54 protein-coding genes and 2 pseudogenes are annotated in these 56,447 nt (G+C 65.1%); 40 read left to right on the top strand and 16 right to left on the bottom strand.

Going from position 1 to position 56,447, the window contains the following annotated elements; all coding sequences use genetic code 11:
* From P3H15_RS37330 to P3H15_RS37310, 5 genes are all read left to right on the top strand, one after another.
* On the top strand, nt 1-433 hold a 433-nt coding region (locus P3H15_RS37330), incomplete at its 5' end, for an SDR family NAD(P)-dependent oxidoreductase (protein ID WP_276141858.1).
* A gap of 210 nt (nt 434-643) precedes the next feature.
* Entirely contained in the window at nt 644-1,399 is a 756-nt protein-coding gene (locus tag P3H15_RS37325; protein WP_276141857.1) for an SDR family oxidoreductase, read from the top strand.
* A 31-nt stretch (nt 1,400-1,430) separates the two neighbouring features.
* Nucleotides 1,431-2,624 carry an NADP-dependent malic enzyme gene (locus P3H15_RS37320; protein WP_276141856.1) on the top strand — a complete coding sequence of 398 codons (1,194 nt, stop codon included), beginning with the start codon at nt 1,431-1,433 and terminating at the stop codon, nt 2,622-2,624.
* A 100-nt stretch (nt 2,625-2,724) separates the two neighbouring features.
* Nucleotides 2,725-3,234 carry an acyl-CoA thioesterase gene (locus P3H15_RS37315; RefSeq protein WP_276141855.1) on the top strand — a complete coding sequence of 170 codons (510 nt, stop codon included), beginning with the start codon at nt 2,725-2,727 and terminating at the stop codon, nt 3,232-3,234.
* A gap of 187 nt (nt 3,235-3,421) precedes the next feature.
* Nucleotides 3,422-3,724, top strand: coding sequence for a WhiB family transcriptional regulator (locus tag P3H15_RS37310; protein WP_276141854.1), 303 nt, complete (start codon nt 3,422-3,424; stop codon nt 3,722-3,724).
* Nucleotides 3,725-3,847: 123 nt separating this feature from the next.
* Here the strand turns inward: P3H15_RS37310 and P3H15_RS37305 are convergent.
* Nucleotides 3,848-4,183: pseudogene (locus P3H15_RS37305) on the bottom strand (aldehyde dehydrogenase family protein); the annotation flags it as partial.
* A gap of 1 nt (nt 4,184) precedes the next feature.
* Between P3H15_RS37305 and P3H15_RS37300 the strand changes: the two are divergent.
* The 3 genes and pseudogenes from P3H15_RS37300 to P3H15_RS37290 all read left to right on the top strand — a co-directional run.
* On the top strand, nt 4,185-5,033 hold the full coding sequence (locus P3H15_RS37300) for an FAD-binding oxidoreductase (RefSeq protein ID WP_276141860.1): 849 nt from the start codon (nt 4,185-4,187) through the stop codon (nt 5,031-5,033).
* Nucleotides 5,034-5,243: 210 nt separating this feature from the next.
* Complete coding sequence (locus tag P3H15_RS37295) at nt 5,244-5,408, top strand: RidA family protein (protein ID WP_276141853.1); 165 nt, start codon at nt 5,244-5,246, stop codon at nt 5,406-5,408.
* A gap of 12 nt (nt 5,409-5,420) precedes the next feature.
* Nucleotides 5,421-5,663: pseudogene (locus tag P3H15_RS37290) on the top strand (RidA family protein); the annotation flags it as partial.
* Between the two features lie 118 nt (nt 5,664-5,781).
* Here the strand turns inward: P3H15_RS37290 and P3H15_RS37285 are convergent.
* Complete coding sequence (locus tag P3H15_RS37285; RefSeq protein WP_276141852.1) at nt 5,782-6,189, bottom strand: hypothetical protein; 408 nt, start codon at nt 6,187-6,189, stop codon at nt 5,782-5,784.
* On the opposite strand from P3H15_RS37285, the gene P3H15_RS37280 reads away from it, so the two are divergent.
* From P3H15_RS37280 to P3H15_RS37265, 4 genes are all read left to right on the top strand, one after another.
* A complete protein-coding gene (locus P3H15_RS37280) occupies nt 6,178-6,942 on the top strand; it encodes a hypothetical protein (RefSeq protein ID WP_276141851.1) in 765 nt (254 codons plus the stop codon). The genes P3H15_RS37285 and P3H15_RS37280 overlap by 12 nt on opposite strands.
* 225 nt (nt 6,943-7,167) lie before the next feature.
* Nucleotides 7,168-9,210 (top strand): hydantoinase/oxoprolinase family protein, encoded by a 2,043-nt coding sequence (locus P3H15_RS37275; RefSeq protein WP_276141850.1) that lies wholly within the window; start codon nt 7,168-7,170, stop codon nt 9,208-9,210.
* 5 nt (nt 9,211-9,215) lie between these two features.
* Nucleotides 9,216-10,970 (top strand): hydantoinase B/oxoprolinase family protein, encoded by a 1,755-nt coding sequence (locus tag P3H15_RS37270; RefSeq protein ID WP_276141849.1) that lies wholly within the window; start codon nt 9,216-9,218, stop codon nt 10,968-10,970.
* A gap of 64 nt (nt 10,971-11,034) precedes the next feature.
* Complete coding sequence (locus P3H15_RS37265) at nt 11,035-11,640, top strand: hypothetical protein (protein WP_276141848.1); 606 nt, start codon at nt 11,035-11,037, stop codon at nt 11,638-11,640.
* On the opposite strand, the gene P3H15_RS37260 is transcribed toward P3H15_RS37265, so the two are convergent.
* The 3 genes from P3H15_RS37260 to P3H15_RS37250 form a co-directional block, all read right to left on the bottom strand.
* A complete protein-coding gene (locus P3H15_RS37260; RefSeq protein ID WP_276141847.1) occupies nt 11,641-13,425 on the bottom strand; it encodes an ABC transporter substrate-binding protein in 1,785 nt (594 codons plus the stop codon).
* Nucleotides 13,426-14,115: 690 nt separating this feature from the next.
* A complete protein-coding gene (locus tag P3H15_RS37255; protein WP_276141846.1) occupies nt 14,116-15,567 on the bottom strand; it encodes an NAD-dependent succinate-semialdehyde dehydrogenase in 1,452 nt (483 codons plus the stop codon).
* A 91-nt stretch (nt 15,568-15,658) separates the two neighbouring features.
* Complete coding sequence (locus P3H15_RS37250; RefSeq protein WP_276141845.1) at nt 15,659-17,044, bottom strand: MFS transporter; 1,386 nt, start codon at nt 17,042-17,044, stop codon at nt 15,659-15,661.
* 296 nt (nt 17,045-17,340) lie between these two features.
* Between P3H15_RS37250 and P3H15_RS37245 the strand changes: the two genes are divergently transcribed.
* Nucleotides 17,341-19,317, top strand: a complete 1,977-nt coding sequence (locus P3H15_RS37245) for an FAD-dependent oxidoreductase (RefSeq protein WP_276141844.1) — start codon at nt 17,341-17,343, stop codon at nt 19,315-19,317.
* Nucleotides 19,318-19,354: 37 nt separating this feature from the next.
* On the opposite strand, the gene P3H15_RS37240 is transcribed toward P3H15_RS37245, so the two are convergent.
* The gene (locus P3H15_RS37240; protein WP_276141843.1) at nt 19,355-20,854 is read right to left on the bottom strand and encodes a PucR family transcriptional regulator ligand-binding domain-containing protein; all 1,500 of its coding nucleotides are present in this window, start codon (nt 20,852-20,854) and stop codon (nt 19,355-19,357) included.
* Between the two features lie 201 nt (nt 20,855-21,055).
* Here P3H15_RS37240 and P3H15_RS37235 point away from each other — a divergent pair, with 201 nt between their 5' ends.
* Nucleotides 21,056-22,450, top strand: coding sequence for an FAD-binding oxidoreductase (locus tag P3H15_RS37235; RefSeq protein ID WP_276141842.1), 1,395 nt, complete (start codon nt 21,056-21,058; stop codon nt 22,448-22,450).
* A 29-nt stretch (nt 22,451-22,479) separates the two neighbouring features.
* Nucleotides 22,480-22,896, top strand: coding sequence for a RidA family protein (locus P3H15_RS37230; RefSeq protein WP_276141841.1), 417 nt, complete (start codon nt 22,480-22,482; stop codon nt 22,894-22,896).
* A gap of 319 nt (nt 22,897-23,215) precedes the next feature.
* Here P3H15_RS37230 and P3H15_RS37225 read toward each other — a convergent pair whose 3' ends face one another.
* A complete protein-coding gene (locus tag P3H15_RS37225) occupies nt 23,216-24,421 on the bottom strand; it encodes an MFS transporter (protein WP_276141839.1) in 1,206 nt (401 codons plus the stop codon).
* 169 nt (nt 24,422-24,590) lie between these two features.
* Nucleotides 24,591-25,259 (bottom strand): cupin domain-containing protein, encoded by a 669-nt coding sequence (locus tag P3H15_RS37220; protein WP_346348819.1) that lies wholly within the window; start codon nt 25,257-25,259, stop codon nt 24,591-24,593.
* Between the two features lie 239 nt (nt 25,260-25,498).
* Here P3H15_RS37220 and P3H15_RS37215 point away from each other — a divergent pair, with 239 nt between their 5' ends.
* The 19 genes from P3H15_RS37215 to P3H15_RS37130 all read left to right on the top strand — a co-directional run bounded on the left by P3H15_RS37215 (nt 25,499) and on the right by P3H15_RS37130 (nt 42,815).
* Complete coding sequence (locus P3H15_RS37215) at nt 25,499-26,350, top strand: sugar phosphate isomerase/epimerase (protein ID WP_276141837.1); 852 nt, start codon at nt 25,499-25,501, stop codon at nt 26,348-26,350.
* 47 nt (nt 26,351-26,397) lie between these two features.
* Nucleotides 26,398-27,123, top strand: a complete 726-nt coding sequence (locus P3H15_RS37210) for an SDR family NAD(P)-dependent oxidoreductase (RefSeq protein WP_276141836.1) — start codon at nt 26,398-26,400, stop codon at nt 27,121-27,123.
* Nucleotides 27,120-27,266, top strand: coding sequence for a hypothetical protein (locus P3H15_RS37205; RefSeq protein ID WP_276141835.1), 147 nt, complete (start codon nt 27,120-27,122; stop codon nt 27,264-27,266). The genes P3H15_RS37210 and P3H15_RS37205 overlap by 4 nt, the downstream gene beginning before the upstream one ends.
* Before the next feature lie 49 nt (nt 27,267-27,315).
* On the top strand, nt 27,316-27,702 hold the full coding sequence (locus tag P3H15_RS37200; RefSeq protein ID WP_276141834.1) for a nuclear transport factor 2 family protein: 387 nt from the start codon (nt 27,316-27,318) through the stop codon (nt 27,700-27,702).
* 76 nt (nt 27,703-27,778) lie between these two features.
* Nucleotides 27,779-28,561 (top strand): SDR family NAD(P)-dependent oxidoreductase, encoded by a 783-nt coding sequence (locus P3H15_RS37195; RefSeq protein ID WP_276141833.1) that lies wholly within the window; start codon nt 27,779-27,781, stop codon nt 28,559-28,561.
* Between the two features lie 106 nt (nt 28,562-28,667).
* Nucleotides 28,668-30,221 carry a sugar ABC transporter ATP-binding protein gene (locus tag P3H15_RS37190; protein WP_276141832.1) on the top strand — a complete coding sequence of 518 codons (1,554 nt, stop codon included), beginning with the start codon at nt 28,668-28,670 and terminating at the stop codon, nt 30,219-30,221.
* Nucleotides 30,214-31,212 carry an ABC transporter permease gene (locus P3H15_RS37185; protein WP_276141831.1) on the top strand — a complete coding sequence of 333 codons (999 nt, stop codon included), beginning with the start codon at nt 30,214-30,216 and terminating at the stop codon, nt 31,210-31,212. Before P3H15_RS37190 ends, P3H15_RS37185 begins: the two co-directional genes overlap by 8 nt.
* Nucleotides 31,209-32,222: an ABC transporter permease gene (locus P3H15_RS37180; RefSeq protein WP_276141830.1), complete on the top strand. Its 1,014-nt coding sequence runs from the start codon at nt 31,209-31,211 to the stop codon at nt 32,220-32,222. The genes P3H15_RS37185 and P3H15_RS37180 overlap by 4 nt, the downstream gene beginning before the upstream one ends.
* Nucleotides 32,219-33,241 carry a sugar ABC transporter substrate-binding protein gene (locus P3H15_RS37175; RefSeq protein WP_276141829.1) on the top strand — a complete coding sequence of 341 codons (1,023 nt, stop codon included), beginning with the start codon at nt 32,219-32,221 and terminating at the stop codon, nt 33,239-33,241. Before P3H15_RS37180 ends, P3H15_RS37175 begins: the two co-directional genes overlap by 4 nt.
* Before the next feature lie 25 nt (nt 33,242-33,266).
* Nucleotides 33,267-34,067: an SDR family NAD(P)-dependent oxidoreductase gene (locus tag P3H15_RS37170; protein WP_276141828.1), complete on the top strand. Its 801-nt coding sequence runs from the start codon at nt 33,267-33,269 to the stop codon at nt 34,065-34,067.
* A 225-nt stretch (nt 34,068-34,292) separates the two neighbouring features.
* A complete protein-coding gene (locus tag P3H15_RS55860) occupies nt 34,293-34,655 on the top strand; it encodes an SDR family NAD(P)-dependent oxidoreductase (RefSeq protein ID WP_369426217.1) in 363 nt (120 codons plus the stop codon).
* Nucleotides 34,656-34,988: 333 nt separating this feature from the next.
* Complete coding sequence (locus P3H15_RS37165) at nt 34,989-35,999, top strand: substrate-binding domain-containing protein (protein ID WP_276141827.1); 1,011 nt, start codon at nt 34,989-34,991, stop codon at nt 35,997-35,999.
* Between the two features lie 50 nt (nt 36,000-36,049).
* Complete coding sequence (locus P3H15_RS37160; RefSeq protein ID WP_276141826.1) at nt 36,050-37,615, top strand: sugar ABC transporter ATP-binding protein; 1,566 nt, start codon at nt 36,050-36,052, stop codon at nt 37,613-37,615.
* Nucleotides 37,608-38,624, top strand: coding sequence for an ABC transporter permease (locus P3H15_RS37155; RefSeq protein ID WP_276141825.1), 1,017 nt, complete (start codon nt 37,608-37,610; stop codon nt 38,622-38,624). Before P3H15_RS37160 ends, P3H15_RS37155 begins: the two co-directional genes overlap by 8 nt.
* Nucleotides 38,621-39,646, top strand: coding sequence for an ABC transporter permease (locus P3H15_RS37150; protein WP_276141824.1), 1,026 nt, complete (start codon nt 38,621-38,623; stop codon nt 39,644-39,646). Before P3H15_RS37155 ends, P3H15_RS37150 begins: the two co-directional genes overlap by 4 nt.
* Nucleotides 39,647-39,675: 29 nt before the next feature.
* The gene (locus P3H15_RS37145) at nt 39,676-40,464 is read left to right on the top strand and encodes an SDR family NAD(P)-dependent oxidoreductase (RefSeq protein WP_276141823.1); all 789 of its coding nucleotides are present in this window, start codon (nt 39,676-39,678) and stop codon (nt 40,462-40,464) included.
* Nucleotides 40,465-40,508: 44 nt separating this feature from the next.
* Nucleotides 40,509-40,955: a cupin domain-containing protein gene (locus tag P3H15_RS37140; protein ID WP_276141822.1), complete on the top strand. Its 447-nt coding sequence runs from the start codon at nt 40,509-40,511 to the stop codon at nt 40,953-40,955.
* 49 nt (nt 40,956-41,004) lie between these two features.
* Entirely contained in the window at nt 41,005-41,901 is an 897-nt protein-coding gene (locus P3H15_RS37135; protein WP_276141821.1) for a sugar phosphate isomerase/epimerase, read from the top strand.
* A gap of 107 nt (nt 41,902-42,008) precedes the next feature.
* Nucleotides 42,009-42,815 carry an SDR family NAD(P)-dependent oxidoreductase gene (locus tag P3H15_RS37130; protein ID WP_276141820.1) on the top strand — a complete coding sequence of 269 codons (807 nt, stop codon included), beginning with the start codon at nt 42,009-42,011 and terminating at the stop codon, nt 42,813-42,815.
* Nucleotides 42,816-42,958: 143 nt separating this feature from the next.
* Here the strand turns inward: P3H15_RS37130 and P3H15_RS37125 are convergent, their stop codons facing one another.
* The 6 genes from P3H15_RS37125 to P3H15_RS37100 all read right to left on the bottom strand — a co-directional run bounded on the left by P3H15_RS37125 (nt 42,959) and on the right by P3H15_RS37100 (nt 48,117).
* On the bottom strand, nt 42,959-43,411 hold the full coding sequence (locus P3H15_RS37125) for a MarR family winged helix-turn-helix transcriptional regulator (RefSeq protein WP_276141819.1): 453 nt from the start codon (nt 43,409-43,411) through the stop codon (nt 42,959-42,961).
* A 69-nt stretch (nt 43,412-43,480) separates the two neighbouring features.
* Entirely contained in the window at nt 43,481-44,539 is a 1,059-nt protein-coding gene (locus P3H15_RS37120; protein WP_276141818.1) for an alkene reductase, read from the bottom strand.
* A 152-nt stretch (nt 44,540-44,691) separates the two neighbouring features.
* Nucleotides 44,692-45,774 (bottom strand): zinc-binding dehydrogenase, encoded by a 1,083-nt coding sequence (locus P3H15_RS37115; RefSeq protein ID WP_276141817.1) that lies wholly within the window; start codon nt 45,772-45,774, stop codon nt 44,692-44,694.
* On the bottom strand, nt 45,771-46,841 hold the full coding sequence (locus P3H15_RS37110; protein WP_346348818.1) for a maleylacetate reductase: 1,071 nt from the start codon (nt 46,839-46,841) through the stop codon (nt 45,771-45,773). Before P3H15_RS37110 ends, P3H15_RS37115 begins: the two co-directional genes overlap by 4 nt.
* Nucleotides 46,841-47,722: a dioxygenase gene (locus P3H15_RS37105; RefSeq protein WP_276141816.1), complete on the bottom strand. Its 882-nt coding sequence runs from the start codon at nt 47,720-47,722 to the stop codon at nt 46,841-46,843. Before P3H15_RS37105 ends, P3H15_RS37110 begins: the two co-directional genes overlap by 1 nt.
* Nucleotides 47,719-48,117, bottom strand: a complete 399-nt coding sequence (locus P3H15_RS37100) for a nuclear transport factor 2 family protein (protein WP_276141815.1) — start codon at nt 48,115-48,117, stop codon at nt 47,719-47,721. Before P3H15_RS37100 ends, P3H15_RS37105 begins: the two co-directional genes overlap by 4 nt.
* 928 nt (nt 48,118-49,045) lie before the next feature.
* On the opposite strand from P3H15_RS37100, the gene P3H15_RS37095 reads away from it, so the two are divergent.
* The 6 genes from P3H15_RS37095 (at nt 49,046) to P3H15_RS37070 (ending at nt 54,547) form a co-directional block, all read left to right on the top strand.
* On the top strand, nt 49,046-50,068 hold the full coding sequence (locus tag P3H15_RS37095; RefSeq protein ID WP_276141814.1) for a sugar ABC transporter substrate-binding protein: 1,023 nt from the start codon (nt 49,046-49,048) through the stop codon (nt 50,066-50,068).
* Entirely contained in the window at nt 50,065-51,633 is a 1,569-nt protein-coding gene (locus P3H15_RS37090; RefSeq protein ID WP_276141813.1) for a sugar ABC transporter ATP-binding protein, read from the top strand. Before P3H15_RS37095 ends, P3H15_RS37090 begins: the two co-directional genes overlap by 4 nt.
* Nucleotides 51,630-52,682 carry an ABC transporter permease gene (locus P3H15_RS37085; protein WP_276141812.1) on the top strand — a complete coding sequence of 351 codons (1,053 nt, stop codon included), beginning with the start codon at nt 51,630-51,632 and terminating at the stop codon, nt 52,680-52,682. Before P3H15_RS37090 ends, P3H15_RS37085 begins: the two co-directional genes overlap by 4 nt.
* 34 nt (nt 52,683-52,716) lie before the next feature.
* On the top strand, nt 52,717-53,124 hold the full coding sequence (locus P3H15_RS37080; protein WP_218271209.1) for a cupin domain-containing protein: 408 nt from the start codon (nt 52,717-52,719) through the stop codon (nt 53,122-53,124).
* A 16-nt stretch (nt 53,125-53,140) separates the two neighbouring features.
* Nucleotides 53,141-53,458, top strand: coding sequence for a hypothetical protein (locus P3H15_RS37075; protein ID WP_276141810.1), 318 nt, complete (start codon nt 53,141-53,143; stop codon nt 53,456-53,458).
* Nucleotides 53,459-53,761: 303 nt separating this feature from the next.
* Nucleotides 53,762-54,547, top strand: coding sequence for an acetoin reductase (locus P3H15_RS37070; protein ID WP_276141809.1), 786 nt, complete (start codon nt 53,762-53,764; stop codon nt 54,545-54,547).
* 198 nt (nt 54,548-54,745) lie between these two features.
* Here the strand turns inward: P3H15_RS37070 and P3H15_RS37065 are convergent, their stop codons facing one another.
* Both P3H15_RS37065 and P3H15_RS37060 read right to left on the bottom strand, forming a co-directional pair.
* On the bottom strand, nt 54,746-55,771 hold the full coding sequence (locus P3H15_RS37065; RefSeq protein WP_276141808.1) for a LacI family DNA-binding transcriptional regulator: 1,026 nt from the start codon (nt 55,769-55,771) through the stop codon (nt 54,746-54,748).
* 305 nt (nt 55,772-56,076) lie between these two features.
* Nucleotides 56,077-56,447, bottom strand: a 371-nt coding sequence (locus P3H15_RS37060) for an FCD domain-containing protein (RefSeq protein WP_276141807.1), incomplete at its 5' end; no start/stop codon positions are given.

Below are 56,447 nucleotides of genomic sequence, written 5' to 3'. Positions count from 1 at the left end.
GGTCAACCAGATCGGCGTGTTCCTCGGCATGCAGACCCTCGCACCGCACATGGCGAAGATCGGGCACGGCTCGATCATCAACATCGTCTCGGTGTCCTCGTTCGCACCGCTGGACTACACCGCTGCCTACGCCTCGACCAAGTCGGCGCTGCTGGCGATGTCGAAGGCCGCCGTCGGCGAACTCGGACCCCAGGGGATCCGCGTCAACATGATCCACCCCGGTGGGGTGGCCACCGAGATGGGCGCACCGCAGGGAGCCGTCCCCACAGAATACTCCAAGGCCCCCCTCGGCCGGATCGGCCAGCCCCGCGAGATCGCCACGGTCGCAGCGTTCCTGGCCTCCGAGGACGCCTCGTACTGCAGCGGTGCGGAGATCCTCGTCGACGGTGGCTGGACCGTCGGGACCCGCAACCCCTGGACCACGACGGACTGAGAACGACACAGACTTCCGGTCACAGAGCGCCTGCCCGACCTGACCGGAACACCCCGGTGCGGGGCGACTCGACACTCTCGACGCTGCGAGTGCCGGGGCGCCCCGCACTGCGGCCCACGGACCGTATACAACGGCGCCGACTGACATCCCCACGGACCCGGTGTGCGATAGACCCACTCGGTATCGGGTTCCCATTTCAGAGAGCGTGAGATGACCAACGCGGAACATCCATTGCCCGACACCCCCGACACACCCGCTCACCGGCCTCGTGTCCTGGTCACCGGCGTCGAACAGATCGAAGGTGCCGGCGCCGCCCGCGTCCTCGCCGAGGCCGGCTGCCGGGTCATCGCACATAGCTTCTCGGCCGACGCCGCCGACGCGGTCGCCACCGAGATCACCGAGGCCGGGGGGACCGCCTACCCTGCCGTGGCCGATCTGACGATCGAGGCCGACGTCGACCGACTCTTCACTGGTCTCGAAGACCGGCACGGCGGCATCGATTCCCTGATGCACACCGCCTGGCTGCCCGGACCGGAAACCGCCACGAACAATCTGGCCGACATCGCTCCTGCCGATTGGGGGCGCTTCACCTACGACCACATGGCGATGCTGTTCCTGACCACACGCCGCGCTGCGTCGTCGATGCAGCACAACTCCACCACTGGCACCATCGTCACCGTCACCGGTCTGGGAACAGGGCCTGCGATCGACAACCTGCCCTTGAGTCCGGCCCGAGATGCGATCAACGGCGCCATCGAATCATTCACCATGACCGCAGCGCGTGATCAGACGCTCGCCGCATTGCGTATCAACACTATTCGGCTCTCGAGGCTCGCCTCCGCCGATGCTGCCGATGCCCTCCCACCTCGCCTCGACGAACTCTTGCCCTTGCTGCTGGTCGACCGGTCTATCGGATCGGGACACGTTATTCCGGCCCAACCGACCTTCGCTCTGGTCTCCAGCTGACCGCGACTCGACACCACAGGAGATCCCACCCGTGACCGTGACATCCGAACCCACGACGCCCCAGCAGGTCGAGCTGACCGAGGACGTGATCTTCGCGGGACATCTCGGCGGCAAGCTGTCCGTGGAGTTGACCGCCCCGCTGGACAACCAGCGCGACCTGTCCATCGCCTACACCCCGGGTGTCGCGCAGGTCTCCCGCGCCATCCACGCCGACGAGACCCTCGCCGACCGCTACACCTGGACCAACCGCCTCGTGGTCGTCGTCTCCGACGGCTCCGCGGTCCTCGGCCTCGGTGACATCGGCCCGCGTGCCTCCCTTCCCGTGATGGAGGGCAAGTCCGCCCTGTTCAAGAACTTCGCCGGGTTGAACTCGATCCCCCTGGTCCTCGACACCAAGGACCCCGACGAGATCGTCGAGACCCTGATCCGGCTGCGCCCCAGCTTCGGGGCCGTCAACCTCGAGGACATCTCCGCACCCCGCTGCTTCGAGATCGAGAAGCGCGTCATCGAGGCCCTGGACTGCCCGGTCATGCACGACGACCAGCACGGCACCGCCATCGTCGTCCTCGCCGCCCTCAAGGGCGCGGTCAAGGTGCAGAACCGGGAACTGTCCGACCTGCGGGTGGTGATCTCCGGTGCCGGCGCCGCCGGTGTGGCCTGCGCGAACATCCTGCTCGCCGCCGGCATCGCGGACGTGACGGTCCTGGACTCGAAGGGCATCGTCTCGGCCGACCGCACCGACCTCAACGAGATCAAGGTCGACCTGGCCGCCCGCACGAACCCGGCCGCCCTCCGCGGCGGCATCGCGGTGGCGTTGGACGGTGCGGACGTGTTCCTGGGGGTGTCCGCGGGCACCGTCCCGGAGGAGCTGATCGCGACCATGGCGGAGGATTCGATCGTGTTCGCGCTGTCGAACCCGGATCCGGAGATCCACCCCGACGTCGCCCGCAAGCATGCGGCGATCGTCGCCACCGGGCGCAGCGATTTCCCGAACCAGATCAACAATGTGCTCGCCTTCCCCGGTGTGTTCAAGGGCGCCCTGGATGCCGGTGCCCGCCGGATCACCGAGGGCATGAAGCTCGCCGCCGCCGAGGCGATCCTCTCGGTCGTCGGTGACGAGCTGGCTGTGGACAGGATCGTTCCCAGCCCGCTCGATCCTCGCGTCGCCCCCGCTGTCGCGGAGGCAGTCGCCGCCGCTGCTCGCGCAGAAGGCGTCACCGACTAGCGAGAATCCACCCGACCACCCCGGACCGGCCCGCACCCAGGCCACGGCCCGGGGTGATCGCGGATCGAATTCGCACGCTCTGATCGAGGAGGACATCACGATGTCGACGGATGACACGACAACACCCAGACCCACCACACTGTCGATGACCGTGCTCATGACACCCGACGTCGCGAACTTCTCCGGCAACGTCCACGGCGGGCACCTACTCAAACTCCTCGACCAGGTCGCCTACAGTTGCGCCAGCCGCTACGCAGGCACCTACGTCGTTACACTCTCCGTCGACCGTGTCCACTTCCGCGACGCCATCCACGTCGGCGAACTGGTCACCTTCTCCGCTTCGGTGAACTACACCGGACGCACCTCGATGGAGATCGGTATTCGTGTCGACACCGAAGACATCCGAGAAGGTCGCTGCCGGCACACCAACAGCTCCTACTTCACCATGGTCGCCGTCGATTCCGACGGCAAGCCCGTCCCCATCGCGGCCCTGCCCCTGCACACCGAACTCGATGAGGAACGGTACGAAGCAGCACGGCAACGCCGCCGCGCCCAACGAGCGGCGTTCGCAAGTCCGCATGCGGTCCCCGCCCTGCCCGAGGCTCATTGAACAATCACACCCCCGGACTCGCCCGTATCCGAGCATGTTCGATGTTGCTGCCGTGGCGTCGACGCGCAATCACCCGGATGCGGTGCGAACGAGGAGGTGCCGTGGATCGCATTCCCACGGCACCTCCTCACTTGACATTGCCGCGCTCCGATACGCGTCGGCTGACCTCACATAGGAGAAGAATGCGATGAAATTTACCGGCCGCCTGGGGGATCTGACCCTGCCTGCTCCGCGCGCGGAGGAATGGGAATGGCAGATGAGCGGGACCTGCCGCGATGCGGATTCGGAGCTGTTCTTCGAACCCCGCACGGAGCTCATCGAAGGTCACGCCAAAAGGATTTGCTCCGGCTGCCCGGTCCTCGCCGAGTGCCGCCAGTACGCCGTCGACGCCAGCGAACCACACGGCATCTGGGGTGGCCTGACGCCGCGCGAGCGAGACATTGCCCGGCGACAACGTAAGTGGTTCACACCCTCCCGCTCCGTTGGCTGAGCGAGTGCGACGACGATCACTCGACCGCGTGGGCGTGCCCGAAACACTGCTGAATCAAAGCAAGTTGAGCATCTCGGTACTGTCGTCGCGCCCCCGCCCAGTCCTATCGTGAAAGGGCAGGACTCAGAGTGCGACGTATTTGGTCTCGAGGTACTCCTCGATCCCTTCGGTCCCGCCTTCGCGCCCGAAACCGGAGTGCTTGACGCCGCCGAAGGGTGCGGCCGCGTCGGAGATGATGCCCCGGTTGACTCCGACCATGCCGGTGTCGAGGGCGTCGGCCACCCGCAGTGCCCGGTCGAGATCGCGGGTGTAGAAGTACGCGGCCAGTCCGTACTCGGTGTCGTTGGCGGCGTCGATGCACTCCTGTTCGGTGTCGAATCCGATCACGGCCGCGACGGGGCCGGAGACCTCTTCCCGCAGCAGGCGCGCATCTCGGGGAATATGATCGAGGACGGTGGGGATCGACGCCGACATCGAGAAGGATGGTCTGATCCATGTGGCGACCAACGAGGCGCAGCTTCACCGCCTGACCCATCACGTCGATCAACTTCGCAACGAAGGATGGGGCAAGGAGGACCTGTTCCTCCTGACGCCGTCTGAACTCGACGACAGGGTGCGGGTATCGGGGGCGCGAGGCGCGTTCTGGACACCGCACTGCGCACGCATCCATCCCGCAAAGTTCACGGTGGGACTGGCGGAAGCGGTGGAACGGCTCGGCGTCACAATCTATGAAGACACCACGGCCCAACGTCTTTCGCCGGGATCGGTGACGACCACGAGGGGAACGGTCAGGGCGCGATATGTCGTGCAGGCACTGGAGGGCTACACCGACAGCCTGTCGGGTCAGCGCAGGAAACTGATGCCGATGAACAGCAGCATGATCGTCACCGAACCGCTGCCCGCCTCCGTCTGGTCAGACATCGGATGGCCGGGCGCCGAATTGGTGGGCGACATGGGGCATAGCTTCGCCTACAGTCAACGCACCGCGGACGGCCGGATCGCACTCGGCGGACGCGGAGTTCCCTACAACTTCGCGTCGTCCTTCGACCCGGCCGGGACCACGGCCCGCAAGGCAGTGGGACAGCTGATGGAGAAACTGCAATCGATGTTCCCGGCAGTGTCCGCGTCATCCATTCAACACACCTGGAGCGGGGTACTCGGCGTGCCCCGAGATTGGTGTGCCGCGGTGAACTTCGACCGAACCACCGGAATCGCCAGTGCCGGTGGCTACGTCGGGCACGGACTGACGGGCACGAATCTCGCCGCCCGCACGCTGAGAGACCTGATCCTGAACAGGACAGCGAACTGACCCGACTGCCCTGGGTAGGCCGGCACGCCCGCCGGTGGGAGGTCGAACCGATCCGCTGGATCGGCGCGTCCGCACTGTACGCCGCCTACCGTTTCGCGGACCGGCACGAAGCCAACTCGCCACGCCCGAAGACCGCACTGACCGCCACGATCGCCGACAAGATCAGCGGTCGCTGATCACGCTCCCAACCCCTAGTCGAGAGGACATCGAATGACGATGGACACCAACACCATCGAGATCCGCAAGGTGCCCTTCACCTGGGCCGAGAACGCCGAGTACAGCCAGGCCGTGCGAGTGGGGGAGACCGTCTACACCGCGGGCCAGGGCGGGTTCGCCGACTCCGGCGAATTGGTGGCCGGCGGGTTCGTCGAGTAAACCCGGCAGACCTTCCGCAACATCGAGGCAGCTCTTCGTTCCCACGGCGCGGATCTGGAGTCCGTCGTCAAGCTGACGGTTCATATTCCCGACATCGAGAACTACACGGTCTTCAAGGAGGTGCGGCGCGAGTTCTTCCAGGAGCCGTGGCCTGCCTCGACGGCCGTCTCGTCTGCCCTCCTCGTTCCCGGGATGCTGATCGAGATCGAGGCAATCGCCGTCGTGCAGAGCCGCCGCACTCTCCTCGCGGACTGACGTGCAACTTTCTTGCCCTCGGCCGGTGACGCTGATCGGCCCGCGACCGCGGGCCGATCAGCGTCACCGAGCTGTTTCACCCAACGGCGGTACTGGGCAGATGCCCTGCGCTGTCCGTCTACTCGTTGGCTGTTCGGATGGCCGCGTCGATCAAGGTCTGGGCCGACTCGCACACCGAATCCCACGGCGCGAATTCCTCTTCGCAGTGGGAGACACCATTGCGGGTCTGGGCGAAGACCATCGCAGCGCGGGTGAATCCGGCGAGATGGAGGGAATCGTGACCGATCCCGCCGCGGACGTCGATCCATTCGAACCCGCGTTGTCGGGTGGAATCGCACAGCACATGGCGCCAGTTCTCGTCGAAGGTGCTTGCCGACAGTCGCCAGAACTCCTCGAACGCCAACACGACCTGCTCCTGGGCGGCAATCGCCTCGAACTCTTGACGAACGGAATCGACCACCCGATCGAGATCGGCGTCGCCGCCGGCCCTCAGGTCGAGGTTGAATGAAACTTCGTGCGGTATCACGTTCGTCGATCCCGGTTCGACCTGTACCAGTCCGACGGTGGACTTGAAGCCGCCGTCGGCGAGGGAGAGATCCCGGGCAGCCGCAACAAATTGATCGAGGAAAGCTACGAGCTCGGCGGCGAAGGCGGGGACGTCGACTTCATGATTGCCCGCTTCGTGGTCGGCGCCCGGATCAAGGCACTGCGCGGTGATCGGTCCGGTGCACAGGAACGACTCGACGAAGGCGCCCGGGCCGCCGCAGCACTGCACCTCGACCGATTGCGAGCCCGCATCGACAACGACCTTGCGCTCCTGCAGCTCCCGCACCCGCCCGCCCCAGCACTCACACCGAACATCGACCTCGAGGTCGACGCCGTCACCGCAACGACAGCGCTACTCGACGACGACACGGCCATCCGGCACATCCTCACCCACGGTTCACCGGAGGACACCGCGCGTGTACTCGATCGCGCGCAGCGCTGGGTCGCCAAGCTCACCGGTACCCGCCGTCGCCTCGCGACACTGCAGGCCACAAGGCTTCTCGTCAGCTGTCTGGCCGCTGTGGGCCGAGACGAAGAGGCAAAGACCAGGTTGGCAGGAGCGGTCGCAATCTGCGCCGAACAGCGAATGCTGAGATACCTCCCCGACGGAGGAGAAGACATCGAGAAAATGCTCGATGCACTGCACCGGGAACAGCTCTCAGGTAGCTGGGCCCCGACGCGGCCGACAGTGCCAGAAAGCTTTCTCGAGTCAATCGCCCGCATCGAACGGTGACCATCGGCCGGATGTCATTAGCGGTGCCCGGTTCATCCCTGCCCGGGTCGAGGGTGCACACCTGCTTTCTGCTCACGCATACGTAAATCGACCGATGTCGTCCCGATGTGATCTCTGTAACTTCGTTGACCAAGGACACGATGACAGGCCACCCGCCGTCGGCGGTGAGGACCGCCGGGCCCGTTGCCCGGTTGTGAGGCCTGTTGTCCCTGGCAAAGGAGACCAATGTTCCGCATCGGAGTAGATATCGGTGGCACCTTCACGGACCTTTACGCGTTGGATGAAGCCAATCCCACGGCATCGGGTGTGCGCACCGCGAAGGTGCTCTCCACCCCGGAGGATCTCTCGTTAGGCGTGCTGAATGCGTTGCGCAGCGCCGGAATTGCCCCGCGCGAGATCTCGACGATTGTTCACGGCACCACGGTGGCGACCAATGCTCTTCTCGAACGCAAGTATCCGGAGCCCGCCCTGATCACCACCGCAGGCTTTCGTGACGTCCTGGAGATCGGTCGACAGCGTCGGCAGGCTCTCTACGACCCCTACCAGGTCAAGCCCAAACCACTCGTCAGCCGCGCCAATCGCTACACCGTCACCGAGAAGCTCGGCGCGGACGGCACCGTCGTGACACCCCTCGACGAGGACCAGCTACGGGAGACGGCAGCGCAGATCCGCGATCGCGGCATCCGTAACATCGCCGTCGCGTTCATTAACGGCTACAACAGTGGTCACCACGAGCAACTGGCCCGCAAGATCCTGCTTGACGTGATTCCCGACGCCACGATCGCGCTGTCCTCTGAGACCCGCCCCAAGGTGCGCGAGCTGGGACGCTTCGTCACCACCGCGATCCGAGCGGCCATGATGCCTGTGGTCGGCGACTACATGACCCGGCTCGAATCCAAGCTGGAAGCAGAAGGCTCAACCGCTCCCCTCTACATCGTCAAGAGCAACGGCGGCATGATGCGCGCCGAGAGCGCGAAGGAACACCCGGAGGAACTCATCGAATCCGGACCGGCCGGCGGCGTCGCGGCCGGCGCATACCTCGCCGCGCTGCTCGACTCGCCGAACTTGATCGTCACGGACGTGGGTGGTACCAGCTTCGAGGCGGCGCTCATGGAGCAGGGCCGAGGCCTGGTGACCGACGAGTACGAGCTCGAATGGGAAATGCCGGTCATCGTGCCGATGCTCGACATCCGCAGCATCGGCGCCGGCGGAGGTTCCATCGCGTGGATCGACTCGGGCGGATCGCTGCGCGTGGGGCCCGAGAGCGCGGGCGCCGTCCCCGGACCGGCCTGTTACGGCCGGGGAGGCCACCGACCCACCGTCACCGACGCGAACCTCGTCCTCGGCCGGATCAGCCCGGACCTCAGCGGTAAGTTCACCCTCGACGTCGAGGCCGCGGAGAAGGCGATCGCGACAGTGGCCGACCCGCTGGGCATGACGATCCACGAGTGTGCGGAGGGCATCCTCGCGATCCTCTCCGAGAACATGGCAGGCGCAATTCGCATGGTCTCGAGCGACCGCGGTCGAGACCCTCGCGACCACGCCATGGTCGCGTTCGGCGGAGCAGGCGGGTTGAGCGCATTTGAGACGGCACGAGGCGCCGGTGTGGACAAGATCATCGTTCCTCCGTACGGCGGTGTCGCATGCGCCTTCGGGGCTATCACGATGGATGTGCGACACGACCTCGAGGGGACGTTCTACCATCCATTCGCCGACGTGAACATCGACGAGTTCAACTCTGCGCTCGATGATCTCGAGGCTCAGGCGCGCGAGCTACTGGCCAGAGACGGCGCGAACGCGGACACGGTCGAGATCGATCGGTTCGCCGCGATGCGTTACATCGGCCAATCCTACGAGGTGACGACGCCCCTTCCGGACGGCACCCTCTCCGATCAGTCACTGGGCGAGATCACCAAGGCGTTCTACCGCGCGCACGAGCAGGAGTACGGCGTCTACTCGACCGAATTCCCCGTGGCTGTAGTGAATTTGCGAATCACTGCGGTCGGCAAGACAGCCAAGCCCGCCGAATCCGCCATGGTCGGGGCAGCGGCCGGCGGCACCGCCGAGCCCACGCGTCGGCGTGTGTACTTCGACGGCGCATTCACCGAGATCGACGTCTACGGCCCGGACTCGACGCCGATCGGCCTCGAAGTAGACGGACCCACCATCATCGAGCAGGCGCACGGCGGCGTCGTCGTGCCGCCGGCCGCGAGAGCCTGGGTCGACCAGTACGGCAATATCATCCTCGAGAGCAAGAAGGATCAGTGACCGATATGACTGAAACCACCACCTCACGCAAACTCGACCCGGTCACCTTCGAGGTACTGCGCCGCGGATTCGACTATGCGTGCGAACGCATGTCCCAGGTTCTCCAAAAGGCATCCTTCTCTCCGATCATCTACGACATGGTCGACTTCTCCAGTGCCGTGTTCGACCCCGACGTGGAACTGATCGGACAGACGGCCAACTGCCCGGTGCACATCGCCGCCATGCATTACAGTGCGCGCGCCTCGTTGGCCAAGTTCCCGCGGGATACGCTCGAGGACGGCGACGTGGTCATTCTCAACGATCCCTACCTCGGCGGGACCCACACGCCCGATGTCACCTTGACCACACCCATCTACTTCGAAGGCGACCTGATCGCCTACGCGGTGAGTCGGGCCCACTGGACCGACGTCGGGCAGACGATGGACTCCCATATCGCCGGCGAGGGGTTCCGGCTGCCCCCGGTCAAGCTCGCATCCGCCGGTGTCCTGAACCGGGATCTCATGGACATCATCAAGAACGGCACGCGCACCCCGCAGTACGTCGAAGGCGACGTTCAGGCCCAGCTGGCCTCACTCTGGGCGTGCCGTGACGAAATGCGACGACTCGCACAGCGCTACGGCGTCGACGTCATGCGGGAAGGCATGCGGGAAATCCTCGACTACACGCAGCGCCGCACCCAGAAGGCGATCGAGCAGATCCCGGACGGCGTCTACCACGGTGAGGACTACATCGATTCCGACGGCTACAGCGAGGAGCCGGTTCGCATCAAGGTGAAGCTGGAGGTGAGCGGTGACCGCGTCCACGTCGACATGACCGGCTCGGACAAGCAGTGCCTCGGTCCGATCAACTCGCCGCTGGCGAACACCGTCTCCGCGATCTACTACTCGCTGAAGTTCTTCCTGGACCCGCAGGCCCCGGCGAATGCCGGCATGTATCGACAGATCGACTTCACCGTTCCCGAAGGGACGTGGCTCAACCCGATCTGGCCCGCACCGACCCTGGGGTGTACCACGGCGGCCTCGTCGAAGGTCACCGGCGGCATCTGGTCGGCCATTGCGACCGCGATCCCGGATCGCAGTGTCGCCTCCACCTACTCGGATGCCAACTGGTTCACCGCGAGCGTGATCGACCCGGCCACCGACGAGAACCATGTATTTTCCGATCTTCCGGCCGGTGGGTGGGGCGGCACACCGTTCAACGACGGCATGCACGTGACGATGGACCCGCTTGGCAACTGTCAGAACCTGCCTGCCGAGACGGCCGAGATGCTATTCCCGTTGCGGTACAACTCGTTCCAGATGATCGAGGACTCAGCGGGCCCAGGTAAGTACCGCGGAGGTGCGGGCGTGCGCATGGAGGTCGAATTCATCGGCACCGGCCAGATCATCACCATGGAATCGTCGCGCACCCGCGAAGGATCGCCCGGAACCAACGGCGGTGGATCAGGCAGCCGCCAGAAGCAGTTGCGGCGCAGGGTAGACGGATCCATCGAAACTGTCGGCGGACTCGACGACGACGGAAACTGGCTCCCACAGATGCTCGGTGGCATCCAGTTCAAGGCCGGTGAATCGTTCGTCTTCGAGAGCGGCGGTGGCGGTGGGTGGGGCGACCCGTTGACACGAGATGCCGAGCTCGTCGCAGAGGACGTGCGCAACGACGTGGTCAGCCGCGCCCGTGCGGAGAGCGACTACGGCGTCGTCCTCACCGACGACCTTCAGGTCAATACCGACGCGACACGCGTCGCACGAGCAGCCCACTGACGAACAGCCCGGGGTTGCGGGCTCAACCCGCAACCCCGGGTACCGCACCGAGAGGATGGTCGAAGTGAGTAACGGGAGCGCCCTGTGGAAGGGCAATACGTGGGACACCGGATGGGGATCCGTAAGGCTCGGCCACCACTCCGAGCTCACCGTGACCACTCCGGACGGAGTGCAGTCGATCCTCCTGAACGCGGTCGGGTCCGCCTTCGTGGACGCGTACGCGAGCGAAACGTGGGCGTGCATGATGGGCGCGGCGGGCTCGCAGGTCGTGCTCGCCCGGCGAGAAGGACCGACGATCGAGGTGATCGCCGAGGTGGAACGCATCGGCAGTGTGGGACGAGTCGGCACCGCCGACGAGGGCCCCGGGGCGACGATCGGAACCCACGCCGTCCGGTTCCACCCCCGTCCGGGGATGGATCAATGCCTGCTGGCGTGGGAAATCGGCGTGGCGCTGATTGATCCCGACCGTGGCGTCGTCTGGACACACGTGCACGGGGATCCCGATCAACGAGTGCTGGCCACGACCGAGACAGGAGTCGAGCTCAAAGGCCTTCGTTCCGCCCTGACCATCGATCTCACCAGCGGCGAGATCGACAGCCGTGAACGGGAGAACCCGATGGCGGTCGACCGTGCCACCCTGGCCGCGTGGAGGCAGAGTATCGGTCGGTGATCAGGAACCTCGGCCGGCTGCGGCACCTGACACCCAGGGTGGAGGAATGAAGCGCCCGGTGGCGTACGGAGGCGGAGAGACGAGGATGTCGCGCCCTCCCTGAATCTGAAAGATCGTGTGCGCCTGCGCGAGGGACGGGTCGCGCGATGCTCTGCCGAGACTGAGGGTTCGGTGCTTGGACGGGTCGAACGCGTACGCTCCGTTCACCCCTCGATACCGGGTCTCCGACAGTCGGTCGGCAACGTCGTCGAAGTCACGTACATCGGAAACCTGCCGCCAGGCCTGGGCGAGGATGTGAATCCGGTCGTAGGCGATCCCGGCATGAGACCGACCCGGCCCCCGGCCGAAGCGGGCCCGGTAGGTGCGGGAAAACTCGGCCCCCAGGTCGTCTGCGTATGTCCCCGTCGTCGCGGACCACAGGAGCCCCTCGCACCTTGCGCCCAGAGACTCTCGGAAACCGGGGACGGACGGGGCGTAGGTCGAATAGATCAGCGTGTCCGACGGTGCCTTCAGGAATTCGCGAACGAATGCGCAGAGGTCCTGTTGAAAGTAGCTCCCGACCATGACGGCAGCGGGTGCACTGTCCTGCACGGTGCGGGCCGCGGCGGCCCATGCACTCTCGCCGTTGCTGCCGGACGCCTTGACAACGACCGGTTCCCATCCGGCCGCTACTGCCTCGCGAGTTGCGCACTCGATGCCGAGATCAATGAATTCCCAGCGTGATTGGATCACGAAACAGATCCGATTCGAGCGGGGGCTCAACGATCCGTTCTCCCGGAGCTGTGTCAGGAACGAGACACAACAGGGTGCGTAGTCGTCGTCGTCGGGGCTGAACTGAAACACGCCGTGGTGACGACGCACGTCGTTGGCAACAAGGTCACCGAGCAACGAAGACGCGGACGAATGCAGGAATGGAATTCCGTCCGTCGCCGACGCAGTCATCACCGGCAGCTGCCCAACAAGATAACCGGACGTGATCGCCGCGGGCCGTTGCCGTAGTAGGGCGTCCATCGCGGTGCGGGCGCTGATCTCGTCATCGGCATCGACGTCCGCAATGTCCATCTGCAGCAGCCGATCCTGAATACCGCCTCGGGCGTTGATCTGCTCGATCGCCAGCCGGGCGCCGTTGAGCATCGCCATGGCGTCGGCGCTCGCCCTTCCTTGTGACGGGATGAGAGCGCCGATGCGGATCGGATCAACGGACGAGGAACGACCCGTGGCCGACGACGCGGGGGACGGCACCGTCCCCGCGGAACGCACCATCCTGCCGATCGCCAACTGATCCAGGCCGTCGGTGTCGATCGGCAAGGGCAGCCCGATGAGACCTCGGTCCAACGCGATGGTCGCGACCGCAGATCGATTGGTCACCCCGAACTTCCGCATGACGTGATCGAGGTGAGTGGTCACTGTCCGAAGGCTGACGTGCAAGGCCGTTGCGATGGCAGGGTTGGTCAACCCCGCGATCAGCAACGTCACTACGTCCAGTTCGCGCAGCGTGGTTCTCACTGGAAGTTCGCGGCACTGTTCACCGACGATGCGCGCCGAGCGGTGGCCTTGGCGCTGTGAGCGCTGAATGGAGATCCGCAGAGGTATCCGGGACCTGGTCCAGACGAATTCCACTTGCGAAAGGTCCTCGGCCAGGAACCCCAGCGCGAGATCCACGACGTCAGGATCGACCATGTCGCCGTGCGGGCCCGAGACCGATCCGTTGTGGAGGACTCGAACCTCGAAGGTCTCGGGAAACGACTCGCGGCTAGCCGGGCCGACCGGTCGCTCCTTGGCCATTGTGTCACCTCCTTCGAAGAGACCTCCATTCTATGGTCGGAGACGTACTTCGCTGGGAATCGTCCTTCGCTGAACACCGGTGGGGGCGGTAGGGATGGGGCGGCGGATCGGGGCCGGCGCCGGCGAGCGTGACGGCGGTCAGGATGTCGATGAGTTCGGCGGTCAGTGCGCCTGACAGTTCAGCCGGACCACCCGCCGTCGGACCGGGGCCGCGGGCCGGGGTGTGATCGCAGGTCAACCGGTTCAGGGCCCGCTGCCAGGCGGTGATGCCCCTGCCGACCAGCACGCCGAGCCCAGCGGGAAGGCGCGAGCACGTTCGTGCAGGGAGCGTGACGGAGTTGTTCGTGCCGGGCGCTAAGCGGGCCTGTGGCCCGGTCGGCGTCCGGTGATTGGGGGTCTACCCTCTGCTCAAAGGCGAGTAAGTCAGCGGCTTTTGGAGTGCTCCCTGATGTGGGTCGCCGCTCGCTCGATGGAGCGGGGATGCAGGCGCACCCCGAACCGCTGCTCGACCGGCTCGACCAGGGTAGCCGGTTTCAGTGCAGGGTCGCCGGCCGAGCCGGGAGATCCACCCCGTGCCTGGGCGGTCGTCTCCGCCAACCCGTCGCTGCCACCCAGCCTATCGGGGTGGGGGCGCTCGTCAGGGCCCTCCGGTAACGCGGTGCCACATCGGCGGCAACGGGCGGGGCTACTTCAGAGCGCGACGTATTTGGTGTCGAGGTATTCCTCGATTCCTTCGGTGCCGCCCTCACGGCCGAAGCCGGAGTGCTTGACGCCGCCGAACGGGGCGGCGGCGTCGGAGATGATGCCGCGATTGACACCGACCATGCCGCTGTCGAGGGCGCTCGAGACCCGCAGTGCGCGATCGAGGTCGCGGGTGTAGAAGTAGGCGGCCAGACCGTATTCGGTGTCGTTGGCGGCGTCGATGCCCTCCTGCTCGGTGTCGAACCCGATCACGGCCGCGACCGGCCCGAAGATCTCCTCCCGCAGCAACCGGGCGTCACGGGGAACACGGTCGAGGACGGTGGGGGCGTAGAAGTACCCCGGCCCGTCGGGGGCCTGACCGCCGGTGCGGACCCGGGCGCCGCGCTCGACGGCGTCGCGGACCAGGTCGGCAACGATGTCACGCTGGCCGGCGTTGATCAGAGGCCCGATCTGGGTGTCCGGGTCGGATCCGGGGCCGAGCGTGAGCGCGGCGATCCGGGCGGTGAGCTTGTCGGTGAACTCGTCGATCACAGAACCCGCGACGTGGAATCGGTTGGCCGCGGTGCACGCCTGCCCGCCGTTGCGCATCTTCGCCGCCATTGCCCCGTCGACGGCGGCGTCGATGTCGGCGTCGTCGAAGACCACGAACGGGGCGTTGCCGCCGAGTTCCATCGACGTGCGCAGCAACTGGTCGGCGGAGTTGCGCACCAGATGCTTCCCGACGGCGGTGGAGCCGGTGAACGTGAGCTTGCGCAGGCGCGAGTCGTCGATCAGCGGTCCGGTCAGTGCAGCAGCGTTGGAGGTGGGCAGGATCGACAGCACGCCCGAGGGCAGTCCGGCGTCGGCGAAGAGTTGACCGAGCAGCAGCATCGTCAGCGGGGTTTCCTCGGACGGCTTGACGATGACGGTGCAGCCGGCGGCCAGCGCGGGCCCGATCTTGCGGGTGCCCATGGCCAGCGGGAAGTTCCACGGGGTGATCGCCAGGACCGGGCCGACCGGTTCCTTGGTGACGAGGATGCGCCCGTTGCCGGCCGGAGCTCCGGCGTAGCGGCCGGCGAGCCGGACGGCTTCCTCACTGAACCAGCGCAGGAACTCCGCCCCGTAGGCGACCTCGCCGCGACTTTCGGCCAGCGCCTTGCCCATCTCCAATGTCATCAGTTGCGCGAAGTCCTCGCTGCGCTGGGTCAGCAGGTCGAAGGCTGTGCGAAGGATCTCCCCGCGCACCCGGGGTGCCGTGGCCGCCCACTCCTTCTGCGCCGCGGCGGCGAGGTCGAGGGCCCGTAGACCGTCGCCGGGATCGGCATCGGCCACGTAGGTGAGGATGTCTCCGGTCGCCGGGTCGTGTACCGGCAGGGTGGCGCCGGACGACGCCGGCGTCTGGTGTCCGCCCAACCACAACTGGGTGGGAACCGCGGCGACGATGCTCGGGGTGGTGGTCATCGAATTACCTTTCGAAAAGTCCTGAGAGGTCCGGGAAGCACGACACAGGCCCGACCAGTGGGTTCGTTCGGGCCGAGGGCGTCTCGGGCGGTCAGTCCAGGGACGCGGTGGTTGCGCTGCGGCGGGTCCGGTGCGGGTTCGGTGTCAGCGCCGAGGTTTCCTCGAGCGAGCGTCCCGCGGTCTCCGGCGCCCAGGCGAAGCAGACGACGAACCCGGCAAGGGTGAGGAGCGCCCCGAATCCCATGGTGGGGCCGATGCCGAGGGCGTCGATGCTGATCGGGAGCAGGTAGGTGCCGGTGGCGGCGCCGATACGGCTGATCCCCACCGCGGCACCGACCGCAGTCGCGCGAATCTCGGTCGGGAACAACTCGTTCGGGTAGATCCATTCCAGGATGCTGGGCCCGCCGGATGCGAACGCATACACGCAGAAGGCGACCACGATCATCCACACGGGCCCGTCCGGGATCAGCCACAGCGCGGCGAGCGGGACGGCCATGACCGCGAACGGGATGATGGTCATCTTCCGCCGCCCGACGGTCTCCACCCAGCGCAGCGCCGGTAAGCAGCCGACGGCGAACAGCACGATGATCACCGTCTCGACGACCAGCCCGGCCGAGCCGGCATCGGAGATCGCGAAGCCGGCGAGGATTACCGGCAGGAATGTGAGCAGGGCGTACTGCGGGGTGATCTGCGCGAGGTACAGGGTCCCGCACATCACCGTCCGCTTCAGGTACCCGCCGCGCAGAATCGCAGCGAAAGATGCCTTTTTGGAGCCTGTTTCGTCCGGCGCCTGATCGGTGAGGTCGAGCTTGCGCCCATAGACCGTCATGATCACCGACTCTGCCTCGGCGACGCGGCCCTTGTTCAGCAGCCACCGGGGTGACTCGGGAATGCCGCGCCGCGCGAGCACCACGACGACACCGAGAACCGCGGCGGTGCCGAGCATCCACCGCCACTGCTCGTGCCCACCGGTGGCTCCGACGATGACCGCGCCGACGATGTAGGCGAACGCGGCACCCACCGACCAGCTCACCCCGGTCAGTCCGATCATGAAGCCCCGCTTCTTGGTCGGCGTGAACTCGGTGAGCAGTGAGGTCGCGATCGGGTAGTCGGCGCCGATTGCCAGTCCGATGATCAGGCGCAGGACGATCAGTTGCCACGCCTCCTGGACGAAGATGCACAGCACGCACCCGCCGACCAGGACGGTGAGGTCGAGCGCATACATCTTCTCCCGGCCGATCCGGTCCGTGATGGCACCGAACAGGGTCGCGCCGAAGAAGATGCCGATCAGGGACGCGGCCCCGATGAGGCCGACCTCGGCACTCGACGGCATCAGGTCGGCCTTGATGCCGACGAGCGCGACACCGATGATGCTCAGGACGTATCCGTCGAGAAAGGGCCCACCGCAACAGGCGATCAGCAACTTGCGGTGGAAGCGCGACGTGGGCGCTTCGTCCATGACGTCGAATGTCTTCATCTGCGTTCCTCTGAGGTGTGTTCGCGAGAGGCGGTGTAGAGGCATGTCGTTCCCGCGTCTGGGGCGCGACGGGTGGCGACCCGAAGCGCGGACGGTACGAAACAGTAGAGGACGCCCGGGGCCCCGCATATCGTGTCGGAGTACGGAACCAGTCGGTAACTACGTACTGCCGTATGAGTGTGGATGCCGGGTTGATGTGCCACAGTCGACAAGCCGGCACCGCCCACCACATATACGTCCCGCCGCTCGGCCCGTCATTGCAGAGAAGGGCGGCGTGTTCCACAGAAAGGCACTCGATGTCGACCGCGATCGAATTCCCGACGTTGTTCAGCTCCCTCGATCTGGGGTCGATCACCCTCGAGAACCGGATCTTCTCCTCCGGCCACGACACGGTGATGGCGCACGACGGCCAGGTCACCGACCAACTGGTCGCCTACCACCGGGCCCGCGCCGAGGGCGGTGCGGGCCTGATCGTCATGCAGGTCGCCGGCATCCACGAAACCGCCCGCTACACCTCACACGTACTGATGATCACCGACGACAGCTGCATACCGGGATACCGCCGACTGGCCGAAGCGGTCCACGAGCACGACTGCAAGCTCATCTCGCAGATCTTCCACCCCGGCCGCGAGATCATGGAATCGCAGGACGGTGCCCTGCCGGTCGCCCTCGCACCGTCGGCCGTGCCGAACGAGCGGTTCCACGTCATGCCCCGGGCGTTGAGCATCGAACTGATCGAGGAGATCGTCGCCGGCTATGCCAGCGGCGCCGCCCGACTGAAGAGGGCGGGACTGGACGGGGTGGAGATCACCGCCAGCCACGGATATCTGCCGGCCCAGTTCCTGAATCCGCACACCAACGTTCGTGACGACCGCTACGGCGGGAGTCTCGAGAACCGGATGCGCATGTTGCGCGAGACCGCGGCGGCGGTCCGGGCGGCCGTCGGTCCCGACTTCGTGGTCGGCGTCCGGATCTCCGCCGACGAACGCACCTTCGACGGCACCGACTCGAGTGAGATCGTGCAGCTGTGCCGAACGCTCGACACGGACGGGCACATCGACTACCTCAACGTCACCGAAGGCACGTCGGCCAGCCAGAGCGGGTCGACCCACATCGTGGCCCCGATGGCGTACGCGGCGGCGTACACCGCCCCCTCCGCAGCAGTGATCAAACAAGCAGTGTCCGTGCCGGTCCTGGTTGCCGGGCGCATCAATCAACCCCATGAGGCCGAGGCCGTGCTCGCCGGCGGGCAGGCCGACGCCTGCGCGATGACCCGTGCCCTGATCTGCGATCCCGATATGCCGGTGAAGGCACAGACCCGTCGGGTCGACGAGATCCGCGCGTGCATCGCGTGCAATCAGGCCTGCATCGGACATTTCCACCTGGGTTATCCGATCTCGTGTATCCAGCGGCCCGAGACCGGCCGAGAACTGCAGTTCGGGAAACCCACCCCGGCGGCGCATTCCAAGAAGGTCATGGTCGTCGGCGGCGGCCCGGCCGGGATGAAGGCCGCGGCCGTCGCTGCGCAGCGGGGGCACCGTGTCACCCTCTACGAGGCCGCCGGCCGGGTCGGCGGTCAGGTACTTCTCGCCGAGAAGCTACCGCACCGCGGCGAATTCGGGGGCGCCGCCACCAATCTGATCGCCGAGATCGCACGCTCCGGAGTAGAGGTCAAAACCCGTACGTGCGTCGACATCGACCTCGTGCGCCGAGAAGCCCCGGACGAAATCGTGGTCGCGACCGGCGCGGTCCCGTACCGGCCCGCACTCGAACTCGACGACGCCCTGCCCGTGTTCGACGCCTGGGATGTCGTCACGACCGGCGCCGGCGACCTGCCTCGTGGACGCATCGTGATCGCCGACTGGCGATGCGACTGGACCGGACTCGGTGTCGCGGAGATGATCGCCCGCAGCGGTGGCCGCAAGGTTACGCTCTGCGTCAACGGCAATGCCGCGGGGGAAATGCTGCAGCAGTACACACGAAATGCGATGCTCGCCGCCGTGTTCGAGGCGAACGTCGAGATCATCACCAACGTCCGCCTCTACGGCGGCGACGAGGACACCGTGTACCTGCAGAACACGCTGACCTCCCAGCCGGTTCTCGTCGACGGCGTTGCCGGTCTCGTACTGGCGCTCGGGCACCGGCAGAACGACACCCTGCTCCGCGAACTCCAGACGCTGGGGACGCCGGTCCACGCGATCGGGGACTGCATGTCGCCGCGCACCGTCGAGGAGGCGACCCTGGACGGACTGCGGGTGGCGAGCGGTATCTGAACTCCTGGTATCTGCCCTGCGGCAGCCGGCGCCGGTGCTAGTCGCTGCCGCCGCGGCTGATCCGGAGAGCGGTCAACGCCATCCAGAACGAGGCGATATCCGCCGAGCTCTTGGTGCTCCGGCCGGTGAGTGACTCGATCTTCTTGAGCCGGTATGCCAGCGTCTGGCGGTGGATCATGAGCTTGTCTGCCGCGGCCGCCCAGCTCCGGTCCACGGTCAAGAACGTGTCGAGGGTCTCGACCAGTTGGGTCTGGTTCTTCTCGTCGTGGTCCATCAGCTCACCGAGAATGGCGCGCGCCGCGAAGTGCGCCTCGCTCAGCGTGCGGGGAAGGAACAGCGGAGCGGCGGTGGAATATTCCGCGACCGCGCTGCCATCGGCACGCGCGGCCTGCAGCGCCCACCGCGCCTGCCGGACACTGTCGGGCACCCGCTGCAGGGTGGAGGTGCCGGCAGACAGGCCCAGATGGGGGATGTGTGGACCCAGCAGGTCGACGACGGCGTCGATGTGTTCTGCCGCCAGCAGCAGGTAGCCCTCTTCGCCCACCACACACGACAGCCTCGGTGTCTCGTTGTCGCCGAGAACGATGCGAGCGGCCCGCAGATTGGGGGAGTCGAACCCGATCACCATCCATTCCCGGTCGGCCAGACCAACTTGCTCGAGGCGCGGTTGGGCGGCATCCGATCCCAAGGTTCCGTCGATGATCTGCTCGAACAGTGCAGCTCCGACTGCATCGTCTCGCTCGCGCTGCCGGGTGACCCTTTCCACCTCGATTCCGATCAGGCTCTGGGCGTGCAGCAGACCGAACGCGTCGAGATCGACGTCGGAGGTGCAGACGGCGACCAGCATGCAGGGGCGGTGGGTGGGGAGGGGGAAGGCGGTGGCGGCGAGTGTTCCGTCCAACTCGACGGCGAGCCGTGCGGGTAGCCGGTCGAGTCGGCCGTCGAGGCGATGGCACAGTTCGCGGATCGTCGGCTCGTCGACGCGGCCGTTCCTCGCGAGCACCTCGGTGCGGTACTCGACGTCGACCACGTGCAGTTCGTAGCCGAGTTCGGTGGACAACCGTTCCAGCAGTGGCGATTCGGCTTCGGTCATCGTCGCCGACCGTGCCACCTCGTACAGGCGACTGAGCCGGGCGATCCGGCTGATCTGCTCGCTCTGACTGGCCACGGCCACCGTGCGGCCCATCGCCGAGAACGGCGTCGAGTGCGACACGGTGAGCACCGGGAAGTCGAGAGCATCGGCCTCGGCGAGCATCGCGGCGGTCAGGGGAGGCGCCTTCATGTCGTCGCCCACCGCGATCCCTGCGATACCGGCCCGCTCGAGTTGGCGAACGAGTTCGACCTGGTCGCCTTCGTCGGCCGGGACGCAGATGCCGGTGGTCATCAACAGCTCGTCGGTCGCCAGCCAGTTCCACGGGTCTTCCAACTCGCACGAGTGCGCCCACACCACCCTGCGGTCCAGCCCACCCGCCCCGGCGATCGTCTGGCACCCCAGCTGACGCATGGCGACGAGGTCGCCGACGGTCAATTCCGACAACGGACATTCCTATCTGGATCGCTTGTGGTGTCGCGCATTTGTTCGTTTCAGAGTATGTCAGTTCGCACCATATTCATACTCCGAGACAATCGCGGTTCGGTGGTTTCTCGCCTAACGTCGAACCCGGATTCGGGCCAACCGCGCAGCCCGCGGGCTGCTTCAGAAATTCTCTCGATCGGACGGGAAGACAAAGTGGAAACCTTGCAGAAAACGAGCGACTTCGCCAACGGCGGGGTGTCCTTCTGGTTCCGGGACGTCGGACTGCCGGCCAAGCGTGCCCCGCTACCCGGCCCGATCGACGTCGACGTCGCGATCGTCGGTGCCGGGCTGACCGGTCTGTGGACCGCCTACTACCTCGCCCAGGCCTCGCCCGACCTGAAAATTGCGATCGTCGAGAAGGAGTTCGCCGGATACGGTGCCTCCGGACGCAACGGGGGATGGCTGAGTGGAGAACCTGCCGGACAATTCCGCCGCTACGCCAAGACGCACGGCGCCGATTCCGCAAAACGGCTGCAACGGAACATGTTCGACACCATCGACGAAGTGATCTCCGTTGCGTCGGGAGAGGACATCGACGCCGACATCGTCAAGGACGGCCTGATCCACGTCGCCACCAACGCAGCACAACTCCAGCGCCTGACCCACCACGTCGATCACCTGCGCACCCAAGGATGGGGAGCCGACGACCTGTTCCTGCTCACTCCTTCCGAACTGGGCGAGCGAGTGCAGGTGGCGGGAGCGCGAGGTGGGTTCTGGACCCCGCATTGCGCGCGCATCCACCCCGCAAAGTTCATGATCGGCCTGGCGGCGGCCGTGGAACGCCTCGGCGTCACCATCTACGAAGACACCGCGGCCGACAGCATTTCCGCGGGCACGGTGACCACCGGTCGGGGCACGGTGACCGCACGATACGTCGTGCAGGCGCTCGAGGGATATACCGACAGCATCGCAGGCCAGCGACGCAAACTCATGCCGATGAACAGCAGCATGATCGTCACCGAGCCGCTCTCCCCGTCGGTGTGGGCCGAGATCGGCTGGTCGGGAGCGGAACTGGTCGGCGACAGCGGACACAGCTTCGCCTACAGTCAGCGCACCGCCGACGGGCGCATCGCGCTCGGCGGCCGGGGCGTCCCCTACAACTTCGCCTCGTCCTTCGCCGCCGACGGTTCCACCGCGCACAAAGCAGTGGGCCAACTGATGGAGAAGCTTCAGGCGATGTTTCCGGCGGTGGCCGGTTCGTCGGTGCAACACACCTGGAGCGGCGTCCTGGGCGTACCGAGGGACTGGTGCGCCGCGGTGAACTTCGACCGGCGGACCGGAATCGCGAACGCCGGAGGGTACGTCGGACACGGCCTGACCGGTACCAACCTGGCAGCCCGCACTCTGCGCGATCTGATCCTCGGTGACGACACCGAGCTCACGCGGTTGCCCTGGGTCGGCCGGCACGCACGCCGCTGGGAAGTCGAACCCATTCGTTGGATCGGTGCGTCCGCCCTTTACGCCGCATATCGCCACGCCGACCGCCGCGAAACACATTCACCACGGCCCGAGACGGCCATCACCGCCAAGATCGCCGACACGATCAGCGGCCGCTGAACCCCACCACCTCACTCGAAGGAACACGAATGACCACTGACACGAACATGATCGAGATCCGCGAGGCGCCGTTCTCCTGGGCTGAATCCGCCGAATACAGCCAAGCAGTGCGCGTGGGGGACACGATCTACACCGCCGGCCACGGCGGATTCGACGACGCAGGTGAACTGGTCGGCGGCGGATTCGTCGAGCAGGCGCGACAAACATTCCGGAACATCGACGCCGCGCTGCGCACGCACGGCGCCGACCTCGCCTCCGTCGTCAAGATGACTGTCCACATCCCCGACGTCGAAAACTACGCGGTGTTCAAGGAGGTTCGTCGCGAATTCCTCCAGGAACCGTGGCCGGCCTCCACCGCAGTCGGATCCCCACTGCTCGTTCCCGGAATGCTGATCGAGATCGAGGCAATCGCCGCCGTCGGGGGACGTCGCATCCTCGTGGACTGAGCGTGTGTAGATCGCGGGGCGTCCTTGCCGGCACGAGTACGGCACGTCGGGCTGTACTTCGTGCACGGCGGCGAGGGCCGATGTATCCGAGGGGACGTGGACGAATTCTGTGGCGCGGGCCAGGCGAATCTCGAACGGCCGACGCCCGACGACCGGTTCGGGGCTGAACCTTTCGAAATGTATTCCGGCGGTAGCGATGTGGTCGAATGTGGTGTGGATGTCGGCGAGGAGTCCGTGCGGTCCGCAGAAATAGACCGATGTGCGGGGACCGGCGTGTGCGAGCAGCTCGGCGGCCGTGCGGACGTTCTTCGGTCGGTTGTCAGGCGTGTGGTTCGGTGAGGAAGTATCCGAGGGCGAGGACGGGGAGCGCGGCTCCGGTGAGTGCGGCGACCGTCCATCCGTTGTGAGCGTAGACGAATCCGCCGATTGCTGAGCCGACGCCGCCGCCGGCAAAGAATATTGCCATGTACAGGCCGTTGAGGCGGGCTCGTAGTTGGGGGCCGAGGCTGTAGATTGCGCGTTGTCCGAGTACCACGTTGGTCATGACGCCGAAGTCGAGCAGAATTGCCGCACCGACCAGGACCGCGAGTCCAAGGGCGGACCCGGTGGGGGCGAGGGCCGCAGCGAGCAGTGCAACCAGGACGCAGTGGATGGCGATCCGCGTCCATGGCCGGGTGCGGTTGCGGTCGGCCATTCTTCCGGCGATCGGTGATGCGATGGCTCCGGCGGCTCCGGCAAGGGCGAACAGTGCGATTCCGCTCTGGGACAGCCCGAACGCGTCGCTGGTCAGCAGCAGCGGAACGGCGGTCCAGAAGAGGCTGAACGCCCCGAACAGGCAGGCGTGGTAGAGCGCGCGGCGACGCAGTACGGGGGTGTCGCGCACGAGGCGGGGTAGGGATGCCAGCAGTGCGCCGTATCCCGCGGTGTGTTCGGGTCGTCGTGCGGGCATCGTGAATCGGATCGTGGCGGCGATCGTCACGACGAGGATTGCGGACAGGACGTAGACGGCTCTCCAGGACCACACGCTCGCCACGAGGCTCGCGGCGGGACGGGCCAGCATGATCCCAATCGTGACTCCGCCCATGACCGTGCCGATGATCCGGCCACGCTGGTGTTCGGGTGCATAGTGCGAGGTGAAGGGAACCAGTACCTGGACGGCGACCGCGGCGAGCCCGATGAGTGCGGACGTCACCAGGAAGGGAATGGGCGCCTTCACGAGGACCGCTGCGGTGAGCACCACCGTTTCGGCGGCGAGCAAGACCGTGACCAGGGTGCGGTTCTCGCAGAGATCGCCGAGAGGCACGACGAGGAGAAGCCCTACGCCGTAACCGATCTGGGTGAGGGTGACGATCAGTCCAGCCGACTGCGCGGGCAGGCCGAGCGATGCACTGATCTCGCCGATCAGCGGTTGGGGATAGTAGAGGTTGGCGACCACTACCGCGCAGGCGGTTGCGATCAGCAGCACGAGCCAGGTCGGCATGGCCGCACGGCTCTCGGTGGCCGCGGCGGTATCAGCTCGGGGCATCGAGGTTCCTCTCGGCAACGACAGGTGTGCGCACCGTCGGAATCGTTCGTGGGATGCGGTGCGCACAACACGTCGCCCCAGGACGCCCTCGACGACGGCGAAGGTTGCGGACCGGCAGGTGGCGATCGGCCGATGTGATCGTCCGGGGTGTGGGGGACAAGCAGGTGGTCTACCTGAATGTGGGCAGGTGGGTGCGGCCCGGGCTGCTTCCGTTGACGGTTCGCATCGCTTCGAGCAGCGATTTGATGTCGGCGTTGGGGGTCGCGCTGTCGAAGACGAACCAGATGCCGCGGGCGGGGACCGTGCCCGGGTTGTAGAACAGATGCGGCCGGCTCGAGTCGAAGCAGAACGAGTCGCCGGGGCCCAGGTCGTGTTCGTCGAAGTCGAGCCGGAGCCGGAGCGTGCCTTCGAGGATGTAGGCGAACTCTGCTCCGTCGTGGCGCATCTGTTTGCCGTCGACGGAGCTGGATGCACCGACCTCGTAGGTGACGTAGAGCGGTTCGATCTCGGTGTGACCTCCGGTGGCCAGGCGCTGCCAGGTGACCCCGTTCTCCATTTCGAGGACCGGATTGTCCGCGGCGCGCTGGATGCCGGCCGTGGCGTCACGGTCGGCCGGGAGCTCGATGTCGAGACCGCTGCGACCGGACACGATTTGGTCGAGCGAGACCTCGAGCACGGTCGCGAGACCGAAAAGCGTCTTCACCGACGGCTGGGTTTTTCCGTTCTCCACCTGCGAGAGCAGGCTGGTGGAGATGCCGAGCTGATCGGCGACCTGGCGCAGTGACAGTTTCTTGTTCAGGCGTGCCCGCTTCAAGGCGACTCCGATTTCCTCTTCCACCACTGTGCCCCGTTCTGTGTGTCTGACGCTCGATGTCCACTCTGACTTAACTCAGGCGGTGGTGCAACACCGCAGTTCATCACCTGATGTTGACAATCACACTACACGACTTGCATGATTGGGGTCACAAATTTAAGCCAGGATGAATTACGGAGTTGGTCGGTCTGGCATCGTCGTGGACCTGCGCTACGCCGCAGGACGCAATCCATCCAATCCCTCTCTGGAAGGAAGATTTGATAGTGAGCAAGATCGAATTGATCGCTGGTACGTGGACGACCGCTGGTGATGCCGACGCCGGCAACGCGGAGAGCGATCGCAGTCCGCACAGTTTCCAGGAGCGCATCGAGGTTGCCGCGAAGGCCGGATTCACCGGTGTGGGCATTGGTTACCTGGATCTTCTCGATGCCGAACAGCAGTATGGGTTCCCCACCGTCAAGACCATGCTCGCCGACAACGGCATCGCCCACCTCGAACTCGAGTTCCTGGAGAACTGGTTCCTCACCGACGAGCGTCGCGTCGCCGCGGACGAGATTCGCGCGAACATGTTCCGGGCGGCCGAGGCCCTCGGCGCCCGCCACATCAAGGTCGGCGGCGACTTCAGTGGTGGTGAATTCGATGCGGACCATATGGCGGCCGAGTTCGTGAAGCTCTGCACTGACGCTGCAAATGCGGGGACCACCGTGGTGTTCGAGCCGATGCCGTTCGTGAACGTGAGGACCCCGCAGCAGGCACTCGAGTTCATCGCCAAGGCCGACCACCCGGCCGGGGGGTTGCTGATCGACATCTGGCACGTCGCGCGCGCCGGCGTCGACTTCGGCACCCTCGCCGACATTCCGGCGAAGTACATCTTCGATGTCGAACTCGACGACGCCCCGTTGACGTTCGAAGGTGACCTCATCGCCGACACTTTCAACGGCCGTCGGCTTCCCGGTGAGGGCGAACTCGACGTCCAGGGCTTCGTCGACGCCATCCGTAAGACCGGCTACGACGGCATCTACGGGGTGGAGATCCTGTCCGCCGAGTACCGCAAGCGTCCGATCAGCGAAGCCGTTCCCGCCGCCTATGAAGCGACGATGAAGTACCTGCACTGACCTGACCGGATAACGACCCAACACTGAAAGAAGAAGGGGACATTGCAATGGCGCGGTTGGATCAGAAGGTAGCTATCGTCACCGGCGGAGCCCGCGGTATCGGCCGCGCCACGGCGGAACTGTTCGCCGAGGAAGGCGCGACTGTAGTGGTCGGCGACCTGCGCGAGCCGGAGCCGTTCGATCATCCGAACATCACCTTCACCTCCCTCGACGTCACCCAGCTCGAAAGCTGGCAGAGGCTCGTCGACTCGGTGATCGCCGCCCACGGGCGTATCGACATCCTGGTCAACAACGCCGGCCTCGTCGGCTCCTATGAGGCGATCGACAAGATCGACCTGAACGACTGGCACAACATCATCGCGGTGAACCAGACCGGGGTCTTCTACGGCATGCGCTCGGTCCTGCCGACGATGCAGGCCCAGCACTCCGGCGCGATCGTCAACGTCTCGTCGATTTGGGGCATCGTCGGCGCCGCCGGGGTCTCGGCCTACCAGGCCAGTAAGGCCGCGGTGCGGATGATGAGCAAGAACGCCGCCTTGTCGTACGTCGCGGACGGCATCCGGGTCAACTCCCTGCACCCGGGCCTGGCGAGCACCCCGATGATCGATTCTCAGGACGACGCGATCACCGCCGACGTGATCGCCGCAACCCCGATGAAGCGTGCCGCCAATCCCCGCGAAATTGCCTATGGCGCACTGTTCCTCGCCAGCGACGAGGCCAGCTACGTCACCGGTGTCGAACTGCCGGTCGACGGCGGGTACACCGCACCGTGAGGGAACTGAGCGAAACCGAACTCCCTGCCGTCGTCGACGAGGTCCTGTCCAACCCCGACTCGAACCCGACCCAGGTAGCCGAGGACGGACTGCGCCACCTCCTCGGCCAGGCTCTGCGCGGCGACCGGCCGACCCGCCGATGACCCGAAACGACACCCACCCTGATTCACCCTGAACAGCACAGGAGCCGACGTGACAGCTACCCACGACGCGACGACCACCATCCGAGACCTCGAAAACGCCCGGTACCGGGCGATCGTCGACCAGGACCTCGCCCGGTTCGCCGAGCTCAGCCACCCGGATCTGGCCTACTCGCACTCCTCCGGCGACACGGACAGCCTCGACTCCTACCTCGACAAGGTGCGGTCCGGCTACTACGTCTACCACCAGATCGATCACCCCATCGACTTCATCCGGATCGTCGACGACGTCGCGCTCGTCGTCGGTGAGATGAACGCCAGCATCACCGCCGGCGGGCGCGAGAAGAAGCTGCGTAACCGGTGCCTGGCGGTGTGGAAGTACACCGACGAGGGCTGGCGCCTGCTCGCCTACCAGCCCACCCCGATGCCCACCGCATAGCACCCTCACCCCGACTCCTGCGTGCACCCGGCATGCCGAGGAGTTCACCCCACCCGAACACCAGATTGGATTTCCCATGTCCACCCTCGAGAACAAGATTGCCATCGTCACCGGCGCCAGCCGCGGACTCGGTGAGGGCATCGCCGTCGAACTCGCCCGGCGCGGCGCCATCGTCGTCTGCGCCGACCTGCACAGCGCCGAGGAGACCGCCGCCGCGCTGCAGTCCGCCGGCAGCCCGAAGAGCAGCTCCGCCAAGGTCGACGTCTCCAGCGCGGCATCGGTGGAGGAGTTGGTCGGTTCCACCGTCGAGACGCACGGGCGCCTGGACATCATGGTCAACAACGCCGGCATTTACACCTACGGCGAAATCGCCGACGTCACCGACGAAGACTTCCGCCGCACCATCGACGTCAACATCGGCGGCGTCTTCAACGGCTCCCGTGCGGCCGCCCGGGTGATGAAGGAGCAAAAGTCAGGGCGGATCATCAACACCGCCTCCCAGCTCGGCAAGCTCGCTCGCCCCAACGAGGGGGTCTACTCCGCGTCGAAGGCGGCCGTCATCTTGATGACGCAGGCGCTCGGGCTGGAGCTGGCGCCCTACAACATCACCGTCAACGCCATCTGCCCCGGCTGCATGCACACCGAGATGATGGAGAAGTCGTTCGCGGAAATCGCTCAGAGCGAGGGAATTACGCTCGAGCAGAAGATGCAGGACTACCTCGACGCCCGGATCCCCACCGGACGTTTCGGCACACTCGAGGACATGGGCCGGATGGTCGCCTGGCTCGCCTCCGACGACGCCTCGTTCACCACCGGCTCCGCTCTCAACCTCACCGGCGGCGAGCAGGTCTTCTTCTAGACCTCGGCCCCTTCGACGCAGACGCCGCGGTGGTAACCGGTCGGCTACCACCGCCTTCCCCTCGCCCGCAATACCACGTTTCCCCAGCCTGTATCAGGAGACCCCCGTGACCTCTCAGATCTCCGTCCCGTCACCCGCTGCCATCGAGGCGACCGGGGTCAGCAAGCATTTCGGCGGTGTGCACGCGCTCGAGGACGTGAGCATCCGCATCGATGCCGGTACCTGCCACGCCATCGTCGGCGCGAACGGCGCCGGCAAGTCCACGCTGATGAAGGTGCTTGCCGGCCTCTACCTCCCCAACGAGGGTCGGGTGCTCGTCTCCGGGCAACCGCTGTCCGGGGGAACCGTAGCGGCCAAAGCCGCCGGCATCGCGCTGGTCCATCAGGAACTGAGCCTGTGCCCGGACCTGACCGTCGCCGAGAACATCTGCGTTGGAACCACTCCCACCAAACGCGGGCTCGTCGATCGCGCAGCCATGCGCTCGATCGCCGCCGCACTGTGCGCGCGGCTCGGCGTGAACATCGACCCCGACACCCTCGTCGGTCAGCTGCCGGCGACCCTGCAGCAGTTCGTCGAGATCGCCAAGGCGTTGCGCCTGGACCCGCAGATCCTCATCCTCGACGAGCCCACCGCCTCCCTGACACCTCAGGAAACCGACCAGCTGCTCGACCTGCTGAAGTCTCTTCGCGATCAGGGCGTGACCATCGTGTACATCTCGCACCGGCTGCGGGAGATCTTCGAGCTGTGCAGCCGCGCCACCGTGCTCCGCGACGGCCGCCTGGTCGAACACCTCGACCTCGCCGAGACCACCTCGGATCGACTGGTGGAAAGCATGGTCGGGCAGAAGCTGCTCGACCAGGAACAGCACGAGCGGGAAGAGAAGGCGGACTCATTCGGTGAGGTCGTCCTGTCCGTCGACAACCTGTGGGCACCAGGAGTATTCGGCACCAGCCTGCACGTTCGTGCGGGCGAGGTTCTCGGTCTCGGTGGTCTGATGGGCTCGGGCCGCAGCGAACTGGTCCGGGCCATCCTCGGCCTCGAATCCCGCTCCCGCGGATCGGTCACCCTCAGCTACGACGGCAAGCGCCGCACCATCGGTTCCTACCGCTCCGCGGTCCGGTCCGGCGTCGCCTTCGTCCCGGAAGACCGCCGTACCGAAGGGGTGCTGCTGGCCCGCTCGGTGCGCGAAAACCTGGCGCTGCCCTCGCTTAACGCGCTGAGTAGGTTCGGGCAGATCCGCACCAAGGCACTGAAGAAAATGGCCACCGGCCTCGCCGGCGAGGTCAACCTGCGCCCTGCCAACACCTCCGCCACCGTGAAACTGCTCAGCGGCGGCAACCAGCAGAAGGTGGCCTTCGGCCGGTGGCTGCCCACCAATCCGCGACTGTTCGTCCTGGACGAGCCGACTGCCGGCGTCGACGTCGGAGCCAAGGCCGAAATCCACGAACTGGTCCGCAACCTGACCACGCAGGGCACCGCCGTCATCGTCGTCTCCTCCGACCTCGAGGAACTGCTGTCGTTGTCGGACCGGATCGCGGTCCTACGCGACGGCACGATCACCGGCGAACTGTCCGCCGCCGAGGCCGACCAACAGGCCATCGTCCGGCTCGGCACCCATCACGACACCACGCACCAACGCAAGGAAGCCGCACATGTCTGACACCCAGATCGCGCCGGCGGGGCGGGTCGCACCGTACGTGCCGCCCCTCCGGCGAAAATTCGACGAGAACCCCACCGTCATCGTCGTCACCGGGGCGCTGATCGTGCTACTGCTGTTCGCGGCCGTCGGGCTCGATGGTTTCTGGTCCGCACAGAACCTCGGCACGCTGCTGCGGAACAGCGCGTTCCTCGGATTCGTCGCACTCGGGATGACGTTCGTGGTCGTCTCGGGCCTGATCATCGACCTGTCCGTGGTGCCGCAGATCGCCCTCGCCGCCATCGTCGTGATCGCGTTGAGCCCGCACGGCATCGCCGTGGCGGCACCGGCCGCGATCCTGGCGTGCCTGGTGTTCGCGGTCGTCAACGGTATCGGCGCCGGACTGATGCGCGGCAACGGAGTCATCGTCACCCTGGCCACCGCCACCGCCGGGATGGGCGTGCTCAACTACCTCACCGGCGGCGCCCAGTACTCCGGGAACACCTCGCTGCTGTCGTGGATCGGCAACGCCTCCGTCGTCGGCGTTCCCGTGGTGTTCCTGATCTTCGCCGTCGTGGCCGTCCTGGCCCACAATCTGCTCTCCTCCACCAGCTTCGGATACTCGCTGCGGGCAACCGGCACCAACCGCAGTGCCGCCCGGATCGCCGGCCTGAACACCACCCGCACCCTCACCCTGACGTTCGCCGTCTCCTCGCTCGGGGCCGCCGCGGCGGGCATGGCGCTGGCCGGCTACAGCTCGAGTGCCGTCTCGACGATGTCGGCCGGCTACGACTTCAACGCCCTCGCCGCCGTCGTCATCGGTGGTACCAGCCTCTTCGGCGGCCGCGGCTCGATCCTGGGCACCGTCCTCGGTGTCGCGTTCGTCCAAGTGCTGCTCAGTGTGCTGTCCCTGGTCGGGTTGCCATTCCAATGGCAACAGTTCGTGCAGGGATTCATCATCGTCGCGACTCTCGCGGCGGATGCCGTCCTGCGCCGACGTGGAGGTCTCCGGTGAACGGCCACACTCTTCTGACCCAGTTCAAGAGCTGGACCGCATTCCGGGCGGTAATCCTGCTGGCCCTGGTCGTCGTGGTGCTGCTGGCGGTCCAGCCGACCGCCCTCGGCTCCTACGGAATCGCCCTGTCCCGCATCGTCGACGTATGGCTCGTGGCGATCGCACTGGTCCCGGTTCTGGTCCTCGGCGAGATCGACCTCAGCGTCGGATCGACCATGGCCGTCACCGCCGCCGTCGCCGCCCAGGTCTCCGGCAACCTTGCCGTCTCGATTCCGCTCGCGCTGATCGCCGGTGCGGTGGTGGGACTGATCAACGGTGTCCTGGTCGTCAAGGTCGGTATCAACTCCTTCATCACCACCCTCGGCATGCTGATCACACTGCAAGGTCTTGCACTGGCGATCACCGACGGCGCCCCGGTGCCACTGCAGGACTCCACCCGGGCCCTGGAATTCAGCGTCCCGCTGATCGGGCAGATCACCCCGGACATCGTCATCGCCGTCGCCGCGACCGCCGCCCTGTGGTTCTTCATGACCAAGATGCGTACCGGCCGTGAGCTCTACATCATCGGCGGCAACGCCGAAGCCGCGGCGTCGGGCGGCATCTCGATCGACGCCCGCAAGATCCTCGCTTTCACCATCTGCAGCGGCGTCTCCGGCCTCGCCGGTGTCGTCGACACCCTCAACCTCGTCGCCGCCTCACCCACCCTGGGCTCGACGGTGATGCTGCTGGCGATCGCGGCCGCCGTCGTCGGTGGCGCCAGCCTGTCCGGCGGACGCGCCAGCGTGATCGGCGCCGTCATCGGGGCGATCGCGCTCGGCGGCATCAGCATCGGCCTGCAGATGAGCGGGTTGGACTCGAGCGTCGAGAGCATCGCCATCGGCGCGATCCTGTTCGCCGCGATCGTCTTGACCAAGGAGGGGGTGCGGGCCCTGCGCCTGCCGTCGCTGCTCGGTCCCCGCACGGGCGCATCCTCGGACCCCACAGCCGTCGCAGCAGGAAAGGCACGATGATGGCGCACACGAGTTCTCTGTTCCGCCGAGCCGCACTCGCGATCACCGTTTGCGCGGCCACCGTGCTGGCCGGCACCGGATGCGGTGCCCCCGGCGCGGCGACCGACAACGCGGACTGGCCCACGATCGCCTTCCTCGTCCCGATGGACCGCAACCACGAATACGGGCGCAACTACGTCTCGTCCCTGCGGAAGGCAGCCGAAGAACACCACGTCAACGCGTTCGTGATGAACTCGAACTACGACGCCTCGGTGCAGGCGTCGCAGATGAAGATCGCGATCGCCAAGAAGGTCGACGGCATCGTCATCTGGCCCGCGCTCTACGGCGCCGAACAACCGATGCTCGTCCAGGCCCAACGCGCCGGGATCCCGGTCGACATCAGCAACTCCCAGCCCCCCGAGAACCTCGACACCAGCCTGTACCACGCGTTCACCGGACCGAACGACCAACGGATCGGCGAACTGCAGGGCAAGGAACTCGCGAAGCTGCTTGGCGGCAAAGGAACCTACGTCTACATCGGCGGCACTCCCGGCAACGCGGCCGCGATCAACCGTCAGATCGGTCTCGAACGCGAGATGGCCAACCACCCCGACATCACGCTCCTCGGCTCCCAGCCGGGAAACTTCGACAAGAACCAGGCGCAAACCGCGGCGAGCGCACTGATCAGCCGATTCGGCAACCAGATCGATGCCCTCGTCACCCCCGACGACATCATGGCCTCCGGCGCCGCACAGGCCCTCGACGCCTCGGGGATGGCCGGACAGGTCAAACTCCTCGGACACAACTACGCCCCGGTCGCCCGGACCCTGCTCGAGGACGGATCCATGTCGACCACGTTGTTCCAGTCACCGTGCTGGGACTCCACCCACGCCCTGACCACCATGATGGACGTACTGGCCGGCAAGGACGTGCCGCCGGTCAGCTACATGCCGCTGCCGGTGGTCACCAAGGACAACCTCGACGAGTTCACCCCCAACGGCTGCCTGCCCGCGGGATACTCCGAATCTGTCACCAACTGACACCCCATACCCGAGAGGAATCACGATGGACACTGCACTGGAGGGCAAGGTCGTCGTCATCACCGGCGCCGGCTCCGGAATCGGAGCCGCGTCCGCACGCGCCTTCGCCGCGGAGAACGCCCGCCTCGCCCTGATCGACCGCGACCGGCACGGCCTCGACATCCTCACCAAGGAACTCGAGCAGGTCACCGAGGTGCACTGCGCCGTCGCCGATCTGAGCACCGAGGCCGGGGTGACCGGCGGCCTCGACGAGGTCCTCGCCCACTACGACGGCCGGGTGGACGTGTTGTTCAACAACGTCGGCGCCGGCAGCCTGGGAACCTTCGACAGTCTCACCGACACCGACTGGGTCTCCACCCTCGAACTGAACTTCCTCAGCCAGGTCCGCGCCGCCACCCACGTGCTGCCGATCATGCGGGCCGCCGGACGCGGTGTCATCGTCAACAACGCCTCGGACCTGGGCCGCCAGCCGATCGCCGCCGGCCCGGACTACGCCGCCTCCAAGGCCGCCATTCTGTCGTTCACCAGCTCACTCGCCATCAGCGAGGGGCCGATCGTGCGCGTCAACGCCGTCGCACCCGGCCCCATCCTCTCGCCGATGTGGCTGATGGAGGGCGGGCTCGCCGACACCTTCGCCGCCGTACACGGTGTGCACCGCGACGACTCCATCGACGTGGAGATGAAGCACCGCGGACTTCCATTGCAGCGCATCGGAACTCCGGAGGAAGTGGCCAACGTGGTGGTCTTCCTCGCCTCCGACCTCGCCTCGTACGTCACCGCCTCGGTGTACGGCGTCGACGGCGGATCCTTCCGCGCCATCACCTGACCGACCACCACCATCATCGCCCCACCGAGGGACCCAACGACGCTGAAGAGGCCGAATCCCCAAGTCGACGGATGGCCTGGTCAGCGGTTCCGCGCGAAGGTTCGCCCCGCTGCGGGGCGGGTGGGATGTGCCATGGGCATCGAATGGCCCACGCACACGGGCGGCACTGCTCGTCAGCGTTTTACCAGCAATCGGTGGTGACATCTCCGCTGTTCATGCCCCGAGATCTCGCGCAGGAACTATGCAAGCCCGGTATCGCAGCTGACGCGGGTACTCGCGGCCGAATGGGCAGAGCACGGGATCACGATGAACGCGGTGGCGCCCGGTCGTGTCGACACACCCCTGCTACGTTCGCTGACGACCGAGAACCCCTCCGTCTTCGACGAGTGGGTGGCCCAGGTTCCCATGCGACGCCTCATATTGCCGCAGGAAGTTGCCGACACCGTCGCCTCCCTCGCATCGCCGAACTCGTCCGCCATCACCGGACAGACACTGATCGCCGCCGGAGGTGTCCCGCCAGCTGGCCTCCAGGGACACAACGCACAAATCGGCAGATCCCAGCGTGACGGATCGCGTCCCCGGCCATGAATGTTAAGTGAAAGTGTATTCCTCTGGGCTGTGCCGCAGCGGGAAACTCTCTGGTCGGTGGCACTGCTATCACCTCGTGATCGACCGTGTCCGATCAGATGAAGAAGCGAATGTGCTTACATACGTGAATATTCCGATCTCATCTGTCACGGAACTGTGGAAGTCGCGCGCACGCAGCGCCCCGTGCACTCCGCGCGCACTTTCGCCTCGAACGTGTTGACAGTCACAGTGAAGTGCTGCCATGATCTGCACCACAAACTTTCTTGAGGCTGAAACCGTGAAGGCTGATCGACGCCTCCGGCAGTGCTTGCCCAAGTCGAGGAGGAATCTGAAGTGAAACTGAAGTCTGCCGTTCCGGCGGTCCTGGTTGCCGCATCGCTGCTGCTCGCTGGATGTGCCAGCGGCGCCGACACCGCGGGTTCCGGGTCGGCCGAGAGGATCGAGTTTCAGGCCAAGGACCCGGTCACGATCGGATACTCGGTGTTCGATCTGACGGAGCCGTACTTCCAGGCGTATGCCGCCGGCGTGAAGGCCGGGGCCGCTCAGGAGGGGATCGAGGTGCTCATTGCCGATTCGAAGAGTTCACCGCAGCTGCAAGTTTCGGGCAGTGCGGATCTGATCAACCAGGGCATCTCGGCCCTGGTCGTCTCACCCATTCAGCCCAGCGCGCTCCCGGCGACAATCTCGGCCGCGCATCAGGCGAAGATTCCTGTGGTCGTCGGCGACGTCGGCGTCGAGGGAGACTACGACGCGTACATCCTGTCCGACAATGCCGACGGCGGACGTCAAGCCGCGGACTACTTCAGGTCCGCGTTCAAGGACAGGTCGGGCGAGCAGAAGATCGGCGTGATCGGTCTCGCTCCGGGAGTCGTTGTCGGCGAGGAACGGATCGACTCGTTCGAAGCAGCCCTCGATGGCGACCCGAATTTCGACGTCGTGTCCAAGTTGACCGGACAGACCGTCGACGGCGCCTTCAAAGCAGCCCAGGACATGCTCAATGCGAATCCCGACCTCGCCGGCATTTACGCCGTCAACAGCAACAACGTCCAAGGCGCCGTTCGCGCAATCAAGTCCGCGGGCCGAGAAGGCCAGGTCAAGGTTGTCGGCTTCAACGGTGATCCCGTCGAGCTGCCGATGATCGCCGGCGGCGAAGAATCAGCGACCGTGGCGCAGGACCCGTACGGCCAGGGCAAGTTGGCGGTGAAGACCGCGCTCGAGCTGCTCAACGGCCAGAACCCGGCCTACACGGACCCGGCCACGCGCACACTGCGATTCCCTGTCGAGATCGTCGACGCCGACAACCTCGACGCGTATCGCGAGAAGCTCACATCGGAGCAGCAGTGAGCGAGGACTTCGTGTCGACCGTGCCGGGCGCACGCACGAAAGGTTCGACCATGACAGCGCAGCCCATACTGCAGACCCGAAGGATCTCGCAGGTCTACCCCGGAGTGCAGGCTCTCGAGCACGTGGACTTCACCATGCGGCGAGGGGAGGTGACCGCCCTCATCGGAGAGAACGGGGCCGGCAAGAGCACCCTCATCCGCATCATCGCCGGTGTCGAACGCCCTGCGTCGGGAGAGCTCCTCGTCGATGGCTCCCGCGTCGACTTCCGCACTCCAGGTGACTCCCAAGCCGCGGGTATCAGCGTCATCAGCCAGGAGTTCCGCCTGGTGCCCCAACTGACCGTGGCCGAGAACATTTTCCTCGGCCACGAACCCACCAGCGGCGCGCTGATCAGCTACCGGGACATGCGCCGCCGAGCCACCGCCCTCATGGGAGAGCTCGAACTCGACCTCGACCCTGATCAGCGCGTCGCACGACTGAGCGTGGCGGATCAGCAGATGGTCGAGATAAGCAAGGCGCTCTCGCGCGAGTTCGACGTGCTGGTGATGGACGAACCAACCGCTGCACTGCACGGCGACGAGGTCTCGCGGCTGCTCAGGTTGGTCGAGCGGCTGCGAGAACGTGGCAAGGCGATTCTGTACGTCTCGCACCACCTCGACGAGATCTTCGCAGTGTCGGATCGGATCGTGGTCTTCCGCGACGGCCGCAATGTCGCCGATCTGGTCACCGCGACCACCGGCGAGGACGAGCTGGTCACCCACATGCTCGGACGCAGGTTGCAAAAGTTCGAGGACCAATCCACTCCGTCGGCGGTCCCCAACGACACTCCGGTGCGCCTGTCCCTCACCGAGGTCACCTGCCCCCGGGTACGGACGCCCATCACGCTCGAGGTCCGGGCAGGCGAAGTCGTCGGATTGGCCGGCCTGCTCGGCTCGGGCCGAACCGAATTCATGCAAAGCCTCTTCGGAATGCTGCCGGCCAAGGGTTCCATCGCAATCGACGGGGCCACGCAGCTGTTGCGCTCGCCCGCGGACGCCATCGCGGCCGGGGTGTTCATGCTCAGTGAGGACCGCAAGCGCGAAGGGATTCTTCCCCACCTCAGCGTTCTCGAGAACTTGGTGCTCTCGCAACGCGGCAAGACCGGCATCAACCGGTGGCTGCCGATGCACCGGACGGAGATGAAGACCTACGAACGACTCAAATCAGAGCTACGCATCCGCGTAGATCGGGCCGGTCAGCTGATCGGCAATCTCAGCGGAGGCAATCAGCAGAAGGTTCTGTTCGGTCGCGCCGCGCTGTCCGAATGCAGTCTGCTGCTGCTCAACGAGCCAACCCGCGGCGTGGACGTCGGCGCGAAACTCGAGATCTACGAACTCATCCGATCGCTGACCCAGCAAGGTGTCGCAGTCCTCGTCAGCTCCAGCGACGCCCCCGAACTGTCCACCGTCGCCGACCGCTGCCTCGTCTTCCGCACCGGACGCATCGCCGCAGAACTGGCCGGCAGCGACGTCAACGAAGAAGCAATCCTCGGCGCGTCGCTCGGCAACGTCACCGGACCTGGCGGCGACGCCCGTTCCGTCCGCCCCGTGAGTACCGGGAGTGAGTCCCATGTCTAACGTAGTCGATGTTTCCTCGCCAACCGGGCAGAGGTCCGCCAAGCCGGCGCTCGCCCGAGGGTGGGCCCGCCTCCTCGAGGATTACACGGTGTTCCTGCCGTTCCTGGTGATCCTGATCGCCTGCATGATGTTCGTCCCGCGATTCGCGACCGCGACAACGGTCTCCGGCGTCTTTGTCAACGCCTCGATCGTGGCCATCGCCGGAGCCGGAATGACGTTGGTCATCGCGCTGCGCGGACTCGATCTCTCGGTGGGTTCGATCCAGGGACTCGTCACCTGCGTCGTCGCGACCGGTCTCACGAGTGCCGGAGTCGCCGGCGGAGTCGTCGGGGGGATCATCGTCGGGGCGATCGTCGGCGCAGTCAACGGCGTCCTGGTCGGATACCTTCGCGTACCGGCCTTCGTTGCCACCCTCGGCACGATGGGCATCATCCGTGGCGCCGCGCTCCTGTTGGCGGACGGGGGAACGATCAGCGCAGACAACGCCGCCCTCGAGGCGCTCGCCACCTCTCGGATCCTGTTCATCCCGACTCCGTTTCTGTTCGCCGTCGCGGTGCTCCTCGCCGCATACGTCCTGCTCCACCGGACACCGTTCGGTCGACACGTGTGCGCAGTCGGTGGCAGCCCGGAAGCCGCCGCCGACAGCGGAATTCGCGTTCAACGCGTCACCTTCGTCGTCTTCGTGCTGTCCGGTGTCGCCGCGGCTCTCGCCGGCGTCCTGCTGTGTGGCCAGCTCGGCTCTGCCACCGGAAGCCTGGGCATCGGATTCGAGCTCCAAGTGATCGCGGTGGTCGTGCTCGGCGGAACCAGTCTGGCCGGTGGCGCCGGCAACCTCGTCGGCACGATGATCGCCAGTCTGCTGCTCGCCGTCATCTCGTCCGCCCTCAACCTTCTCAACGTCCCGTCCTACTACCAATACCTGGCCACAGGGGTGCTGCTGATCGCCGCGCTCGCGTTCGACAGCGGACATCGCTACCTGGCCGAAAAGCACGCCTTGGAGGCTCGATGAGTACCAGGACCGCCTCCGCCGATGACGCGGTGATCGCACGCACGCACGGTGAGCACGCCACCGACCCCCGCACATCCGGTCAACTGCTCAAGCGCCTCGCAAGCACCTACTACCTGCAGGGAACACTGCTCGCCGCGATCATCCTGTCCGTGTTCTTCGTCCCGAATTTCGCGACCACCGGTAACGCCCAGAACATCCTCACCCAAGCGTCGTTCGCGGGTCTGGTCGCATGCGGAATGACCCTTCTCATCATCGGTGGCCAGTTCGACCTGTCGGTGGCCGGCATCATCGGTGTGGCTGCGGTCGTCACGGCAAAGGTGCTGCCGGCAACGACGATCGGGATCGCTGTGCTCGTCGCGCTCGGCGTCGGCGCAGCTCTCGGCGCGATCAACGGAGTCATCGTCACCAAGATCCGCATCCCGCCGTTCATTGCCACGTTCGGGATGTACAACGTCTATCTCGCATCGGCATTCATCATCACCAGCGGGAATGTGGTCGGGATTTCCTCGGTGCACTACCAGGAACTCGGCATCAGCCGAATCGCGGGGATCCCAGTCGTCTTCCTCGTCTTCCTCCTGTGCTGTGTGGCCGTCTATGCCCTGGTCAACCGAACCTACTTCGGTCGGAAGCTGCGCACCGTCGGCTCCAACGAGACCGCTGCACGTCTCGCCGGTGTCCGCGTCGACCGCGTCAAGATCATTGCCTTCGCCGTTGCCGGGCTCCTCACCGGTGTGGCAGCGGCCGGACTGTCCGCCCTGCTGTCGTCGGCGAACGGGACGATGGCGCAGGGCATGGAGCTCAACGCCATCGCCATCTCCGTCGTCGGAGGCACCGCACTCCGCGGCGGCCGCGGAACCATCCTCGGCACCTTCACTGCAGCGTTGCTCATCACCCTGATCAGCAACGCTCTGAACCTACTTCAGGTCCAGTCGTACTGGCAGAGCATCGTCACCGGAGCGATTCTCATCGTTGCACTGGTGGTCGGCGGGCTCCGCAAAGACGCCGTCCGCGGCGCCGCCTGAACTACCCCCCACCTCGAGAGGAACAGAACATGGACCCCCTGCAGAACCGAGTCGCCGTCATCACCGGCGCCGGCGGCGGAATCGGCGCGGCCACGAGCGTGCGACTCGCCGCCGAGGGCTACCGACTCGCCCTGCTGGACTATTCCGATGAAGCGGTCGCCGAGGCGGAGCGCGTCGTCCGCAACGAATTCCCCGACACGGACATACTCGGGGTGCGATGCGACGTCGCCGACGAGTCATCGGTCGCCGCCGCCGCCGAGACCATCGGGGGATGGACCGACAAAGTGCACGCGGTGGCGCTCGTGGCCGGAGTTCTGCAGCAGGCGTATCCCGTCGAGGAACTTCCACTCAAAGAGTTCGACCGGGTCATCGATGTGAACGTCCGCGGGGTGTTCCTGCTGACCCGCGCGCTCGTTCCGATGATCCCCGCCCACGACGGCGGATCGCTGACCGCCATCGCCTCCTGGTCGGGCCAACTCGGCAGCCCGTACTTCACCGCGTACTGCGCGTCCAAGGCCGCCGTCATCGTCTTCATGCAATCGGTCGCCTCCGAACTCGCCGGCCGCGGCATCCGCGCGAACTCGGTGTGCCCGGGGAACATCGCAACCTCGATGCACACCGATGCACTGCAGGTCGAAGCCGACCAGCGCGGAATCGCCTTCGACGAGATGAAATCGATCGAATGGGCGAAGATTCCACTCGGCTATGCGGGGCCACCGAGCACCATCGCCGACGCCGTCGCGTTCCTGTCCTCGGATCGCGCCTCCTACATCACCGGTACCGCACTCGATGTCAACGGCGGCGTCCACTTCCGGTGAGCGGCGAACTTTCACCACGGATTCACGACAGAAGGGACAGAGCGGTGGATTTCCGATCGAACGACGGGCCGACGGTGTCCGAGCACGCAGGCACCTGCACCACCCGGTTCTACATCGAGAAGGAGGAACTGCGCGGGGAGACCATGGGCGGATACCTCGAACTGTTCTCCCGATTCCGTCTGGAACCGGGAACCCGACTCGAACCCCACGCGCACGACAGTGACGAGCTGTACTACCTGCTCTCCGGACGAGCGCAGATGCAGGTCGGCGAGGAGACTACACAGCTTGCTCCCGGCGACCTCGTTCGGATTCCACCGAATGCGGTGCACTCGATCTGGCCTGTCGGTGACGGTGCCATAGATGCTCTGGCCATCGGGTTCTCCTACATGCCCGAGGACCGCATCGGCTACACCGCGTATCCCATCGGGGGAGACCCGTACTGGGTTCCGCACGAGAAACACCGCGCACCCGATCCCATCCCACCCCAATGAGCCGCAGTCGGCACTGCACGGCCATCCCGCTTGGAGCAAAGGAAGACCCATGACCGTCAACACCGAACTGTTGGCCTCCTGCTGGACGTCGGCAGGAGCGACCGGGCCGTCGATCGGCACGGAAATGAGTCCGGTCCCCTTGCGGGAAAGGATCGAGGCCGCCGGCCGAACCGGCTGGTCCGGGTTCGGTCTTTTCCACAAAGACCTCATCGAAGCACGCCAGACGTTCGGGTTGTCGACACTCGGCGCGATTCTCCGGGACAACGGGATGAAGCACGTCGAGTTCGAGTTTCTGACGGACTGGTGGGCCGCGGGTGCCGCTCGCGCCGAATCGGACCGCATCCGCAACCACATGTTCGAATGCGCTGGAGAACTCGGTGTGCAGACGATCAAGGTCAGTTCAGATCTCTCACCGACCCCGCGCCCGTCCGATCAGTACATCGAGCACTTCGCGTTGCTCGCCCGCGACGCCGAACGTCATGGCGTACGCGTGGCGCTGGAGTTCATGCCCATGGCCCACCCCCGAACGGTGCGCGAGGCGGCGGACATCGTCAGGAAGGCGGGAGAGCGTGCTGGAGGACTCTGCATCGACATCTGGCACGTAAACCGCGCCGGGACGTCCTACGAGGAGATGACCGCCGCGGTCGACCCCGACATGGTGTTCGTCGTCGAGCTTAACGACGCCGCCAGCGCCCCGGATGGCACTCTCTGGGAAGACACCGTCAATAGCAGAAGATACTGCGGGGAAGGCGACTTCGACGTGCCGAGGTTCGTCGCAGCAATTCTCTCGACGGGCTATCGAGGCCATTGGGGGGTGGAGATCATTTCGGCCAGCCACCGACGGACTCCCGTGGAAGACGGGCTGCGCCTCGCACACGACGCGGCGATTCGGTCGTTGGAAGACACACACGACCTCACCCGGATCGGAGGCGCTGCCACACCATGATCAAGTAGGGCAGGAGGATGCGGGCCTCAACACCGATGACTCGACCTGCCGAAACCCACGCAACCGCATCGTCGTCAAATGACACCGTGCACCCAGAAAGGCCAAACATGAACACATTTCCTCCGATCACAACGGTCGGCAAGGCGCGCGTCGACGGCAAGCGCGCCATCGTCACAGGCGGCGCCTCGGGCATCGGCCGTGCAATCGTGGAGACCCTCGTCTCCGAAGGGGCGAGCGTCGCGATCTTCGACGTGTCCGAGCGCGACGGAAAAGAACTGGCCGAGCGCCTGACCTCCCGTGAACGTCCCGTCACATTCCACCGCGTCGACGTCACGGTCGAGGACTCCGTTGCCTCCGCGATGGAACAGGTGGCCGCCGAGCACGGAGCGCTCGAGATCCTCGTCAACAATGCCGGCATCTCCGGGCCCGCCGAGCCGACAGATGAGGTCGACTACGCGGCATGGCAGTCGATGATGGCAGTCAACGTTGCCGGCCCGTTCCTGTGCACCAAGCACGCAATTCCATTGTTGCGGAGGGGATTCGGCGGACGAAGCATCGTCGACATCTGCTCGATCTACGGCCTGATCGGCAACGCCGACGCACCGAGCTACCACGCCTCGAAGGGCGCCGTTCGTCTCATGGCGAAGACCGACGCGATGGTGTATGCACCCGAAGGGATCCGCGTAAACGCAGTATGCCCGGGCACCATCCTCACGCCGCTCAACATCAAGAAGGGCGAAGAAAGCCCCGAGGGGCTCGAAGCCTACCTCGCCGGTATGCGGGCTCTGCACCCACTGGGCGTGGTCGGCGACCCCGTCGACATCGCCCTCGGCATCCTCTATCTCGCGTCCGACGAGTCCAGGTTCGTCACCGGGACCGAACTCGTGATCGACGGCGGATTCACCGCGCAGTGACCGCCGTGGCCGTCCTCCGGCGATCACGGGGTCGACCCTCTCGGAAGTCGCCACATCGGGCGTGAGCGACTAGTCGGCACAAGGCCGCCAGATCGGCATCATCTGGCGGCCTTGGCGTTTCAGTTCCCCGTTAGACCCGGGGGTCACGGTGCGGCGTGCAGGCTCTCGAACGCCGAGACCAGCGGGGCGAGTTCCGGCACCGCGGCCGCGGCCTCGAGTGCCTCCCGTAGTGCCGAATCGTAGATCGGACGAGCCTGTTCGAGCAGCTCCGACCCTGCCGGTGTCAACTCGGTGTAGATGCCTCTCCGATCCTCGACACACAGGAACCGTGACAGCAACCCCCGTGCCTCGAGACGGTTGACCAGCCGGGTGGTGGCACTGGACGAGAGCGCGGTGGCACGCGAGAGTTGCTGCATTCGCATATGCAGCGCACGGTCCTGACGGCTGAGTACATCGAGAACTGTGTGCTCGACTACCGACAGCTCGAGCGGCGATTGCAGCGCATTCTCGAGTCGAGTCTCGACCAGATCGTGAAAGGCCGCGACCGTGCGCCATCCCTGGGCTCGCACTTCTACCGCGTCGTCAGCGAACGACACATCGACTCCTCTCCGCCGTCACATCGTTCGCACGAGCTGCCGAACGGCCGCCGTACCGGCCACACCGTGTCAGAGCTGACTCAGCACCGGGTAGTCGGTGTATCCCTCGGCGCCTCCGCCGTAGAACGTGGACGGGTCCGGGGTGTTGAGCGGGGCTCCGGATGCGAGGCGCTCCACCAGATCAGGTGTCGCGATGAAGTCCCGCCCGAAGGCCACGGCATCGGCCACACCATCAGTGAGCAGACGCTGGCCGTCGTGGTGGGACATTTCTTCGTTGGCGACCACCGGGCCGCCGAATACCTGCTTGATATGGGGGAGCTGGCTGTCGTCGGCCTCGATCTCGCGGATGAACAGGAACCCGACCTGACGTTCGCGCAGTTGCTCGGCCACATAGCCGAAGAGCGCCTTCGGGTTGCTGTCGCCCATGTCGTGTTCCTCACCGCGCGGCCGCAAGTGCACGCCGACCCGGTCCGCGCCCCACACCGAGCTCACGGCGTCGGTGATCTCGAGCAGGAACCGGGCCCGGTTCTCGATGCTTCCGCCGTAGTGATCGGTGCGCACGTTGGTGCTGTCCTGGAGGAACTGGTCGATCAGGTAGCCGTTCGCGGCGTGGATGTGGACGCCGTCGAACCCGGCTTCCTTCGCGTTGAGCGCGCCGCGTCGGAAGTCCTCGACGATCCCCGCGATCTCGTCCGTCTCGAGGGCCCGCGGAACCGGATAGGGCCGGTGCGGGCGCAGCAGGCGCACCCGGCCGGCCGCGGCGATCGCGCTGGGGGCGACCGGGAGATTCCCGTCCAGGTATGTCGGATCGGAGACCCGCCCAACATGCCACAGCTGCAGGAAGATTCGTCCGCCCGCTGCGTGCACCGCGTCGGTCACCGTCCGCCAACCCGCCGTCTGCTCCTGCGACCAGATTCCGGGGGTGTCGGGGTAACCCACACCCTGCGCGCTCACACAGGTGGCCTCGGTGATGATCAGTCCGGCGCCGGCGCGTTGCGCGTAGTACTCCGCCATCAGCTCGGTGGGTACCCGTCCCTCCGCGGCCCGGCAGCGCGTCAGCGGGGCCATCACGATGCGGTTCGGCAAAACGATGTTTCCGATGGTCAAGGGGTCGTGCAGCAGCGACATTATGCGGATCTCCTGAAAAGTTGTTTCCGGACATGAGAGCGAAGAGGTATGGGCGTCGAGTCGCGGGTCGGCATCGGTGCCGGGAACCCGGGCGACGGATAGTTGCATACGCCTGTCAAATGATTGCACAGACTCATATGCGGCGCAAGCAACTATATTTCGCGGGCGGCTGGGGCCAAGGCCGGAGAACGTCCTTCTTGCAGGTCACTGTCGGGTGCGAGCATCACTTTGACGTGTGATCGGGTGTCCTGTGCGGCGGCGAGTGCCTCGACACCGGCGGAGAGCGGGAACACCGCGGACACGATGGCCGACAGGTCGAGTCCGCTGTGTCCGACGTAGCGGATGGCGGCGGGCCAGATCGCGGCGGGCGCCCCGACCGATGTCCTCACTGTCAGGTCGCGTTCTTGGATCAGGCCCAGGCGTGCCGGCACCGGGGTGGGCCGGGAGACCCCCATCAGCAGGATGCGCCCGCCCACATCGGCGCCTTCCAGCGCATTCGCCTGGGCGATGGGATTCCCTGATGCTTCGATGACCAGATCGGCATAGGGGCGACCACCGATGTCGGCTGCGAGTTCGGGAATCGTCCCCGAGGTGGGGTCGAGCGCGCCGGTTGCCCCCAACTCGAGTGCTCGCCGGCGACGGATGGGGCTGGGGTCGAACACGATCACCTGTGCACCCGAGTGCCGCGATTGCATGAGGGCGTTGAGTCCGATCGCGCCGAGACCGTGGATGTGGACGGTGTCAGCGGCGCTGACTCCACCGATCGTGGTGAGGGCCTGCAGTACGCATGCGAAGGGCTCGATCACCGCGGCGCTGAGCATGCTGGTGGTCGGGGGCACGTGAAAGCACAAGTCGGCGGGAACGGTGAAGACTTCGGCTGCCGCTCCGTCATGGGTGACACCGAACCAGTCGTTGCCACCGAGGTGACCATGCCCGAGAACCCGATCCCCGGGCCGGAATTCGGTCACCTCGGCGCCGATTTCCTCAACGATTCCCGACCATTCGTGTCCGAGCGAGTGTGGATAGGTGATGCGGAAGGTCTCGGGCATACGGCCGTGCAGAATCTCGGCGTCGGTGCCGCAGATCCCGACGAACGCCAGCCTCACGCTGAGATCTCGCGGTCCCATCGAGCGGGGTGCGCCGCGGTGGACGAACGGTGTGACGGCCCCGTCGAGCATGTCCACGCTGAGCGTCAGCCCGGTCGCCGATGCGGCGGGCGCAGGAAGCGGTGTCATCGGTAGTCGCCTCTCGGGTCGTCGCCGGTGTAGGCCGCCGTGAGCAATCCGCGCAGGTCGGCTTCGGTGACCTCTCGTGGATTGCTGTATGGGCTGTCCACCGCTTGACGAACGACTTCGGCTATTCCGTCCTCGGGCATGCCCAGTTCCGACAGCGAAGCCGGAACCCCGAGATCTCTGCCCAGCTTCGCCACGGCAGTGCCCGGATCCGAGGACCCGGTGGCGCGTTGGAGTGCTTCGCGCGCGGCCGGCGCTGCGGTCAGGTTGTAGGCCATGACGTACGGGAGCACGACGGCGTGTGTTTCCGCATGGGGGAGGTTGAAAGATCCGCCCAGAATGTGACAGAGCTTGTGATGGAGGCCCATCGTGGTCGCACCCAGAGTTGCCCCGCACAGCCATGCCGCGTAGAGGGCATCGGCGCGGGCGTCGAGATCTGCAGGATCGGTGACCACGGCGGGCAACGCGCCCAGCATTTTGTCGACGCCTTCGGCCGCCATCAGGGAAATGATCGGTGACGCATCCGGTGCGTACAGTCCTTCGACGGCGTGCGCGACGGCATTGAGGCCGCTGGTCACCGAAATGGCCACGGGCAAACCGACAGTCAGTTCCGGATCGTAGATCACCGACCGCGGCAGCACCCGTTCGTCACGTCCGGTGCGCTTGACACCGTCATCGGTGATCCCCCAGATCGGCGTCATCTCCGATCCCGCATACGTCGTCGGCACTGCGATGATCGGCAGATCCGATCGCAGGGCGAGGGCCTTGCCGAGTCCGGTGGTCGACCCGCCACCGGCGCACAGCACGGCGTCGGCTCCGGCGCCGCGGATGAACGCAAGTGCATCGTCGATGATCGATGCCGGCACATGCATCGTGGCGTGCGGATATACCCCCAGTCCCGCTGGACCGAGTAGGCCGTTGACTCGCTCGCCGAGTTCCTGTTGCTCGGGAGTGGTGATCACCACCGCCTTCGTTGCTCCGATGGCGGTGAGCTCATCCCGTAGTTCGTCGATGGCACCGGCCCCGAAGCGGACCCGCATCGGTTGAGCTTCGTATACGAAAGAATGCATCAGTGGTTGTCTCCGCCTTCTTTGTGCAATGTGATGTCGATCTGCGCTTCGACGAATGCCCCTGTCACCCCGCACGGGTTGGCGGTGCCGCCCTCGCGTGCAACGAATTCCCGGACAAGTGAATCCTTGACCGCGAAAACAGCATCCGAGTCGAGGTAGTCGCTGCCTCCGATGAAGATGTGGGTGGTCAATTCCCGGAAACCCGGTGCAGCAACGATGAAGTGAATGTGCGCGGGGCGATACGGGTGCCGGTTGGTCGCATGCAGCAACTCACCCACCGGACCGTCTGTCGGGATCGGGTAGTACGCCGGAACGACGGAGGTGAAGTAGAACTTGCCGTCCTCGTCCGCGGTGAGCAGCCCGCGACCATTGCCCTGTGGCTGTTTGTCCGGTTGTTGCACGTCGTAGAAGCCGTGGGTGTCGGCTTGCCAGACGTCGACGACGGCATGTGCAACGGGTTGTCCCTGCTCGTCACGGACGGTGCCGTGCACTACACACAGTTGTCCGTCGCTGACGGGGGAGATGTTCTCGCCGAGCTCTCGTACGGGGGAGTCGACCATGTGGAACGGCCCGAGCACCGTGGAGTCGGTGGCGTCCGGTGTTTCGATGTCGTTGAGGGTTTCCACCAGCATCGACACGCCGAGCACGTCCGAGAGGAGAATGAATTCCTGGCGTACGTCGTCGCACTTCTGTCCGGTTCTGGTCAGGAAGTCGATCGCCGCTTCCCACTCCTCGAACGACAGGTCGACCTCGGCCACGAAGTCGTGCAGGTGCCGGGTCAGCCCGCGAAGAATTTCTTGCAGACGCGCGTTGGGCGTGTCCTCGAAACTGGCGTGAACCTCCTGGGCGAGGGCGTCCAGTCGTTGCGTGTCGCGAGTCATTTTCCGGCTCCTGCGGTCGTACGGGGGGTGGGTTGATAGGCCAGCAAGAGCCAGCGGCCGTCCTGACGAACCCACACCGCAATGCACGAGTTGTCGATGTTCTTCTCGCGGCCACCCACCGTCAGGTGTGCTCGCATGTGGCCCACGACCACGGCGGTGTCCCCTGTGACGAGGACGTCCGAGACCGGGTGGTCGATCGAGTGATACCGCAGAGCGCCCGTAGCCAATTTGGTGAGGTACTCGTCCAGCGTGTCCCGTCGCCCATCGGAGTGGGCGTAGGTCAGTGCGGGGTGCGCGAGGCGGCGAAGTGTGTCCGTATCGCCGGCCACCGCTGCCTGGTACCTGGTGTTCTCATTGGCCACGAGGTCGTCGCGATCTGCGAAGGTGGTGGTCATCGTGCATTCTCCTGTCGAACGGGTCCCGGCAGCCGACCGGTGCGGTCGAGGGTCTGCGTAAACGAAGTGATGGTGTGGCGTCGCTGAGAACCCTGGTCCGTGCGGACCTCCTACTGATCCCGGATGCATCACCGAGATGGGTTGGCTGCGAGCTGACACGTCACCTCCCATATCCGAATGTGCTGCACTTCTCTGCAAGCGCTCGCACAATCTTGGCTCTGCAAGCGCTTGCTGTCAACAGCCGACTACTTGCTCGCGCCCGCCGTCAGGCACTGCGTCGGCAGTCAGATAGAGCCTCTGCCCAGCACGCATGAGGTTCTCCGCTGGATTCGAACCAATCTCGCCACAGAGTGATGCGGTCACTGGAGGTCGGCACCCTACGACGCGGGAAAATCCTCCGAGGTGCCGATTTTGCTTCTTGGACCAGGGGAAATCCATGCGATCGCTTGCCGAAAAGCAATCGATACATCGCCTCAACCGGCAAAGCCCGTCGGGCAGGATGCGTTATTTATGCTGGTCAAACGCATTCCAAGTCGAATTTGCCGCTACGGCGGTTGACAGCAAGCGCTCGCATGGGGCACTCTTAGGCGAGCGCTTGCAAGTGATCTATAGCACTTAGCGCGAAAAGGAGAAGGGTATGTCACAAGCCAGTGTGTGGCCGAAGGCGTTCAGCGAAGTCAGTGCGGCGCGTCACCGCGGTGCGCACTGACTGATCGTCTGGAGAACCGAGGCCGCAGCGGACAGCGTTTTCGCCCTACTCGGTCACGACTTCTGCGATCAACGACATGCGTATCGACTCAGTCAGGCAGCTCGAGCGGACCCGAGCCGAGTCTGCCCGTTGAAACAACAGACTGCACCGGTTCATGACCCCTATCCGCAACCGACTCTGCGGATACATCCAGATTCACCTTCCACTAGGAGATCCCCCATGGCAATTCGCCACGTCACTGTGGGTGCTGCGCTCGCCCTCACGGGTGTGCTCGCGCTGACTGGTTGCGGGAGAGGCGGTGACAACGGCGGCACCTCTGTTGGTTTCTCCGCCGGGTTCCTCGACTCTCCTTTCAACTCCGGCCTGGTCAAGGCCGTCGAGTCTCAGGCGAACGCGGACGGCAGCGGCCTTTCGATGCTGCCCGCCACCGACGCGCAGAGCGATCCGGGCAAGCAAATCACTGATATCAACACGCTGCTCACCCAGGGCGTGCAGGGACTGGTGATGTTCCCGTCCGACAGTGATGCGATTGTTCCCGCGATCGAGGCGGCCAACGCCAAGAATGCCCCTGTCATCACGGTCGACATCGCCGGCAACGGCGGTGACATCTACATGAACATCCGCGCCGACAACGTTGCGATGGGGCGCAGCGTGTGCGAGCAGCTCGGCGCGATCACCGGTGGGAAGGGTCGAGTACTGGAGATTCACGGAGACCTCGGTACCTCGTCCGGATTCGACAGGAATCAGGGATTCAACGAGTGCATGTCCTCGCGGTTCCCGGGAGTCGAGGTCGTTTCCCGCGACGCGAAGTGGAAGACCGACCAGGCTGTCGATGTCGCGCAGACCACATTGTCCACCCAGGATTTCGACGGGGTGTTCTTGGCAAGTGATTCCGTGATGTACAACGGCGTCAAGAACGTCATGTCCGACATGGGCAAGCTGCAACCGGTGGGAACGCCCGGCCATGTTCCGTTGGTGACAATCGACGGTACGAAGGAGGCCCTGCAGGGAGTCCGCGACGGCTACGTCGACGCGGTCGTTTCACAGCCTGTTGATCTGTACGGAAAGTATGCAGTCCAGTACCTCAAGGACGCGCTTGCTGGCAAGCAATACCAGCCCGGTCCGACCGATCACGCCAGCACCATCGTCGAGTACAAGGGCAATCTGGCCGACATGCTCCCCGCTCCGGTGGTGACCACGGCCAACGTCGATGACTCCTCACTGTGGGGGAACCAGTCATGAGCGCGGCCGTATCGACCGATTACGCGATCGAAGCCACGAACATCACCAAGACCTTCGGGTCGACCCGGGCGCTGCGCGGTGCGTCGCTGCAGGTTCGGCGCGGCGAATGCCACGCATTGTTGGGCCGCAACGGCGCCGGCAAATCCACGTTGATCGCAGTGCTGACCGGTTTGGTGCACGCGGATACGGGGACGCTGACCTTCGGTGGGCTCCAGAACGAGACCGCGGGTGATGCCGTTGCGTGCGTGTACCAGAAGAGCACCCTGGTTCCCGACCTGACCGTGGCGGAGAACATCACCATGGGAGCCCAGCCGAAGACCCACTTGGGATTCGTCGACTGGAAGACCATCAACACCGTCGCCCGGGACCTCCTGAGGCGATGGGGCAACCCGCAGCTCGCCGAAAAACTCGTCTGCGACCTCGAGCCGATCGAGAAAAAGATCGTCGAGATCTGCCGCGCACTCTCTCGTGGGCCTCGGATTCTGCTCCTCGACGAGCCCACCGCGGGACTCGACGGTGCAGGAGCGACCGAGCTCTTCCGGCAGATCGAAACCCTCAAGAGCGATGGCGTGACCGTGCTGTACGTCTCGCATCACCTCGAAGAGATCTTCGCCATCTGCGACAGTGTCACCGTTCTTCGAGACGGGACCGATGTCATGTCATGCCCGATGAGTGATCTCACGATGAACTCACTCATCGCGTCCATGACCGGCAGCACCGGCGACGATGCCGCAGCACCCACGAAGAACAGGGCGCGGGCGAACGGCCATACGACGGGCTCGAAGCCCGGTACCGCACTACTCGAGATCGAAAACCTTCACATCGACAATCGAGTCCACGGCTTCGACCTCTCGGTACGTCCGGGGGAGTGCGTGGGTTTGACCGGACTCGATGGAGCCGGCCATGTCCACATCGGGCGGGCGATAGCAGGGCACATTCGCCCCGATCGAGGCCGGATCCTCCAACGCGGAAAGGCAATGAAAAGTGTTCCCGCGCAAGCGATCGACGCTGGAATCGGCTTCGTGCCCGAGGACCGCCACATCGACGGCTATGTCCCCGAACTGTCGGTGGAGGAGAACGCGACGCTGACGATTCTTCACAGGATCAAGAAGCGGACCGGGTTCGTCGATACCGACAAACGTCGCGGGATCTACCGGAAACTGTCCGACGAATGGACGATTGTGGCCAGTTCACCCAGCCAGCCGGCAGAACAGCTCTCGGGTGGAAATCAGCAAAAGGTCGTCCTCGCCCGTGCGCTGGCATCCGAACCGCACACGCTCGTCATCATCAACCCCACAGCTGGGGTCGACGTCGCAGCCAAGCAGTCGATTTACGACACCCTCACCGAGCTGACCCGCGAAGGGAAAGCGCTGATCGTCGTCAGCGGCGACGACGACGATCTCGATATCTGCGACAGAGTATTCGCCCTGCGCAAAGGCCGGGTAGTTCGTGAGTTCATCGGGGGCTTCTCCGAGGACGATCTGGTCGCCGCCGTCCAAGGCGCGGACGCGCCCTCACTCACCAACGAGTTTTCCTCTCCAGATGAAACTAGGAGTTCGTCATGACCACCAGCGTTGAAGGCGCGAAAGCCGGGCCGGCAACCCAACCGGAACCACCCCAGCCGACTGCATGGGCAATGATCCGCAACAGCACTGCGCTGCGCGAGCTGTCCCTCCTACCGGCGATATTTGTAGTCATGGTGCTGGGCTTCATCTTGTCGCCGCAGTTCCTGACGGTAAACAACCTGCTCAACAACGTGTTGGTCAACTCCGCCGTCCTCGGCGTGGTCGTGGTGGCCGAGAGCATCATTTTGATCTCGGGCTACTTCGACCTCTCACTGGAATCGATCGTCGGATTCATCCCGATGATCGCCGCGTGGCTCAGTGTTCCGTCGGCCCTGGGCGGCCTCGGAATCGAACTGCCTGCCGTTGCCACGATCGCCATCGGATTCGTGATAGCCGGACTGATCGGACTGCTCAACGGTTATCTGGTGGCAAAGCTGAAGCTCAACGCCTTCATGGTGACGCTGGCAATGCTGATCTTCCTGCGAGGCATCACCATGGGTGTGTCGGCCGGCCAAACGCTCAGTGGCTTGCCCACGCCGCTGCTGTGGCTCGGACGCACCAGCATCCTGGGCATTTCCGTGCAGGTCTGGTTGTTCGTTCTGATCTTCGCGCTCGCGTGGCTGATCATGCGCAACCACCCCATCGGACGCCGACTGTACGCAATGGGCGGCAACGAGGCTGCTGCGGAAGCCGCCGGCATCCGTACTACCCGCATGACGATCGCGGTGTTCGTCACCGGAGCCCTCATCGCAGCCTTCGCAGGCTTCATGCTCACCGGACGGATCGCCTCGGCGACATCCAATCAGGGTGACGGCCTGATCTTCACCGTCTTCGCCGCCGCCGTGATCGGCGGCATCAGCCTCAACGGCGGCAAAGGATCGATGATCGGCGCTTTCCTAGGTGTGATCATCCTGGGCATGGTCGACAACATCCTCACCCTCTCCCGTGTACCGAGCTACTGGGTGCAAGCGACTTACGGATTCATCATCCTCGCGGCTCTCGTGGTCAACCGATTCGCCAGCCAACGAGAACACCGGCGATCGGTGTAGAACCCCCTGTCAGAAACCGAAGAAAGGAAATCTAGTGACAAGTCCTCTGGTCATTTCGAACACCGGGTCACCGAGCGAGCTGCACGGCCTGCACGGCGGCCGGGGAGTCGACAAGTGGAAGAGGTTCGTAACCGGACTGATGCTCCACGCCGATTGGGATTCGTTCGAACACAACCGTGTCGAGGTCGGCGGACTCATCGGTGAACACATCCACACTCGCACCGAGGAAATCTACTTTATCGTCAGCGGGCGCGGATTGATGAAGCTGGACGACGAGACCCGCGAAGTAGGGCCGGGCGACCTCATCATGACCCCACTCAACGGCCGCCACTCGATCGAGAACATCGGCGAGGACGAACTCGAATTCATTGTCGTCGAAGCGCTTCCGCCGTCAATTGTCGAGCGCCTGCCCGGCTACCGTCCGAGTGAAGTCGTCAACTGAGCGAAAGGCTGAAACCATGACAGGGTCAACAACCACCAACAAGAAGTTCGTCAACCTCTACCGCGAACCGAGCAACATCAGCGAAGTCATGGCCGGCCCGTGGGTAGACATCCGAGTGGATACCATTGCTACCGGAGACACCCTCGAACTGGCATCCGACACCGTGGAACACGCTGGGTTCGTCATCGACGGCACCGCCACCCTCACCAACGGTGACGGGAAGGTATTCGAGCTGGAACGACAGAGCGCATTCGCCATTCCCAAGACCGGACGTGTGTCCATCGCAGCCTCATCCGATGTGTCCTTGCTACACATCGAGATGAACGTCGACTAGCCCGCAGACATGATTCGCACCGGGACGTCGACACGCCTCCCGGCGAACGAGGGGTGCGATCACCATACGGTGATGGCACCCCTCCTGCCGTTAAGCGGCACAGCGCACCGCGCTTCGGACAAAGAAGCAGACAGCAGAGACCTGCTCGCCTGAGAAAGACATACCTCAATACCACCCGTGACTCGGCGGACTACGGCTGAACATCAAATAACCCACGACTCCCGCGGTCACGAACAGCAAGCACCACGAGTACTTCACCAGCAAGTACCGACTGAAACCACTGATAAGTAGAGGAGAAGCACAATGAGCGGAGTGCTGACGGGCAAAGTCGCCATCATCACCGGAGCCGGACAGGGCATCGGTGAGGCCATTGCCCTGAGACTCGCACAGGACGGCGCTTCGATCGGCATCATCGATCTGGACACGAGCAAAGCCGAGTCGGTCGCGGACAAGATCCGCGCCTTCGGAGTCGGTGCCCGCACCGCCACCTGCGACGTCAGTGACCGTGATCAGCTGCATGCGGCGGTGGCGGAGATCGAGACCGCCCTGGGCGGCTTCGACATCATGATCAACAACGCCGGCATCGCTCAGGTCCTTCCGCTGCTCGAAGTCAGATCCGACGACCTCGAACGAATCACGCGAATCAACATCGGCGGGGTGCTCTGGGGGATTCAGGCGGCGGCAGCAAGTTTCATCGAACGCGGAATCCGCGGGAAAATCATCAACGCATGTTCGATCGCGGCCTTCCTCGGGCAGCCGGTATTCGGGGTCTATTCCTCGACGAAATTCGCCGTGCGGGCCCTGACCCAGGCAGCAGCCCAGGAATATGCGCAATACGGAATCACCGTCAACGGCTACAGCCCGGGCACGGTCGGGACCGACATGTGGGACGAGATCGACCGCATCCTGGCCGACCGCAGCGGTGTCGCGGTCGGTGAGTCCTTCCGCAACCAAGCCCATGCCGCCGCACTGGGCCGTCCGTCCACGCCGGACGACGTTGCTGGTCTCGTCGCATTCCTCGCCGGACCCGATTCGGACTACATGACGGGCCAGTCGCCCCTGGTCGATGGTGGCATGTTGTTCAACTGAACAATCGAGGACCGGGTCGGGACTGAATAGGCTCGGTGGACACGACGTCAGATCTTCGAAGGGACACGGCGTTTCGGACGTCGCTCCCTTCGAAGATCGCGTACCTCACGCCACTCACCTGCCCCGAGATGCTGCCTTGCTGATGTGCGCGTGACACAGCACGAGTACACATGCAGTGAACGGGTCGAGCCTGAACGACTACTGCACCGGACGTATGCCCGCGGGCGCGACGGTGCCGGTAGTCTCGCGAACAACGAGATGCACCGGAAGTTCGACGGACCGGGGTACGTAGGAATCCGGCTTGTCGAGCAGATCCATCATCATCTTGGCAGCCTCGACGCCCATTTCGTAGTGATTGACGGCCACTGTGGTCAGTGCCGGTGCGACCAGCTCCGCCGCCGGCACATCGCTGTATCCGACGACGCTGATATCCCGCGGGCACTCACGCCCCCGTGCACGCATCTCCTGCATGACACCGAAAGTGACCATATCGTTGAACCCGACGATAGCCGTCGCATCGGTGTTGTCGAGTAGGTGAGCAGCGGCTTTCCTGCCTTGCGCGGTATCGATGTGATCGATGGTCACGATCAAATTCTGATCGATGTCGAGCCCGTTCTCCATCATCGCGTTGCGGTATCCACGCAAACGTGCGAGGGAAGTGCTGACCTGCGGTGGACCAGCGACGAGGGCGATCCGTCTGTGGCCCAATTCGAGTAGATGATCGATGATCTGCGTCATGCCCATCGCATCGTTGCTGATCACCTGACCGACTTGCGGGTCGCCCGAACTGCGAAGCAAATTCACGACTGGAGCGACTCGCGAAAAACGATGGGGGTCGTCCGTGTCGTTCAGCGTCGAGGTGGTCACGATGAGGCCGTCCACTCGGCGCTCTTCCAGTGTGTGCAGATGTCGCCGCTCACGTTCGATGTCGTTGTCGGTGTTGACGATCAGGGCGGTATACCCGGCGGCGCTGGTTGCATCGTCGATTCCGCGGATCATGTGCGCAAAGAGCGGGACCGCCAGGTCTCCAATGACGACACCTATCGTCGAACTCCGGGCGCTGGCCAAGCTGCGCGCCATGGTGTTGGGCCGGTAGTCGAGTTCCTCGACAGCGCGCATGACACGTTCGAGCGTTTCTCGGCTCACTTTGTTCTGGGTCCGCACGTTCAGAGCCCTCGAAACGGTGGCAGGGTGCACGTTTGCCAGTTTCGCGACGTCGTCCAATCGCGCCCGCATAGACCCCGCCTTCCGCTGAGGATCGCCCAGGAGACTTCCCTGACGTAGTCGCAGTATACCGAAATGTAAGCGCTTGCACAAATTCGAGCAAGATTCGGCAACCTCGCCGCACACCCTGCCAAAGCGCGTTTAGCTCAGGTCATTGGTGGACATCTGACGGCTACTCCGCCTTGATGAAATCTCAAACCCGGCGATTGCGAGGGATCTGAATGCGATCGCTTGCATCGCCTGGCGCAGCATAAGTCGATGGCGCCATCAGCTAGCGAGTGGCCGCGGGTCCGCATCATCTCAGCTCAGGCAGTGATCAACTGGACGGGTACGCCCGATCCGACGGGATTGATGACGGCATCGAGGATCGTCCGCTGGGTTTCGGCGAGGTGATCAGTGCATGCGTTGGCCGCGGCGTCACCGTCGCCGGCGAGGATTGCCCGGCACATGGTCCGGTGCTCGGCGAGGGAGGTGTCGAGGCGCTGGGGGCGTGAGTGCGCGATGATGCGCAGTCGGGCGCTGTGGGGGCGTAACTCGGCGATGGAGCGGGCGAGGTGCTCGTTGCGGGTGTGTGCGATGACGGCCTGGTCGAATGCCTCGGCGAGCTCGTAGAACCGGTCCCGTCGCTGGTCGGACGGCGCCTGGTCCGCGAGAGGGTCGAGTCCGTCGAGGATCT

Source organism: Rhodococcus sp. T2V, from assembly GCF_029269925.1.
GTDB lineage: Bacteria > Actinomycetota > Actinomycetes > Mycobacteriales > Mycobacteriaceae > Rhodococcus_F > Rhodococcus_F koreensis.
This window is presented reverse-complemented; position numbering and strand designations above follow the sequence as displayed.

What these genes read in the sequence shown, in the direction of transcription:
- P3H15_RS37325 (WP_276141857.1), top strand. Translation starts at nt 644, where the DNA reads ATGACCAACGCGGAACATCCATTGCCCGACACCCCCGACACACCCGCT.
- P3H15_RS37315 (WP_276141855.1), top strand. Translation starts at nt 2,725, where the DNA reads ATGTCGACGGATGACACGACAACACCCAGACCCACCACACTGTCGATG.
- P3H15_RS37310 (WP_276141854.1), top strand. Translation starts at nt 3,422, where the DNA reads ATGAAATTTACCGGCCGCCTGGGGGATCTGACCCTGCCTGCTCCGCGC.
- P3H15_RS37295 (WP_276141853.1), top strand. Translation starts at nt 5,244, where the DNA reads ATGACGATGGACACCAACACCATCGAGATCCGCAAGGTGCCCTTCACC.
- P3H15_RS37275 (WP_276141850.1), top strand. Translation starts at nt 7,168, where the DNA reads ATGTTCCGCATCGGAGTAGATATCGGTGGCACCTTCACGGACCTTTAC.
- P3H15_RS37270 (WP_276141849.1), top strand. Translation starts at nt 9,216, where the DNA reads ATGACTGAAACCACCACCTCACGCAAACTCGACCCGGTCACCTTCGAG.
- P3H15_RS37260 (WP_276141847.1), bottom strand. Translation starts at nt 13,425, where the DNA reads ATGGCCAAGGAGCGACCGGTCGGCCCGGCTAGCCGCGAGTCGTTTCCC.
- P3H15_RS37255 (WP_276141846.1), bottom strand. Translation starts at nt 15,567, where the DNA reads ATGACCACCACCCCGAGCATCGTCGCCGCGGTTCCCACCCAGTTGTGG.
- P3H15_RS37250 (WP_276141845.1), bottom strand. Translation starts at nt 17,044, where the DNA reads ATGAAGACATTCGACGTCATGGACGAAGCGCCCACGTCGCGCTTCCAC.
- P3H15_RS37245 (WP_276141844.1), top strand. Translation starts at nt 17,341, where the DNA reads ATGTCGACCGCGATCGAATTCCCGACGTTGTTCAGCTCCCTCGATCTG.
- P3H15_RS37230 (WP_276141841.1), top strand. Translation starts at nt 22,480, where the DNA reads ATGACCACTGACACGAACATGATCGAGATCCGCGAGGCGCCGTTCTCC.
- P3H15_RS37225 (WP_276141839.1), bottom strand. Translation starts at nt 24,421, where the DNA reads ATGCCCCGAGCTGATACCGCCGCGGCCACCGAGAGCCGTGCGGCCATG.
- P3H15_RS37210 (WP_276141836.1), top strand. Translation starts at nt 26,398, where the DNA reads ATGGCGCGGTTGGATCAGAAGGTAGCTATCGTCACCGGCGGAGCCCGC.
- P3H15_RS37195 (WP_276141833.1), top strand. Translation starts at nt 27,779, where the DNA reads ATGTCCACCCTCGAGAACAAGATTGCCATCGTCACCGGCGCCAGCCGC.
- P3H15_RS37185 (WP_276141831.1), top strand. Translation starts at nt 30,214, where the DNA reads ATGTCTGACACCCAGATCGCGCCGGCGGGGCGGGTCGCACCGTACGTG.
- P3H15_RS37175 (WP_276141829.1), top strand. Translation starts at nt 32,219, where the DNA reads ATGATGGCGCACACGAGTTCTCTGTTCCGCCGAGCCGCACTCGCGATC.
- P3H15_RS37170 (WP_276141828.1), top strand. Translation starts at nt 33,267, where the DNA reads ATGGACACTGCACTGGAGGGCAAGGTCGTCGTCATCACCGGCGCCGGC.
- P3H15_RS37160 (WP_276141826.1), top strand. Translation starts at nt 36,050, where the DNA reads ATGACAGCGCAGCCCATACTGCAGACCCGAAGGATCTCGCAGGTCTAC.
- P3H15_RS37155 (WP_276141825.1), top strand. Translation starts at nt 37,608, where the DNA reads ATGTCTAACGTAGTCGATGTTTCCTCGCCAACCGGGCAGAGGTCCGCC.
- P3H15_RS37150 (WP_276141824.1), top strand. Translation starts at nt 38,621, where the DNA reads ATGAGTACCAGGACCGCCTCCGCCGATGACGCGGTGATCGCACGCACG.
- P3H15_RS37145 (WP_276141823.1), top strand. Translation starts at nt 39,676, where the DNA reads ATGGACCCCCTGCAGAACCGAGTCGCCGTCATCACCGGCGCCGGCGGC.
- P3H15_RS37135 (WP_276141821.1), top strand. Translation starts at nt 41,005, where the DNA reads ATGACCGTCAACACCGAACTGTTGGCCTCCTGCTGGACGTCGGCAGGA.
- P3H15_RS37130 (WP_276141820.1), top strand. Translation starts at nt 42,009, where the DNA reads ATGAACACATTTCCTCCGATCACAACGGTCGGCAAGGCGCGCGTCGAC.
- P3H15_RS37120 (WP_276141818.1), bottom strand. Translation starts at nt 44,539, where the DNA reads ATGTCGCTGCTGCACGACCCCTTGACCATCGGAAACATCGTTTTGCCG.
- P3H15_RS37115 (WP_276141817.1), bottom strand. Translation starts at nt 45,774, where the DNA reads ATGACACCGCTTCCTGCGCCCGCCGCATCGGCGACCGGGCTGACGCTC.
- P3H15_RS37110 (WP_346348818.1), bottom strand. Translation starts at nt 46,841, where the DNA reads ATGCATTCTTTCGTATACGAAGCTCAACCGATGCGGGTCCGCTTCGGG.
- P3H15_RS37105 (WP_276141816.1), bottom strand. Translation starts at nt 47,722, where the DNA reads ATGACTCGCGACACGCAACGACTGGACGCCCTCGCCCAGGAGGTTCAC.
- P3H15_RS37100 (WP_276141815.1), bottom strand. Translation starts at nt 48,117, where the DNA reads ATGACCACCACCTTCGCAGATCGCGACGACCTCGTGGCCAATGAGAAC.
- P3H15_RS37095 (WP_276141814.1), top strand. Translation starts at nt 49,046, where the DNA reads ATGGCAATTCGCCACGTCACTGTGGGTGCTGCGCTCGCCCTCACGGGT.
- P3H15_RS37090 (WP_276141813.1), top strand. Translation starts at nt 50,065, where the DNA reads ATGAGCGCGGCCGTATCGACCGATTACGCGATCGAAGCCACGAACATC.
- P3H15_RS37085 (WP_276141812.1), top strand. Translation starts at nt 51,630, where the DNA reads ATGACCACCAGCGTTGAAGGCGCGAAAGCCGGGCCGGCAACCCAACCG.
- P3H15_RS37075 (WP_276141810.1), top strand. Translation starts at nt 53,141, where the DNA reads ATGACAGGGTCAACAACCACCAACAAGAAGTTCGTCAACCTCTACCGC.
- P3H15_RS37070 (WP_276141809.1), top strand. Translation starts at nt 53,762, where the DNA reads ATGAGCGGAGTGCTGACGGGCAAAGTCGCCATCATCACCGGAGCCGGA.